The sequence below is a fragment of the Mycobacterium sp. JS623 genome, assembly GCF_000328565.1.
GTDB lineage: Bacteria > Actinomycetota > Actinomycetes > Mycobacteriales > Mycobacteriaceae > Mycobacterium.
The window spans coordinates 4,941,413-4,996,610 of record NC_019966.1 but is presented as its reverse complement, the minus strand read 5'-3'; the positions used below and the strand labels follow the sequence as shown (position 1 = coordinate 4,996,610).

General features: G+C 65.1%; 58 protein-coding genes (1 of these 58 only partly in view). 37 read left to right on the top strand and 21 right to left on the bottom strand.

What is annotated here, in order from left to right; genetic code table 11:
* From MYCSM_RS24350 to MYCSM_RS24335, 4 genes are all read right to left on the bottom strand, one after another.
* Nucleotides 1-140: the 5' end (the start) of a formylglycine-generating enzyme family protein gene (locus MYCSM_RS24350; protein WP_015308836.1), read on the bottom strand. The gene continues 739 nt to the left of window position 1, outside the view; only the first 140 of its 879 coding nucleotides appear in the window; its start codon is at nt 138-140; the stop codon falls past the left edge of the window.
* On the bottom strand, nt 133-1,029 hold the full coding sequence (locus tag MYCSM_RS24345) for an HAD family hydrolase (RefSeq protein WP_015308835.1): 897 nt from the start codon (nt 1,027-1,029) through the stop codon (nt 133-135). The genes MYCSM_RS24350 and MYCSM_RS24345 overlap by 8 nt, the downstream gene beginning before the upstream one ends.
* Nucleotides 1,030-1,031: 2 nt before the next feature.
* A complete protein-coding gene (locus tag MYCSM_RS24340; protein ID WP_015308834.1) occupies nt 1,032-2,576 on the bottom strand; it encodes an arylsulfatase in 1,545 nt (514 codons plus the stop codon).
* A gap of 76 nt (nt 2,577-2,652) precedes the next feature.
* Nucleotides 2,653-3,360, bottom strand: coding sequence for an alpha/beta fold hydrolase (locus MYCSM_RS24335; protein WP_041314846.1), 708 nt, complete (start codon nt 3,358-3,360; stop codon nt 2,653-2,655).
* 104 nt (nt 3,361-3,464) lie between these two features.
* Here MYCSM_RS24335 and MYCSM_RS24330 point away from each other — a divergent pair, with 104 nt between their 5' ends.
* Nucleotides 3,465-3,743 (top strand): dsRBD fold-containing protein, encoded by a 279-nt coding sequence (locus MYCSM_RS24330; RefSeq protein ID WP_015308832.1) that lies wholly within the window; start codon nt 3,465-3,467, stop codon nt 3,741-3,743.
* A 76-nt stretch (nt 3,744-3,819) separates the two neighbouring features.
* On the opposite strand, the gene MYCSM_RS24325 is transcribed toward MYCSM_RS24330, so the two are convergent.
* Genes MYCSM_RS24325 through MYCSM_RS24310 form a run of 4 tightly spaced genes read right to left on the bottom strand, consistent with a single transcriptional unit; the run spans nt 3,820 to nt 6,982 of the window.
* Nucleotides 3,820-4,938, bottom strand: a complete 1,119-nt coding sequence (locus MYCSM_RS24325; RefSeq protein WP_015308831.1) for a 3-beta-hydroxysteroid dehydrogenase — start codon at nt 4,936-4,938, stop codon at nt 3,820-3,822.
* Between the two features lie 51 nt (nt 4,939-4,989).
* A complete protein-coding gene (locus tag MYCSM_RS24320; protein ID WP_015308830.1) occupies nt 4,990-5,202 on the bottom strand; it encodes an exodeoxyribonuclease VII small subunit in 213 nt (70 codons plus the stop codon).
* Nucleotides 5,199-6,422 carry an exodeoxyribonuclease VII large subunit gene (gene xseA / locus MYCSM_RS24315; protein WP_015308829.1) on the bottom strand — a complete coding sequence of 408 codons (1,224 nt, stop codon included), beginning with the start codon at nt 6,420-6,422 and terminating at the stop codon, nt 5,199-5,201. The genes MYCSM_RS24320 and xseA overlap by 4 nt, the downstream gene beginning before the upstream one ends.
* Nucleotides 6,419-6,982 carry a lipid droplet-associated protein gene (locus tag MYCSM_RS24310; protein ID WP_015308828.1) on the bottom strand — a complete coding sequence of 188 codons (564 nt, stop codon included), beginning with the start codon at nt 6,980-6,982 and terminating at the stop codon, nt 6,419-6,421. The genes xseA and MYCSM_RS24310 overlap by 4 nt, the downstream gene beginning before the upstream one ends.
* A 54-nt stretch (nt 6,983-7,036) precedes the next feature.
* Here MYCSM_RS24310 and MYCSM_RS24305 point away from each other — a divergent pair, with 54 nt between their 5' ends.
* The 9 genes from MYCSM_RS24305 (at nt 7,037) to MYCSM_RS24265 (ending at nt 18,412) form a co-directional block, all read left to right on the top strand.
* Nucleotides 7,037-8,038 carry a 4-hydroxy-3-methylbut-2-enyl diphosphate reductase gene (locus tag MYCSM_RS24305; protein WP_015308827.1) on the top strand — a complete coding sequence of 334 codons (1,002 nt, stop codon included), beginning with the start codon at nt 7,037-7,039 and terminating at the stop codon, nt 8,036-8,038.
* A gap of 74 nt (nt 8,039-8,112) precedes the next feature.
* Nucleotides 8,113-9,855: a penicillin-binding transpeptidase domain-containing protein gene (locus MYCSM_RS24300; RefSeq protein WP_015308826.1), complete on the top strand. Its 1,743-nt coding sequence runs from the start codon at nt 8,113-8,115 to the stop codon at nt 9,853-9,855.
* A 371-nt stretch (nt 9,856-10,226) separates the two neighbouring features.
* Nucleotides 10,227-11,198, top strand: coding sequence for a hypothetical protein (locus MYCSM_RS24295; RefSeq protein WP_232425654.1), 972 nt, complete (start codon nt 10,227-10,229; stop codon nt 11,196-11,198).
* Nucleotides 11,195-12,157 (top strand): glutamate ABC transporter substrate-binding protein, encoded by a 963-nt coding sequence (locus MYCSM_RS24290; RefSeq protein ID WP_015308824.1) that lies wholly within the window; start codon nt 11,195-11,197, stop codon nt 12,155-12,157. Before MYCSM_RS24295 ends, MYCSM_RS24290 begins: the two co-directional genes overlap by 4 nt.
* Before the next feature lies 1 nt (nt 12,158).
* A complete protein-coding gene (locus MYCSM_RS24285; protein ID WP_015308823.1) occupies nt 12,159-13,304 on the top strand; it encodes a hypothetical protein in 1,146 nt (381 codons plus the stop codon).
* Nucleotides 13,301-15,508 (top strand): serine/threonine-protein kinase, encoded by a 2,208-nt coding sequence (locus tag MYCSM_RS24280; RefSeq protein ID WP_015308822.1) that lies wholly within the window; start codon nt 13,301-13,303, stop codon nt 15,506-15,508. Before MYCSM_RS24285 ends, MYCSM_RS24280 begins: the two co-directional genes overlap by 4 nt.
* Nucleotides 15,505-16,509 (top strand): PP2C family protein-serine/threonine phosphatase, encoded by a 1,005-nt coding sequence (locus tag MYCSM_RS24275; RefSeq protein WP_015308821.1) that lies wholly within the window; start codon nt 15,505-15,507, stop codon nt 16,507-16,509. Before MYCSM_RS24280 ends, MYCSM_RS24275 begins: the two co-directional genes overlap by 4 nt.
* Nucleotides 16,506-17,786, top strand: a complete 1,281-nt coding sequence (locus MYCSM_RS24270; RefSeq protein ID WP_015308820.1) for a vWA domain-containing protein — start codon at nt 16,506-16,508, stop codon at nt 17,784-17,786. The genes MYCSM_RS24275 and MYCSM_RS24270 overlap by 4 nt, the downstream gene beginning before the upstream one ends.
* Nucleotides 17,786-18,412: an FHA domain-containing protein gene (locus MYCSM_RS24265; RefSeq protein ID WP_015308819.1), complete on the top strand. Its 627-nt coding sequence runs from the start codon at nt 17,786-17,788 to the stop codon at nt 18,410-18,412. The genes MYCSM_RS24270 and MYCSM_RS24265 overlap by 1 nt, the downstream gene beginning before the upstream one ends.
* Here the strand turns inward: MYCSM_RS24265 and MYCSM_RS24260 are convergent.
* Nucleotides 18,409-19,500 (bottom strand): DUF6542 domain-containing protein, encoded by a 1,092-nt coding sequence (locus tag MYCSM_RS24260; protein ID WP_015308818.1) that lies wholly within the window; start codon nt 19,498-19,500, stop codon nt 18,409-18,411. The genes MYCSM_RS24265 and MYCSM_RS24260 overlap by 4 nt on opposite strands.
* 83 nt (nt 19,501-19,583) lie before the next feature.
* On the opposite strand from MYCSM_RS24260, the gene ychF reads away from it, so the two are divergent.
* Nucleotides 19,584-20,657 carry a redox-regulated ATPase YchF gene (gene ychF / locus MYCSM_RS24255; protein WP_041312618.1) on the top strand — a complete coding sequence of 358 codons (1,074 nt, stop codon included), beginning with the start codon at nt 19,584-19,586 and terminating at the stop codon, nt 20,655-20,657.
* A 213-nt stretch (nt 20,658-20,870) separates the two neighbouring features.
* The gene (locus MYCSM_RS24250; RefSeq protein WP_015308816.1) at nt 20,871-21,305 is read left to right on the top strand and encodes a nitroreductase/quinone reductase family protein; all 435 of its coding nucleotides are present in this window, start codon (nt 20,871-20,873) and stop codon (nt 21,303-21,305) included.
* 96 nt (nt 21,306-21,401) lie between these two features.
* On the opposite strand, the gene MYCSM_RS24245 is transcribed toward MYCSM_RS24250, so the two are convergent.
* Nucleotides 21,402-21,824, bottom strand: coding sequence for a VOC family protein (locus MYCSM_RS24245; RefSeq protein ID WP_015308815.1), 423 nt, complete (start codon nt 21,822-21,824; stop codon nt 21,402-21,404).
* A 676-nt stretch (nt 21,825-22,500) separates the two neighbouring features.
* Here MYCSM_RS24245 and MYCSM_RS24240 point away from each other — a divergent pair.
* Nucleotides 22,501-23,247 (top strand): class I SAM-dependent methyltransferase, encoded by a 747-nt coding sequence (locus tag MYCSM_RS24240; protein WP_015308813.1) that lies wholly within the window; start codon nt 22,501-22,503, stop codon nt 23,245-23,247.
* Nucleotides 23,248-23,380: 133 nt separating this feature from the next.
* A complete protein-coding gene (locus tag MYCSM_RS24235; protein ID WP_015308812.1) occupies nt 23,381-24,625 on the top strand; it encodes a serine hydrolase domain-containing protein in 1,245 nt (414 codons plus the stop codon).
* A gap of 62 nt (nt 24,626-24,687) precedes the next feature.
* Here the strand turns inward: MYCSM_RS24235 and MYCSM_RS24230 are convergent, their stop codons facing one another.
* On the bottom strand, nt 24,688-24,930 hold the full coding sequence (locus MYCSM_RS24230; protein WP_015308811.1) for a hypothetical protein: 243 nt from the start codon (nt 24,928-24,930) through the stop codon (nt 24,688-24,690).
* Nucleotides 24,931-24,956: 26 nt separating this feature from the next.
* Entirely contained in the window at nt 24,957-25,217 is a 261-nt protein-coding gene (locus tag MYCSM_RS24225) for a hypothetical protein (protein ID WP_015308810.1), read from the bottom strand.
* Between the two features lie 305 nt (nt 25,218-25,522).
* On the opposite strand from MYCSM_RS24225, the gene MYCSM_RS24220 reads away from it, so the two are divergent.
* Nucleotides 25,523-26,509 (top strand): LmeA family phospholipid-binding protein, encoded by a 987-nt coding sequence (locus MYCSM_RS24220; RefSeq protein WP_157681389.1) that lies wholly within the window; start codon nt 25,523-25,525, stop codon nt 26,507-26,509.
* A gap of 7 nt (nt 26,510-26,516) precedes the next feature.
* Here MYCSM_RS24220 and MYCSM_RS24215 read toward each other — a convergent pair whose 3' ends face one another.
* Complete coding sequence (locus tag MYCSM_RS24215) at nt 26,517-27,197, bottom strand: hypothetical protein (RefSeq protein WP_015308808.1); 681 nt, start codon at nt 27,195-27,197, stop codon at nt 26,517-26,519.
* 41 nt (nt 27,198-27,238) lie between these two features.
* On the opposite strand from MYCSM_RS24215, the gene MYCSM_RS36770 reads away from it, so the two are divergent.
* Nucleotides 27,239-27,403 carry a hypothetical protein gene (locus tag MYCSM_RS36770; RefSeq protein WP_015308807.1) on the top strand — a complete coding sequence of 55 codons (165 nt, stop codon included), beginning with the start codon at nt 27,239-27,241 and terminating at the stop codon, nt 27,401-27,403.
* Here MYCSM_RS36770 and MYCSM_RS24210 read toward each other — a convergent pair.
* Nucleotides 27,400-28,182 (bottom strand): adenylate/guanylate cyclase domain-containing protein, encoded by a 783-nt coding sequence (locus MYCSM_RS24210; RefSeq protein WP_015308806.1) that lies wholly within the window; start codon nt 28,180-28,182, stop codon nt 27,400-27,402. The two genes, MYCSM_RS36770 and MYCSM_RS24210, sit on opposite strands and share 4 nt — an antisense overlap.
* Before the next feature lie 28 nt (nt 28,183-28,210).
* On the opposite strand from MYCSM_RS24210, the gene MYCSM_RS24205 reads away from it, so the two are divergent.
* Nucleotides 28,211-29,161 carry a hypothetical protein gene (locus MYCSM_RS24205; protein ID WP_015308805.1) on the top strand — a complete coding sequence of 317 codons (951 nt, stop codon included), beginning with the start codon at nt 28,211-28,213 and terminating at the stop codon, nt 29,159-29,161.
* Here the strand turns inward: MYCSM_RS24205 and MYCSM_RS24200 are convergent.
* The gene (locus MYCSM_RS24200; RefSeq protein ID WP_015308804.1) at nt 29,158-29,532 is read right to left on the bottom strand and encodes a nuclear transport factor 2 family protein; all 375 of its coding nucleotides are present in this window, start codon (nt 29,530-29,532) and stop codon (nt 29,158-29,160) included. The genes MYCSM_RS24205 and MYCSM_RS24200 overlap by 4 nt on opposite strands.
* A gap of 71 nt (nt 29,533-29,603) precedes the next feature.
* On the opposite strand from MYCSM_RS24200, the gene MYCSM_RS24195 reads away from it, so the two are divergent.
* Nucleotides 29,604-30,503, top strand: coding sequence for an alpha/beta fold hydrolase (locus tag MYCSM_RS24195; RefSeq protein WP_015308803.1), 900 nt, complete (start codon nt 29,604-29,606; stop codon nt 30,501-30,503).
* 227 nt (nt 30,504-30,730) lie between these two features.
* Here MYCSM_RS24195 and MYCSM_RS37345 read toward each other — a convergent pair whose 3' ends face one another.
* The 3 genes from MYCSM_RS37345 to MYCSM_RS24185 are packed head-to-tail and all read right to left on the bottom strand — an operon-like array spanning nt 30,731 to nt 34,666.
* The gene (locus MYCSM_RS37345; RefSeq protein WP_157681388.1) at nt 30,731-30,877 is read right to left on the bottom strand and encodes a hypothetical protein; all 147 of its coding nucleotides are present in this window, start codon (nt 30,875-30,877) and stop codon (nt 30,731-30,733) included.
* A 25-nt stretch (nt 30,878-30,902) separates the two neighbouring features.
* The gene (locus MYCSM_RS24190; protein ID WP_015308802.1) at nt 30,903-33,794 is read right to left on the bottom strand and encodes an aminotransferase; all 2,892 of its coding nucleotides are present in this window, start codon (nt 33,792-33,794) and stop codon (nt 30,903-30,905) included.
* Complete coding sequence (locus MYCSM_RS24185; RefSeq protein WP_015308801.1) at nt 33,791-34,666, bottom strand: alpha/beta fold hydrolase; 876 nt, start codon at nt 34,664-34,666, stop codon at nt 33,791-33,793. The genes MYCSM_RS24190 and MYCSM_RS24185 overlap by 4 nt, the downstream gene beginning before the upstream one ends.
* Nucleotides 34,667-34,767: 101 nt before the next feature.
* Here MYCSM_RS24185 and MYCSM_RS24180 point away from each other — a divergent pair, with 101 nt between their 5' ends.
* From MYCSM_RS24180 to MYCSM_RS24120, 13 genes are all read left to right on the top strand, one after another.
* Nucleotides 34,768-35,382: a TetR/AcrR family transcriptional regulator gene (locus tag MYCSM_RS24180; RefSeq protein ID WP_015308800.1), complete on the top strand. Its 615-nt coding sequence runs from the start codon at nt 34,768-34,770 to the stop codon at nt 35,380-35,382.
* A 52-nt stretch (nt 35,383-35,434) separates the two neighbouring features.
* Entirely contained in the window at nt 35,435-35,911 is a 477-nt protein-coding gene (locus tag MYCSM_RS24175; RefSeq protein WP_015308799.1) for a VOC family protein, read from the top strand.
* Between the two features lie 300 nt (nt 35,912-36,211).
* Entirely contained in the window at nt 36,212-36,979 is a 768-nt protein-coding gene (locus MYCSM_RS24170; RefSeq protein ID WP_015308798.1) for an MlaE family ABC transporter permease, read from the top strand.
* Nucleotides 36,976-37,830, top strand: coding sequence for an ABC transporter permease (locus tag MYCSM_RS24165; protein ID WP_015308797.1), 855 nt, complete (start codon nt 36,976-36,978; stop codon nt 37,828-37,830). The genes MYCSM_RS24170 and MYCSM_RS24165 overlap by 4 nt, the downstream gene beginning before the upstream one ends.
* Nucleotides 37,831-37,833: 3 nt before the next feature.
* A complete protein-coding gene (locus tag MYCSM_RS24160) occupies nt 37,834-39,285 on the top strand; it encodes an MCE family protein (RefSeq protein ID WP_015308796.1) in 1,452 nt (483 codons plus the stop codon).
* A 36-nt stretch (nt 39,286-39,321) separates the two neighbouring features.
* Nucleotides 39,322-40,353 carry a virulence factor Mce family protein gene (locus MYCSM_RS24155; protein ID WP_015308795.1) on the top strand — a complete coding sequence of 344 codons (1,032 nt, stop codon included), beginning with the start codon at nt 39,322-39,324 and terminating at the stop codon, nt 40,351-40,353.
* Nucleotides 40,350-41,684, top strand: coding sequence for an MCE family protein (locus MYCSM_RS24150; protein ID WP_015308794.1), 1,335 nt, complete (start codon nt 40,350-40,352; stop codon nt 41,682-41,684). The genes MYCSM_RS24155 and MYCSM_RS24150 overlap by 4 nt, the downstream gene beginning before the upstream one ends.
* Nucleotides 41,681-43,000 (top strand): MCE family protein, encoded by a 1,320-nt coding sequence (locus MYCSM_RS24145; protein WP_015308793.1) that lies wholly within the window; start codon nt 41,681-41,683, stop codon nt 42,998-43,000. Before MYCSM_RS24150 ends, MYCSM_RS24145 begins: the two co-directional genes overlap by 4 nt.
* Nucleotides 42,997-44,151, top strand: coding sequence for a virulence factor Mce family protein (locus tag MYCSM_RS24140; protein ID WP_015308792.1), 1,155 nt, complete (start codon nt 42,997-42,999; stop codon nt 44,149-44,151). Before MYCSM_RS24145 ends, MYCSM_RS24140 begins: the two co-directional genes overlap by 4 nt.
* A 1-nt stretch (nt 44,152) precedes the next feature.
* Nucleotides 44,153-45,655, top strand: coding sequence for an MCE family protein (locus tag MYCSM_RS24135; RefSeq protein WP_015308791.1), 1,503 nt, complete (start codon nt 44,153-44,155; stop codon nt 45,653-45,655).
* Nucleotides 45,619-46,302 carry a hypothetical protein gene (locus MYCSM_RS24130; RefSeq protein WP_015308790.1) on the top strand — a complete coding sequence of 228 codons (684 nt, stop codon included), beginning with the start codon at nt 45,619-45,621 and terminating at the stop codon, nt 46,300-46,302. Before MYCSM_RS24135 ends, MYCSM_RS24130 begins: the two co-directional genes overlap by 37 nt.
* Nucleotides 46,299-46,940 (top strand): hypothetical protein, encoded by a 642-nt coding sequence (locus tag MYCSM_RS24125; protein WP_015308789.1) that lies wholly within the window; start codon nt 46,299-46,301, stop codon nt 46,938-46,940. The genes MYCSM_RS24130 and MYCSM_RS24125 overlap by 4 nt, the downstream gene beginning before the upstream one ends.
* Before the next feature lie 2 nt (nt 46,941-46,942).
* Complete coding sequence (locus tag MYCSM_RS24120; protein ID WP_015308788.1) at nt 46,943-47,842, top strand: alpha/beta fold hydrolase; 900 nt, start codon at nt 46,943-46,945, stop codon at nt 47,840-47,842.
* Nucleotides 47,843-47,899: 57 nt separating this feature from the next.
* Here the strand turns inward: MYCSM_RS24120 and MYCSM_RS24115 are convergent, their stop codons facing one another.
* The gene (locus tag MYCSM_RS24115; RefSeq protein WP_015308787.1) at nt 47,900-48,703 is read right to left on the bottom strand and encodes an SDR family NAD(P)-dependent oxidoreductase; all 804 of its coding nucleotides are present in this window, start codon (nt 48,701-48,703) and stop codon (nt 47,900-47,902) included.
* Nucleotides 48,704-48,725: 22 nt separating this feature from the next.
* Between MYCSM_RS24115 and MYCSM_RS24110 the strand changes: the two genes are divergently transcribed.
* On the top strand, nt 48,726-49,991 hold the full coding sequence (locus tag MYCSM_RS24110; RefSeq protein WP_041312612.1) for a WS/DGAT domain-containing protein: 1,266 nt from the start codon (nt 48,726-48,728) through the stop codon (nt 49,989-49,991).
* Here the strand turns inward: MYCSM_RS24110 and MYCSM_RS24105 are convergent.
* The gene (locus MYCSM_RS24105) at nt 49,988-50,596 is read right to left on the bottom strand and encodes an NADPH-dependent F420 reductase (RefSeq protein ID WP_015308785.1); all 609 of its coding nucleotides are present in this window, start codon (nt 50,594-50,596) and stop codon (nt 49,988-49,990) included. The genes MYCSM_RS24110 and MYCSM_RS24105 overlap by 4 nt on opposite strands.
* 75 nt (nt 50,597-50,671) lie before the next feature.
* Between MYCSM_RS24105 and MYCSM_RS24100 the strand changes: the two genes are divergently transcribed.
* On the top strand, nt 50,672-50,995 hold the full coding sequence (locus MYCSM_RS24100; protein WP_015308784.1) for a winged helix-turn-helix transcriptional regulator: 324 nt from the start codon (nt 50,672-50,674) through the stop codon (nt 50,993-50,995).
* Nucleotides 50,996-50,999: 4 nt separating this feature from the next.
* Here MYCSM_RS24100 and MYCSM_RS24095 read toward each other — a convergent pair whose 3' ends face one another.
* On the bottom strand, nt 51,000-51,602 hold the full coding sequence (locus tag MYCSM_RS24095) for a TetR/AcrR family transcriptional regulator (RefSeq protein ID WP_015308783.1): 603 nt from the start codon (nt 51,600-51,602) through the stop codon (nt 51,000-51,002).
* Between the two features lie 24 nt (nt 51,603-51,626).
* Between MYCSM_RS24095 and MYCSM_RS24090 the strand changes: the two genes are divergently transcribed.
* The 4 genes from MYCSM_RS24090 (at nt 51,627) to MYCSM_RS24075 (ending at nt 55,173) form a co-directional block, all read left to right on the top strand.
* Nucleotides 51,627-52,391 carry an SDR family NAD(P)-dependent oxidoreductase gene (locus MYCSM_RS24090; protein ID WP_015308782.1) on the top strand — a complete coding sequence of 255 codons (765 nt, stop codon included), beginning with the start codon at nt 51,627-51,629 and terminating at the stop codon, nt 52,389-52,391.
* A gap of 22 nt (nt 52,392-52,413) precedes the next feature.
* Nucleotides 52,414-52,944 (top strand): DoxX family protein, encoded by a 531-nt coding sequence (locus tag MYCSM_RS24085; RefSeq protein ID WP_015308781.1) that lies wholly within the window; start codon nt 52,414-52,416, stop codon nt 52,942-52,944.
* Between the two features lie 110 nt (nt 52,945-53,054).
* Nucleotides 53,055-54,803 (top strand): DUF3556 domain-containing protein, encoded by a 1,749-nt coding sequence (locus MYCSM_RS24080; RefSeq protein WP_015308780.1) that lies wholly within the window; start codon nt 53,055-53,057, stop codon nt 54,801-54,803.
* A complete protein-coding gene (locus tag MYCSM_RS24075; RefSeq protein WP_015308779.1) occupies nt 54,793-55,173 on the top strand; it encodes a hypothetical protein in 381 nt (126 codons plus the stop codon). Before MYCSM_RS24080 ends, MYCSM_RS24075 begins: the two co-directional genes overlap by 11 nt.
* The last annotated feature ends 25 nt before the right edge of the window (nt 55,174-55,198 follow it).

Here is a 55,198-nt window from a genome sequence, read left to right as displayed (position 1 = left end):
AACTCCGAGTTGGTCACCTGGTGGGTTTGGATCCAGAACCCGTCGATAGTGACGGGTCGCGCAGGCTCCTCTTCTGCGTAGTGCTGGTCGGATCCCAGAACCGCGGTTTGCGGTGGAATCCAGACGAGTTCGTTAGTCACCGAAGACTGTCGTCCAATCATTCTTCATGCTGACGACGGTCCAGTCGTCCTTGCCCGCCTGCTCGAGTGCCTTCTCGGCGCCTGCGGTGTAGTCGAATTCGCGATCGGCGTCGTCGTGCAGCAGGAGCAGTCGCAGGCCGTGGGTGAACTCCAGCATTTCGATGTCGCCGTTGGAATTCCCCGCGGCCAGGATCGGCCTGCGGCCGATCCGGCTCCACAGTCGCACCGGCTTCATGGGCCCGTCGTCGAGGAACTCCGGTTGCGAGGTCGTGTACAAGTGACCGTCGCGGTAGTCCAGCCCGACCGTGCTGCCGACCACGCGTTCTGGCGGAATCCCGTACAGCGCAGTGGTGATCGGGCGCATGAAGTCTCGGCCGCCGCCGGACACGATGTAACAGGTGAACGCGCTGGCCTCCAGGTAGCGCAGCAGCTCGACCATCGGGTGATATCCGCACGACGTGTAGGGCCGCCTGAGCGTCGGATGTTTGGCCTCGGCGAAGAAGGCCTCCACGCGACTGCGGTGTTCGTCTACGGTGATCGCTTCGTGCGCGGTCAGCACTGCCGACATCAGGGTCGTGATGTCCGTGTCATCGCCCTGGTAGTGCTTGGTGACGGCGTCGCTTAGCCATTTCAGGTTGCGCTCGAATGCCGCCTTGTACGGTTGCTTGTCCCGCAGCGACGGGTCGGCCTTCGCCTGCTCGGCGAATCGCCGGACAAGAAAGTCGAGCTGGATGTACATCGGTTTCTCGCACCACAGCGTGCCGTCGTTGTCGAAGACCGCGACGCGTTGGTGCGGCTCAACGTAATCCGGACCGCCATGAGTGGTGACGCCACCCACGAAGTCGACGATCGCCGACCTCGTGGGTCCGTCGTTCCAAGAAGCCAGCACGGTCACCCGCCGCGCGACGCGAGGAACTTGTTGAGCTCCTCTACCGCGTGGTTGATGGTGAACGACGAGGGCTCTTGGCGCGGCGGGAACTCCTTGAACGTCTCGAGGAACTGGGTGGCGATCGCCGATCCGAAGAGGACCAAGTAGATACGATCGATCATCCAGTCCCAGTACGTATTTGACGTGATGTCGGCGCGTTCGTACGGGTCTGTACGCAGGTTGAACAACTTCGGGGCCCGCAGTGGCGTGAACGGCTCGAACCAGATCTGCAGCGTGCCCCGGCAACGCTGCTCCATGAAAACGACCTTCCAGTTCTCCGCCCTGATCCCCAAGACGTCACAGTCGTCGGAGAAGTAAATCATGCCGCGGCGTGGGCTCTTGTCCACCTCACCGGTGAGATAGGGCAATAGGTTGTACCCGTCGATGTGAACCTGGTAGGTGATGTCACCGATGGTGTGACCGGCCTTCAGCTTGTCGATGATGCCCGGATCCCCTGCTGCGGCAAGGAAAGTCGGTAGCCAATCGTGATGCTGGATGATCTCGTTGGAGACACTGCGGGGCTTGATCTTTCCCGGCCAGCGGATCATCTCGGGAACACGGAAGGCCCCTTCCCAGTTGGTGGCCTTCTCGCTTCGGAACGGCGTCGTGGCGCCATCCGGCCAGCTGTTGGCGTGCGGGCCGTTGTCGGTGCTGTAGATGACGATGGTGTCCTCGGCAATACCCAGCTCATCCACGAGGTCGAGCAGTTGGCCGACATTGCGGTCGTGGTCGATCATGGTGTCGTGGTACGGCGACTGCCAACGGCCCGCCTGTCCCAGACTCTCCGGCTTGGTGTGGGTGCGGAAGTGCATGTGGGTCATGTTCATCCAGACGAAGAACGGTGTGCCGGCCTCATGCTGGCGCCGGATGAAATCGCTACACGCCCCGGTGGTTTCGTCGTCGATGGTTTCCATCCGCTTCTTGGTCAGCGGCCCGGTGTCCTCGATGCGCTGCTTGCCGACCGGTCCGTATCGCTCATCGACTTCGCCGGAGTCCTCGTCAGTGGCCCAGGAGTGGATGACACCACGCGGCAGCAGCGCCCGACGCAGTAGCGGCGCTTCTGCCTCGGTGGGGTAATCGGGGTTCTCGGGCTCTTCTTCGGCGTTGAGGTGATAGAGGTTGCCGAAGAACTCGTCGAACCCATGCGCGGTCGGCAGATACTTGTTCAGGTCGCCAAGGTGGTTCTTGCCGAACTGGCCGGTGGCGTAACCCAGCGGTTTGAGCAACTCGGCGATCGTCGGGTCCTCCTTCTGCAGCCCGACGTCGACCCCGGGCATGCCCACCTTGCTCATGCCGGTGCGGTAGACGCTCTGCCCGGTGATGAACGACGACCGCCCTGCGGTGCAGCTCTGCTCACCATAGGAATCGGTGAACAGCATTCCCTCATCAGCGATGCGATCGATGTTGGGGGTGAAGTAGCCCATCAAGCCGCGGCTGTAGCAACTCAGGTTGCTGATGCCGATGTCGTCGCCCCAGATGACCAGAATGTTCGGCTTACCGTTCGGCATATCGGCTCCTTCAATTGACGTGTAGGTCGAAGCGTAGGAGCGCACCGTCATTACGGCCCCGCATTTGGCCAACGATTCACCGATCTGTGAGCTCTCGGACCAACTTCGGGAATCGGCCGCGGTCTGGCCGAAAGATGTCGTGCGGTGAGTCGTGGAACTCGTGTAGTTCCGCGGAGGGAAACAGCCGGTGATAGCGCGCCCAGGCTGCATCGTCAACCAAGGGGCTGTTGGGGCTGCGCACCACCAGCAGAGGGAACTGCAGTGCCGACAACGCTTCCCAGTACGACGCGCCCTGCGCCGCACGGAACGTCTTGACGGCCGCGTCGTAGTTGAGTCGCTCGCGCACCGGCGAACCGCGCCACCGGCCGTCCAGCAGGCGCTGAACATGCTCGTCGGGCAGCACGATTTCGGCGGGCACATAATCGCCGATCGCCAGCGAGGCCACGCGGTGGGGATTCTCCACCGCCCACGCGATCGCGTACGTGGTGCCACGGGAGAACGTCATGACGTGCACCGGCCCGTGGCTGACCGCATCGACCACCGCTCCGACGTCCGCGCTGAGCGTGGCGAGGTCGTATCCGCTTTGCGGCGCGTCGCTTCGGCCGTGACCTCGAAGCTCCACCACGACCGTCCGCCGCCCGAGCAGAGGCAGGATCTCCATGTAGTCCTCCGCGACATCGGTCATGCCGGGGACGAAGACGATGGGCGCGCCCTGATCCTCGCCGCCCGAGTCGAGGTAGTGGATGCGTGTGTCGCCGTTGGTGGTAAAGCGTGAATGCGGCACCGGCACCACATTGCCCGGTCGTCCCTTGCCGATGTGCAGTTTTGGTGCAAAGCATGCCCAGCAGGCGCACCCTGGTAACTGGAAGGTGATGGCAGGGGGAAACCATGTACGACAAGGATTTGACCAACAAGTGGCGCGTCGAGATCGACTTCGACGAGGACGAGACCCACACACATGCGACGGTGCACGCCCAGTGCGGCGACGGTCAGACCGTGACCACGCTGGGGGACTCTTACCGCAACCCGAAGGACAGTTCCGCGCCGATGATCGGCGAGGAGATCGCCGCGGCGCGCGCGCTCATCGCGCTGGGCACGGAGCTGCTGCATCGCGCGTCGTCGCAGATCGAGCAGGTCACGCACCAGCCGGTCCACCTGTATCGCTGACCCGTGGCCGTGGCCGTGGCCGTCTGTCTGCGGTTCGACCGGCGGTCGGAGCGGGCGGTCGGGCGCTGTGGGGAGATCAGCCCGCTGGCGGAGCTGCCGTGACCACGACGTGCTCCGGCGTCGCACCCTTCATCTGGTGGAACAGGTCGACGTAGTACGGCAGACACTCCGACATCGCCTGCTCGGTGGTGAACAGCGGCTGATACCCAAGGTCGCGCTGCGCCTTGGCGATCGAGAAGTAGTTGTCGAGGTAAAGCCGTTCCACCGCAAGCGGTTCCAGCAGGGGCTTGGGAATGCCGAAGCGGAAGTGGAACCATTGCCACACCGACATCAGGAACTTCACCAGGCGTCCGGACACCCAGAACTTCGGCCACGGCTGCCCGCAGGCCTCGACCACCGGCCGCGAGAACTCGAACATGTTGATCGGCTCGCCGTCGTTGATGAAGTAGGCCTGCCCTGGCGCGGATCCGCCTGGCACCAGATGCTGCGCGGCCAGGATGAAGCCGTGAATCAGGTTGTGCACGTAGGAGTTATCGAGCTTGATGTTCTTGTTGCCGACCAGCACCTTGGTGTGGCCGGCGATCACGTTCTCGAACACCTTGCGGAACATCGTCTGATCGCCGCGGCCCCAAATGCCACTTGGCCGGATCGAGCACGTCAACAATCCGTCAACACCGTTCTGCGACAACACAAACCGCTCCGCAACCACTTTCGTCTCGGTGTAGAGGTCGTTGAAACGCTCGGTGTAGGGCAGCGTTTCGTCGCCGCCGGAGATGCGCTGACCGCCCATCACCACGCTGTTGGAGGCGGTGTAGACGAACCGCTTCACCCCGGCCGCCTGCGCGGCATGCACCAGGTTCTTTGTGCCCTCGACGTTGACCGCGAAGCTGCGCTTGCGGTACTCCTCGGTGACCGAGGCGCCGCCCATCAGATCGATGATCGCCGCGGTATGGATGATCGTGTCGATACCGTCGACGGCAGCGGCCACGGTCGCAGAATCGCAGATGTCGCCTTCGAGGACCTCGAGCCGCGGATGCGCGGCGAGTGGGGACGGGGCTCGGTCGAATGAGCGGACGTGGTGTCCGCGGTCCAGCAGTTCGGTCACCAAGTTGGCGCCGACGAAGCCAGAGCCGCCGGTCACGAGGACGCGGCCGAGTTCGGTGGTCAACGTTGCATCACCCATGCCGGAGAGCATAAATGAAACGTGTTACAGTTTCGAGGCCCTATGCGGAAAATCGTTCCGAACTCAAGCTTCGTCGGACTCCCTGGAGGCCAGCACGTCCTCGACCCGCTTGCGTGCTCCAGCTAAGTGCGCTTCGCAACATTTAGCCAGCTCTTCGCCGCGCTCCCACAGTTTCAGCGACGCTTCAAGGTCCAGTCCGCCCTGCTCGAGCTGCTGGACGACGTCGATCAGTTCGTCGCGGGCTTCTTCGTACCCCAACTGACTAATAGGCTTCATTCTTTGCCCTCGCTGACGGCGGTGACTGCTCCATCGGCGACCCGCACCCGTAGCCGCGTGCCCGCGGGCGCGTCGGCCGTCGTCCGCAGGACCGTGCCGGCAGCGGTCTGCACGACGGCATAGCCGCGGTCCAGCGTGGCCGCCGGCCCCAGTGTGGTGAGCCGTGCCGACAAATGGCCGATCCGGTCGGATTCGGCGGCCACCAGCCGGTTGACATCACGACGCACGCACGCCTGGGCGCGGTGGATCTCGTCGGCGCGCGCGGCGAGAGCGGCCAGCGGCTGGGCGAGCACCGGCCTGCTGCGCAGCTGGGAAACCGCACGCTCTTCGCGGTGCACCCAGTTACGCAGCGCCCGCGCGCAGCGCCGCCGCAGATCCGTAACCAAAGCCTGCTCGGCCGCGGCGTCGGGCACGATCCGCTTGGCGGCATCTGTCGGGGTGGCTGCGCGGAGATCAGCGACGAGATCGCACAGCGGGTTGTCGGGTTCGTGGCCGACGGCGCTGACGACCGGTGTGGTGCACGCCGCGATCGCGCGGCACAGCGTCTCGTCGGAAAACGGGAGCAGGTCCTCGACGCTGCCCCCGCCGCGGGCGAGCACGATCACGTCGACGTCGTCGTCGCGGTCCAGTGCTGTCAATGCCTCCACGATCTGCGGCACCGCGTTCGGGCCCTGCACGACGGTGTTGCGCACCTCGAATCGCACCGCCGGCCAGCGGCTGGTGGCGACAGTCATCACGTCACGCTCGGCGGCGGATGCACGACCGGTGATCAGCCCGACGGTCGACGGCAGGAACGGCAGTGGCCGCTTGAGCCGGGCATCGAACAGCCCCTCGGCATGTAGAAGTTGACGCAGCCGGTCGATGCGGGCAAGCAGCTCGCCAACGCCGACCGCACGAATCTGGTTGACCCGCAACGAGAATGTGCCGCGGCCGACGAAGAAGTTCGGCCGGCCCAGCATGATCACCTGCGTGCCCTCGGCGAGCTTCACCGGCGCATTGTGCACCAGCTCCCGCGGACAGGTGATCTGTAGCGACATGTCAGCGGCGGGGTCGCGCAGCGTGATATAGGCGGTGCTGGAGTTCGGGCGGACATTCATCTGCGCGATCTGACCCTCGACCCAGACAGTGCCCAACCGGTCGATCCAGCCTTTGACCATCATCGCGACGGTGCGGACCGGGTACGGATTGTCCGCGGAGTTGGGCTGCTCCTGCGCTGTCACTTGGCGGTCGCGCGGGTGATCCTGTTGGACAGCAGGGTCTGAAACGGCGCGCGCGACTTGGTGGCGTCCTCGTAGGCCAGCAGCGCCTCGAGATCGGCGACGCGCAGCGACGTCAGGCGGGCGCGCAGCTGGGCCAGCGTGAGCGACTCGTAGTCGAGCTCGGTGACGATGTCGGGCGTGTCAGCTTTCGCCGACGACGTTCCGTTGTCGGTCTTGGCCTCGGCGTTCTCCGGCTCGCCTCCGGTGAACAACGCAAAGCGGCCCTCGGTCAACCGTTCGCCGTCGACGCTTGGCGTTGCCGGCTCGCCATCTTCGAGGTCTTCGTCGAACGTGGCCCACTCCGGCTGCTCGTCCTTCGGCGGGAACAGCTGCTCAAGGGTCTCGTCGCCCTTGATGACCAGGTCGGCTACGTCCTGCTGCATCTTCATCACGAGGTGCGCAACCTGGCTTGCGACCGTCATCGGATACATCAGGATGGTCTGCGGAAGCTTGCGGGTTTCCTCGAGTGCGGTTACCGCCGCACCTACCAGCAGGCGGACCCCATACGGTGCAGTTGCCATGGCCCCCAGCGTACGGCTGGCCCCCCGCGGGCGCGGGTCAGTACCCTTGGAACCATGCCGCCGACGATAAACATGGGGATTCCGGGTGCCTCCAGCTCGGCGACAGGCGGTGTCACCGGTAAGCGGGTGCTACTGGCCGAGCCGCGCGGGTACTGCGCAGGGGTGGATCGTGCCGTGGAAACCGTGGAGCGCGCGCTGGAGAAGCACGGCGCCCCGGTCTATGTGCGGCACGAGATCGTGCACAACCGCCACGTGGTCGACACGCTGGCCAAGGCGGGCGCGGTGTTCGTCGACGAAACCGACGAGGTGCCCGAGGGTGCGATCGTGGTGTTCTCCGCCCACGGCGTGGCGCCCACCGTGCACGAGACCGCAGCCGCCCGCGAGCTGAAGGTCATCGACGCCACCTGCCCGCTGGTCACCAAGGTGCACAACGAGGCCAAGCGGTTCGCCCGCGACGACTACGACATCCTGCTCATCGGCCACGAGGGTCACGAGGAGGTCATCGGCACCGCAGGCGAAGCGCCCGACCACGTCCAACTGGTCGACGGCCCCGACGCGGTCGACGACGTGACTGTCCGTGACGAGAACAAGGTGATCTGGCTGTCGCAGACCACGCTGTCCGTCGACGAGACCATGGAGACCGTGCGTCGGCTGCGCGAGAAGTTCCCGACGCTGCAGGACCCGCCGAGCGACGACATCTGCTACGCCACGCAGAACCGTCAGGTCGCGGTCAAGGCGATGGCGCCGGAGTGCCAGCTGGTGATCGTGGTCGGCTCGCGCAACTCGTCGAACTCGGTGCGGCTGGTCGAGGTGGCGCTGGGCGCGGGTTCCGACGCCGCCCATCTGGTGGACTACGCCGACGACATCGACCCGGCCTGGCTCGAAGGCGTCACGACAGTCGGCGTCACCTCAGGTGCGTCGGTGCCCGAGGTGTTGGTGCGCGGTGTTCTCGAGCGGCTCGCCGATTACGACTACGACATCGTGCAGCCGGTCACCACCGCGAACGAGACGCTCGTATTCGCGCTGCCCCGGGAGATCCGCCCGGCGCGCGCGTGACTTTTTCTGCGCGAACAGACGCAAAATTGCCCAAAATCGCGGCAAAAAAGGCAGTTTCACGTCTGCTCGCGATAATGGCGACGTTCGCACTCCTGCTCGCCGGGTGCGGTGACGACGCCACGGACCGGTTGAACACCGCCGCGCATACGTTCGCCGACGCGCTCAACAAGGGTGACGCGCAGGCTGCCGCCTCCGTCACGTCCGATTCGGCGCAGGCATCCGACACGCTCGGCAAGCTGTTCGAGAGCCTCGGTCGCAACGCCCACTTCGACGTGTCGACCATCGACCACAAGGACGACAACGCGACGTTCACCCTCGCTGCCACTTGGAAATTCGGCAAGGACGGCCGCAACCAATGGACCTACACCACCACCGGAGCCGCGAGCCAGAACGGCGACCAGTGGAAGATCCAGTGGAATCCGGCGACGGTCGCGCCTGGTCTTGACACTGGCCCGCTGTCCTACAGCACGCTGAGCCCCGACCCCGCGGCCAGGGTGCTGGATCGCACGGGTGCGGATCTGCTCACCCAGCAGGTCGTCACGCTCGTCAATGTGTCGCCCGGCGCCGACGTGAACGCCGTTGCGGCACTGCTGAATCCGATTGACGGCGGCATCACCGCGGAATCGCTGCAGTCTCAGCTGGCCGCCGCCAACGGCCAACCCGTCACCGCGATCACCCTGCGCGCCGACGATCTGGCGCCCGTCCAGGATGCGCTGTCAGCGGTGCCGAATGTGACGCTGGCCCCGCAGGCACGACTGCTCACCACCGACAAAGCTCTGACGTCACCGACGCTGTCGGGGCTGAACGACCTGTGGCAAGCCGGCACCGACGACGCCGCGGGATGGGCGGTGAGCGCCAAGACGGCGACCGGCAGTCAGCGTGTCGGCGGGCAAGACGCCAAGCCTGTCGCCGACATCCACAGCACTCTCGACATCGGCATGTCGCGCGCCGCGGAGGAGGCCTTGGCTCCGATCCCCACGCCCGCCGCGATGGTGGTCATCCAGCCCTCGACGGGCGACGTGCTGGCCGTTGGCCAGAACCCGGCCGCCGACGCGCAGGGCCCGATCGCGCTGACCGGCCTGTATCCGCCGGGCTCGACGTTCAAGACGGTCACGGTGTCGGCCGCGCTGCAGGCCGGCCAGGTGACGCCCAGCAGCATCGTCGCCTGCCCGGGCACCGAGAACATCGAGGGCCGTCAAATCCCCAACGACGACAACTTCGACCTCGGCCAGGTTCCGCTGCATACCGCGTTCGCACGGTCGTGCAACACCACGATGGGCCGACTCGCGGTGAACCTGCCGCCCGACGGCCTCACGAAGGCCGCCGCGCAACTGGGCCTCGGCATCGACTACACCGCACCGGGCATGACGACAGTCACCGGCAGGGTGCCCGTCGCCGACACGTCGGCGCTACGCGTCGAGGAAGGCATCGGGCAGGGCCAGGTCACCGCGTCGCCGTTCGGTATGGCGTTGGTGGCCGCCGCGCTGGCGCATGGTTCCGTGCCAGCGCCGGCCATTGTCGCGGGCCAGCCCGGGAAGCCGGACCACACGCCCGATCCGCTGCCGGCAAGCGTCGTTGGTCAAGTGAAATCCATGATGCGCGAGACGATTACAAGCGGCACCGCCACGCAGCTGCAGGACATCCCCGACATGCTCGGCAAGACAGGCACGGCCGAGTACATCGACAACACGCATGCCCACGGCTGGTTCGTCGGCATCGACGGCGACCTCGCGCTGGCGGTATTCATCAGCGACGCGGGCAGTTCCGGCCCGGCCGTGGACGCGGCAGGTCGGTTCCTGCGCACGCTGCATCCGTAATTGCCATATCAATATCAATCCTCGCTATCGGCCCGGTGTTTGCAGCTACGATCGCGGTGACGGGGAGGGTAGGCCGACAATTGGGTTCTCCGGGCATAGCGGACACGCGGTTGTCCACGGCGTGGCTACGACGATTCGCCCGAACGACACCCGGTGTCATCGGCATGATCGCGCTCGCGGTCGGGGCGATCTGTGTCGTTGCCGGCGTGGTGGCCGGGGGTCAACTCGACGGTCGGATCAATCAACGCAATGCCGTTCTGACCCGCTCTGAACCGTTCGCCTACGCGGCGCAGAACCTGTATGCCGCACTGTCGGCCGCCGACGCCGCCGCAGCATCGGCATTCCTGTCGGGTGGAATCGAAACCCGCGAGATGCGCGCGCAGTACCAAGATGCGCTGGCGCGCGCCTCATCCGCGCTTGCCGACGCGACCGCCGGGACGACGGACATAAAAGCCCGCACCGATATGGCGAAGATATCGGAGCAACTGTCGGTATACACGGGACTCGTTGAGTCGGCCCGGGCGAACAACCGGCAGGGCCACGTGATTGGTTCCGCCTACTTGCGTGAAGCGTCTGCGTTGATGCAGACGTCGTTGCTTCCCGCGGCCGAAAGCGTGTACAAGGCCAATCTGATCACCGTCAAGGACGATCAGCGCGCCATCGGTTCGCTGCCGATCGTGAGCCTCGTGCTGCTTGCCTTCGCGCTCGTCGCAATTGGCGTTGGTTCGGTGAGGATGTATCGCCGGACCAACCGGCAGTTCAACATCGGGCTCGTCGTCGCGGCGATCACCGTGGTGGTGGTGATGGGATGGGTTGTCGTGGCCACGCAGCTTGCGGCGGGTGAGGTCGAACGCAGCCGAACCGAAGGCAGCGAAAAGTTTGAACAGCTTGCCCAGGCGCGCATCCTCGCCCAGCAGGCCCGCACCGATGAGACCCTGGAGCTGATTTCCCGCGGCGACATCTCGGCCGGAGAAAAGTCCTTCGACGGCCGCATCGATGAACTGAGCAAGCGGCTCGACGGCGCTCCCTCAGCCGCGAAGGACGCCGTCCGGAAGTGGATCGCCAGCCATCAAAAGCAAGTCGAGCTGTACAACAGCGGCGATTATCCGGCCGCCGTGGCACAAGCGATCGGTCCCGATCCGGCCGCGTCCGCAGCGCAGTTCGCGGCCGTCGAGTCCGGCTTGCGCGACGGGGTCGAGCGAACGCGCGAAACGCTACGCGACCGTGTGGCTGCCGCGGGAGCATGGCTGGCATGGAGTCCCACGGGAACCCTGGTCCTGATGGTAGTGGCCGCGTCCGCAGCCTTTATCGGCCTGTGGCCGCGGCTCAAGGAGTTTCTATGAGGAAGCGAATTCTGCTGGCACTGCTCGTCTTTGCGCTGCTGGTTGCCGGGTGTGGGTCGTCGGCAGCGCCGGAATCGGTGTCCGTCTCGCTGTCTGCACCGATGCCCTCCGGTGCGGCTGTCGTCACGGCGGCGCCGCCCGCGGGAGACGCGGATTGCGACCGGGAAGCCAGCCTGCGCCCCGGCCCGCTGCCGTCGCCGGGTGAGATGCCGTCGGGTTCGGCGATGGCAGCAATCGCTGAGCGGGGTCGGCTCATCGCCGGTGTCGACCAGAACACAGACTTCTTCGGCTCCCGCAACCCGGCCACCGGCCAACTGGAGGGCTTCGACATCGACATCGCGCGTGAGATCGCACGCGCCATCTTCGGTGATCCAGACCGTATTCAACTGCGTGTGGTCAATGCCAAGGAACGCGAATCGGTGTTGCAGAACGGCGAGGTGGATGTCGTCGTGCGGACCTACTCGATCACCTGCGCCCGCAAGAAGCTCGTCGACTTCTCCGCGGTGTATTACTACGCCGATCAGAAGATCCTCTCGGCGAAGGGGTCGGGAATCGATTCCGCCGCAGCGCTTGCCGGTAAACGGGTGTGTGCAGTATCGGGGACGACCTCACTGTCGAAACTGTTCCAGCTCGACTCGCGACCACAGGTGTTCAGTGCGACTGCATGGACGGACTGCCTCGTCATGCTGCAGCAGGGGCAAGTCGACGCGATCAGCACCGACGACTCTGTGTTGAAAGGGCTAGCAGCGCAGGACCCGACGCTGGACGTGAGCGGTGAAAGCATCGCCAAGGAGCCATACGGCATCGGAGTCAATGCGAACCATGAGGATCTAGTCCGATTCGTCAACGGTGTGCTCGAAAAGATTCGCCGAGACGGTACGTGGCAGCGCCTGTACGACCGCTGGCTAGGGAATCTCGGGCCGTCGCCAGGCCCTCCAGAACCACGCTATCAGGGCTGACATGCGCGTGCTGACCACCGAGGAAATCGATCGCGAACTCGAATCGCGCACAAAGGAAGTCGCGGCGATGTCGTCAACGCTGGTCGAACTGGAGAACCACCCGGGACTCGAACACGTACGGGTATATGAGCCGACTGGTCTGACGGCGCAACGGTGGACGGTCATCGAGAAGTCGCTCAGCGGGCTGTGGGAGGACCTGCGCAGGATGACGTCGATACTGGACTCGGCCCGGCAGGTGCGGGCGCGGCGGTCGAAGCCCGATGACGACGACCTCCGCGAGTTGACGAAGCTGCTGCGTGAGCCGACGCTCGAGGTATCCCGGCAGCCAATCCCATTGGCAAAGCGAAAGATCAGCGGACTCGGTGAGTCGATCGAGTATGTCGGGCTCGCCGACACGGCGGAGCGGATGCACGCGGTGTATCCGGCCATCGTCGAATTCCTCGACGCCGTCGATCGCGTCAACTCGCTTGTTGCAGAAAAGCTGGCACCGACGCGGAAACGACTCGACGAGGCGGGGGCATCCGGACCTGACGATCTCGCCGACCTGTTAGAGGTCACTGCGACTGACCCACTGTCCTTGTCCACCCGCGATATCGAGGCGCGCATCAACGCCATCGCGGACATGGTCGAACGGCGATCGGCCGAGCTCGCCGAACTGGCTGCAATACAGTCGAATTGGGCGGCCAATGTCAGCGCCACCGCGGAGAGCCTCGATGCATTGCGGGAGGCGAATGTGCGCGCGACGCAGATCCGTGAGCTCGCCGTACAGAAGGTGCTCGCGGGCACGTTCCCGGCGCGCAGCGACGCCGAACCGGCCCTGCGCGCCGAGCTAGCGGCGATCACCTCACCGGATCCGAAAGCGCTTCGATCGCTTCGGCGCCGCATCGACGCCGCACTACGCGCCGCGCACGAGGAACAGCAACTCGCGCAGGGGCTGCTCGACCGACGCACTGAGCTCAAGGGACGGCTGACGGTTTACCAAGCCAAAGCCGCCCGACTCGGGTTGGGGGAGGACCGAGACCTGTTGGCGTGCATTCGAATAGCCAAGGGTCTGCTGTCGCGGCAGCCGTGCGATCTGCGCGCCGTGACCCGCGCGATCTCGGACTACCAGCAGATGATTGCGGACAAGCAGGAGAAGACGGAATGAAATGCGCCGAAGCGGGATGCGACGGAACCGTCGTCGACGGCTACTGCAACGTCTGCGGTACCGCCCCGGAACCCGAAGCACCGCAGGCGGTTTCAGTAGCAACCGCGCCACGGCATTCAGTCCCGTCGGCGCGCACGGCATCGGTGCGGACCTCCCGCACGGGTTCGACGCGAGGCAGTTCCCGTGGCCGCCTCGGCGCCGGGATCGTGGACATGCCGCGCATACCCAAGGGCGACCCGGCCGCGGCGATTCTCGTCGATCCACAGGTACCGGAGAGCAGCCGCTACTGCGGCAACCATGACTGCAACAAGCCCGTGGGGCGCGGGCGGCACGGACAGCCCGGCCGCACCGAGGGCTTCTGCCCAGAGTGTGGCACGCGATACTCGTTTGTTCCCAAGCTTTCTCGCGGCGACGTCGTCGGCAATCAATACGAAGTGCAGGGAGCCATTGCGCACGGCGGCCTCGGCTGGATCTACCTTGCGACCGACCGCAACGTCGAGAACCGCTGGGTGGTGCTCAAGGGCCTGCTGAATTCTGGCGATGCCGAGGCAATGGCGGTGGCCAAGGCGGAGGTTCTCGCCCTTGCCGGGGTCCAGCATCCGAACATCGTCCAGATCTACAACTTCGTTCAGCATCCGGATGCTGCGGGCGTTCCGGTCGGCTACATCGTGATGGAGTTCATCGGCGGGAAATCGCTGAAACAGATGCGCAAGGAGCTCGACGGTCCGCTGCCGCCCGATCAGGCGGTCGCCTACATGGTCGAAATCCTTCCGGCGCTCAGCTATCTGCACTCACAAGGCCTGGCTTACTGCGATTTCAAGCCGGACAACGTGATGCAGACCGAAGATCAGGTCAAGCTCATCGACCTCGGCGCGGTGATCCGCATGGATGACGAGGAGAGCGCGATCTACGGCACCATGGGCTACCAGGCGCCGGAGATTGCCGAGACCGGTCCCACGGTCGCCAGTGACATCTACACGGTGGGCCGGACGCTCGCCGTGCTCGTGATGGACGTGCCGCAGGAGAAGGGCCGCTTCGTCGAACAGCTGCCCGGTCCGGACACCGTGCCGATGCTTGCGAAGCACGAATCGTTGTACCGCGCGATTCTTCGTGCCACCGAACGTGATTCGGCCTACCGGTTCGCGTCCATGGAGGAGCTGGCGGACCAACTGACCGGGGTGCTGCACGAGATTGTCGCCGTCGAGCGCGACACCCCACAGCCCCGGATGTCGAGGTACTTCAGCCCGCAACGCGGCATCTACGGCGCGGGTATCGACGTGGTGGTGGATCCGGAAGGGGTGATCGCCGCGCTGCCCGTCCCCGTGGTCGATCCCACCGACCCCGGCGCCGCGGTGCTCGCCACCACCAGCGGCACCCCTGCGGCCCAACTCGAGCATGCGCTCAACCTGGCCAGATCGGGCGCGCAGCAAGCCAACCGGTCCTCGATCGAGGTACCGCTGCGGCTGGTGCGCGCGTCGCTCGAGATCGGTGCGCCCGAGAATGCCCGCAAGCGACTCACCGAATTGGAGGCGGTGATCCCCGGAGACTGGCGGTTGAGTTGGTACGGCGGGCAATGCGCGCTGCTGGAGCACGCATTCGACAAGGCCGCAGCCGATTTCGAGGCGGTGCTGGCGGCGCTGCCCGGCGAACTCGCCCCGAAAATGGCGATCGCGGCCACCGCCGAATTACGGGGCGACCGCGGCGCGGCCGCACGCTACTACCAGACAGTGTGGCGGACTGACAGGAGCTACGTCAGCGCCGCTTTCGGGCTGGCGCGGCAGCGAGTGCATGCCGGCGACAGTGCGGGCGCGGTCGCGGCGCTTGACCAAGTGCCCAACGATTCAGCGCATTTCACGCCGGCGGGCGCGACCGCAATCGAGATCCTGCTCGAGGGTAGAACTCCCGACAAACTCGACGAGCAGATCCTGCTCGACGCGGGCAAGCGCGCCGAAGCGCTGAACATCGAGTCGGCTACCAAGCGCGCACTGATCCGGCTGCGGGTACTCGAAGCCGCGCTGAACTGGGTGGGGGCTGGGCACAAGAGCAGCACGGGGTGGCTGCTCGGTGCGGCTTTCGACGAGCCGAGGATCCGCTCCGGGATGGAACGCAGCTACCGCGAGTTGGCGCACGAGACGCCCGACATGTGGGACAGAATTGCGTTGGTGGAGAAGGCGAACAAGATCCGGCCGAGGTCACGCGTATGACCAGTTCCGAGGCGACGTGTCCACATTGCGCAACCGCCGTTGCGCCCGCTGACCGGTTCTGCGAGGACTGCGGCGGCTCGTTGTCGAAGGTCCGGACAGTGGCCATCCCGCGGCCCCCGGCTACGGACGCGCCGTGTACGGACTGCGGCAACGAGGCGCCGTTTGACGAGTACTGCACCGTCTGCGGGCATCGCCGCGCGCAGCCCGATCGAGACGAGTCGACTCTTGGCTCCGTGGTGTTGATCACCGACCGGGGCATCGAACACGCCGGCAACGAGGATGCCGCCGCCGCAGGGATGTCGGTAGGCAGCGACGAAACGCGACCCGACGCCATCGCCGTCGTGGTGTGTGACGGGGTCTCCAGTTCCGATGAGGCGCACAAGGCAGCGGTCGCCGCTTCCAAGGCGGGCGTCGACGCGATGCTCGCAGCGATTGCGGCAAGCAAGAAGGTGCGTGCGGCGATGCTGGCGGGGTTGGCCGCCGCAGCGGAGGCAGCGGTTGCGGCTGGCACAGACTCTCCCTCAGCGCCGTCGTGCACCTACACCGCGATGATCGTCATCCCGACGGCGGGTTCGGCACAGGTCACTGTCGGTAATGTCGGTGACAGCAGGGCATATTGGCTGCCCGATCCGCCCGCGTCCGCGCAACAGTTGACGGTCGACGACTCGCTCTCGCAAGAGCTGATCACCGCGGGTGCCTCGCCCGATTCGGAAGCCGTGCGTCGCGGCGCGCACACGCTGACCCGGTGGCTAGGCGCCGACAGTGATCCCGAGCCGTGGTCGGAGTCGAGTGTGCAGACGATGACCGCCGACGGCCCCGGCGCGCTGTTGCTCTGCAGCGACGGATTGTGGAACTACCTGCCCGAGGCCGCCGACATCGCCCGGTTCTGCATCGGCGTCGAGCCTAGTGCCGCGGCCCGGGCGCTGACTGAGTACGCATTGGACGCCGGTGGCCAGGACAACATCACCGTTGTCATCATCCCGATCGGAGGGACGCCATGAGTTCGGCTGAACACCAAGGCATTTCGGTAGATGTCGATCACAACCCGTACCTGGCAGAAGGCAGCGGTACGGTCGACGCCATCGTCAGCATCAGCGCCGACGTAGCAACGAGCACGTCAGCGCCCGAACGGGTCGAGGCCATCATCATCGACTGCTCGACGTCCATGCAGGCACCCATTGAGAAATTCGAGGCAGCGAAGCGGGCGACCGCCGCGGCCATCATGGAACTCGTCGATGGCACCTACTTCACGATCGTCGACGGTACCGAGAAGGCTGCCAGCGTCTACCCCGCGGAGGGACTGGCGCGGGCGAGCACGGAAACCAAGGCGGCGGCCATGCGTGCGGTCGACGGCCTTCGGCCGCACGGCGGCACCGCGATGGGCACGTGGCTGGCACACGTGCGCAGCATCGTGGGACAGCGCAAGGGCGCGATCGTCCACGCGATCCTGCTGACCGACGGCAAAGACGAACACGAGACGCCAGAGGATCTGGGCCAGGAAATCGGGCTCAGTGAAGGCGAATTCACGTGCGACTGCCGTGGCATCGGCACCGCCTGGGAGGTCGACGAGCTGCGCGCGATCTCGACCGCGTTGCTCGGCACCGTAGACATTGTCGCCGACCCCGAAGACCTGGCCGACGACTTCGCCTCGATGATGAAAGCGTCGATGGGCAAGGCGATTCCGGAACTGACATTGCGGCTGTGGACGCCGGCAGGCGCAACCATCGGATTCGTCAAACAAGTCGCGCCGACCGTCGAAGACCTGACACACCGCCGCGTCGAGGCCGGAAACCAGTGCGGCGTATATCCGTTGGGTTCGTGGGGCTCAGAGGACCGCGATTACCACATTCAGGTCGAGGTGGAGCCGGCGGCGGTCGGCCGCGAGAAGTTGGCGGCGCGTGTGAGCGTCGTTGCGGGCGACGAGGTTGTTGGCGAGGGGTTGGTCAAGGCGATGTGGACCGCCGACACCGGCTTGTCGGCGCAGATCAGTCGACGGGTGGCGCACTACACGGGCCAGGCAGAGCTGGCGGCGGCGGTTCAGGAGGGGTTGAGCGCGCGCAAGGCCGGCGACGTCAAAACGGCCACCGCGAAACTGCAGCGCGCGATGGAACTTGCCGTCGAATCGGGCAACGACGGCACCGCCAAGTTGCTCGGACGGGTAGTCGAGGTCGACGAGCGTACCGGCACGGTCCAACTGCGCCGGGAGGTCGCAGCCGCCGACGAGATGGCACTCGACGCCAGGTCCACCCGAACCGCGCGTGTGCGGAAGGAGACCTGATGCCGACCTGCGTCGAGGGGCACACGTCGAAGGCGGCCGACTATTGCGACGTATGCGGTGCGCCGATCGGAAACCTTGCGGGACAACCGGATTCGCCACCACCGGCGGAGGCCAAGGCCTGCCCGGCATGCGGAATGCCCGTGAGCGGCCGGTTCTGCGAAGCATGCGGACACGACTCTGCGCTGCCCGAACCGTCGGCGGCACCTGCTCCGCCGCCGACCGCTAAGCCGGTCGGCTGGACTGCCGTTGTGAACGCCGACCGCGAGTTCTATGAACGGGTGCTCGCCCAGGGTGGCCCCGACACGGTCGAGTTTCCGCAGTTCTTCCCGGCGCGGCGGATCGCCCTACAGGGCGACACGACGCTGATTGGGAGGGGGAACGCGAAGCAGGGGGTGGAACCCGAGATCGACCTCGGCATCCATCCTGCCGACCGCGGCGTCTCGACGCAGCACGCCGTGCTCCGAATCCGCGACTCCGGCCTTACCGTCACCGACCTGGGATCGACCAACGGGACCAGCCTCAATGGCAGCAATGACCGCCTGGCAGAAGGTGAAGAAACGCCCTTGGCAGACGGTGATCGCATCCATGTTGGCGCGTGGACGACGATCACGATCGTGCACGGTTAGATGTCGTACTCCCAGCTGTCGGCTTCCCAGTTGCTGCGCGATGCGCGCGGCCGGGACCGGTGCTCTGTCCGGTTGTCGGCGTCGTCGGCGCCCCGGTAGCGCACTCGCGAGACCGGGTGATGCGTGCCATTTCCGTTGCTGACGTGAGGCTCTCGCGGCGGGTAGTCGTCGTAGCGGCGGCGTCGTTCGGTGCGCTCGGAGCGCTCGGGCCGCTCGTAGGACGCGCGCCTTTCGGTCGGCATCGCCTTGCGGGGTTCGCGCGTCGACGACGTGCGCGACCGCCGGCGCGGTTCCGCCGGGGGCACGGGGGGCGGGTCGGTCTGCCGTGGTGTGCGCGGCCGGCGGGGCCGCTCGGCGACCGGCTCGATGAGTTCGGTCTCCGGCGGCCGGGCATGGCGAGACCGCGACGGGGTCGCGCGCTTGGTTGTTCTGGGGGTGCGGGTGGTGCCTGCGGCCGACTTGCTGGACTTGGCCGTGCGCGTCGGACGGTCGATGGTGTGCCTGCGGCGCGACGACCCTGAGGTGTCTGCGGCGTCGTCGGGCTCGGCCGTCTCACTCGTCAGCAACGAGGACACCCTCGATGTGACCGAAGACACACGGCCGCTTGCCTTCTCTTCTGTGTCCCTGGCCGTGGATCGGGTGGTAGCGCGGCGCGACGACATGCCGTAATACCAGCGACCCATGCCGATCAGCAGGACGGCGGCCGACGTGAAGAACATCAGTGGGAACCGCTCGATCAGCGGGTAGCCGCAGTTGATCGCCAGGTCTTTGATGCCGCCGAGCTGGCCGCCGTGGAACAGGAAGTAGGCGGTCGGGACGGCGCCGAACAGGATCAGCGGCGGTTGGATGACGGCGGTGAAGAGGCCGGATTGACGAACGGCGAGTACGGCGAAGAGGCAGCCCAACACGTATGTCGCGGCGAAAAACATGCTGAGGTCTTTGGCGCCGGAGCCGGCGTCGTAGGCGAACCCGACGGCGGTCAGTGTGACGGCAATCAGCACCGCACCCCACCACGGAACACCCGGAATATTGGGGTGTGCAGAGCGTTGGTCGGCCGTGACCGCCGACCGCGCGCGCTGAGCTGACACACGTAGACCGTACCGGCTCTACCTAAAAGTAGCTGTCAGCGCGCTTCTGGCGCGCCCATCACATCTCCTAGACTCTGGTGCCTGTGGGCCTGAACCTGGGAATCGTTGGACTGCCAAATGTCGGCAAGTCGACTCTGTTCAATGCGCTGACGCGCAACAACGTGCTGGCAGCCAACTACCCGTTCGCGACGATCGAACCGAATGAGGGCGTGGTGCCGCTACCGGATCCGCGGCTGTCAACGCTCGCCGAGATGTTTCATTCCGAAAAGATCGTACCGGCGCGGGTGACCTTCGTGGATATTGCCGGAATCGTCAAAGGTGCGTCGGAAGGCGCTGGTCTTGGCAATAAATTCTTGGCCAACATCCGCGAGGCCGACGCGATCTGTCAGGTGGTGCGGGTGTTCACCGATGACGACGTCGCCCACGTCGACGGCCGGATCGATCCGAAGTCCGATATCGAGGTGATCGAGACCGAACTAATCCTGGCGGACCTGCAGACGCTCGAGCGCGCAATACCGCGGCTGGAGAAGGAAGCCCGAACACATAAGGACCGTCGTGCGGCGCACGAGGCCGCGGTGGCCGCGCAGGAGATTCTCGACGGCGGCACCACGCTGTTCGCGGCGACGGTGGATACCTCACAGCTGCGGGAGCTGAACCTGCTGACGACCAAGCCGTTCCTCTATGTCTTCAACGCCGACGAGGCGGTGCTGACCGACGACGCGAAGGTGGCCGCGCTGCGGGAGATGGTGGCACCGGCGGACGCGGTGTTCCTCGACGCGAAGATCGAGGCCGAGTTGCAGGAGCTCGATGACGAATCGGCCGCCGAGCTGCTCGAGTCGATCGGTCAAACCGAGCGTGGGCTGGATGCGTTGGCGCGGGCGGGTTTTCACACGTTGAAGTTGCAGACCTACCTGACTGCGGGTCCAAAAGAGTCGCGCGCGTGGACGATTCACCAGGGCGACACCGCGCCGAAGGCCGCCGGTGTCATCCACACCGATTTCGAGAAGGGCTTCATCAAAGCCGAGATCGTGTCCTTCGATGACCTTGTTGCGGCCGGGTCGATGGCGGCAGCGAAGGCCGCGGGCAAGGTGCGGATGGAGGGCAAGGACTATGTGATGGCCGACGGCGACGTGGTCGAATTCCGGTTCAACGTCTAGCGGCAAAGCCGCTGGACACTGACTGGCTGAAGCATGGGCCTGCTAAGCAGATGTGAAATGCCGCGACGTCCTTGGAGCTGGCCCTAAAATCAGCCGGTGGAGTCGGGGGACACGATCCAAGGAATCACACGCGTCGATCTGCAGAATCGCGGGCGATGGCGACGGAGAATGTGGTGGTGGCTGGGTGCTCCCATCGTCCTCAGTAAGGCTGCTATGACTCACGTCTGGCCGAGGATCAACCGCTTCGAGGCGCCGTTGATCAAAGCCACGAGGGGGCGGTTGAAGCTGAGCGCTAATTTGCCGATGGTGGTGTTGACTTCGGTGGGTGCGCGTAGCGGCGAACATCGAGAAGTTCCACTTGCCTACTTCACGGACGGTGATGACGTAGTACTCATTGCGTCGAACTACGGAGGCTCCCGCCATCCGGCGTGGTATCACAACCTGCGCGCTCACCCCGAATGTGAGTTGCACATAGGCCCTCGGGGCGGTTCGTTCCTCGCAAGGGAAGCCGTCGGGGCCGACCGAGACCGCCTGTACGAGCTCGCCATTGACCGGCTCAGCAACGTTTTCGCTTTGCACGACAAGCGAAGTGGTGCGGCGCGGACGATCCCGGTCATCCGGTTGACGCCTCTAGACGAAGCACGCTAGTGCTCGCGGCCGGATTCGGACCTCCTGGGCCGACGCCGACGTGGTCAGGTCCGCTTCGAATCAACGTCTCGATCGACGAGCTGAGCTGCGCTTTGGTTAGGCCGGTGACATGTGCCAGCCCGCCGTCAATTCGATCTGAATGTTGTCGGGGTCGCGTAAGACGATGAGCGGGCCCCCACGTTTTCCCCCTGCGTCTTGAACACCTGAGTGCGTGATGCCGAGCGCGTCGAGGTGGGTTGCCCACGCTTCAAGGGCGGCGAGGTCGCTGACACGAAACGCCACGTGGTCGAGCCCCACCTTGCGTTCATCAAACGCCGTAGCGTCGCCTTCGGCGTGCGTCACAGCTGTGACAACCAGGCCGCTGGGGTGAGCCATGGTCCATCCCCGAAATCCCGGTCCCTCCCAGTTAGCGGCGAGAAGCTTGAAACCCAGTACCTGCTCCCACCATCGCATCGCCCGATCACCGTCGGAGACTGTGAAGTCCAGATGCCCGAGCCCGATAATTGCTGGTGCCGTCATATCCGCATTCTTTCAGCGCTGTCATGACGCATCGGTAACAAACAGTAAGGAGTCCGGATCGAAAGGCCGACCGCAACGTGGTGGAGTTCCGCCTCAATGTCTAGCACGACGTCGACGGACGGCTTTGCTCGACCGCGTCCGTCAGCAAAGATCACTCGGTAGCCTTCGGCAATGGCGCAACTCGATTTCGATGAAAGTCTCGTCGAATCGATGGAGATTCTCTATAACCGACGCGACGTGCTGCGTCGGCGGCGTCTCGTTCATGAAGCCCTGGACGCTCGAGCGGCGGGGGCCGCCGACGCTGACCAGGGTCTAGCCCCGAGCGCATCGCGTTGGCTGAAAAGGCTGACTAGACAAGCGCGTCACATGACTAGCGGACGAAGCGGATTTGTTATTCGTCAGACGAGTGTTCTGGCCCACGTTGGGTCGGAAGGACTCTTTCGTTCATCTCCCGAATCAATTGCTCCACGCTCTCCTGATGGTTTGCGTACGAGGCCAGTTCCCGCGACGGTCCCAGCGGATGTTCGATTGCGTACCAGAAATTGTTTAGACGACTATTCATTTTTCCTACTTCTGTAGGTGTTCAACGTAACACAGTTTTGGCCTTGACCTGCGATTATTCTGCCGGCAGAGCGTATTGGCTGGAGCAGCAGGCCAACCGACGTAGGATTTTCCGATGAGTTTCGTCGTGTCGCCGGACGCCTACACGCGGTATATGGGCCGGTACGCCGAGCCTCTTGCCAAGGTCTTTGTGGCATTCGCCGGGATCGGCCCGGAGGCAAAGGTACTCGACGTCGGTTGCGGGCCCGGCGCGTTGACGGCGGAGTTGCTCTCGGGTGGTGCCGAGGTCACCGCCATCGATCCTTCGCCGCCGTTCGTCGACGCGATCCGCGCGCGCTTCCCAGAGATCGAGGTGCGTCGAGGCACAGCCGAGGAATTGCCTTACGACACTGCGGCTTTCGACGCTGCGCTTGCGCAGCTGGTCGTGCACTTCATGACGGATCCGGTGCTGGCGATCGGACAGATGGCGCGCGTGACCCGGCCCGGCGGCGTGGTCGCGGCGTGCGTGTGGGACGGGCCGACCGGTGCCCTGGCGCCGTTCTGGGATGCGGTTCACGTGATCGACCCTGAGGCCGAAGATGAGGCGCTTCTTTCCGGCGCGCACAGGGGACACCTGACGGAGCTGTTCGACGCTGCGGGGCTGCGCGATGTGGAGGAAGACTCGATAGCGGTCGACGTTGTTCATCCAAGCTTTGAGGAATGGTGGGAGCCCTACACATTCGGTGTCGGCCCGGCCGGCGATTATGTCCAGCGCCTCGATGACGAGGGTCGCGTTCGTTTGGCGTCGGTGGCCCGTGAACGTCTGGGCAACGGGCCGTTCACTGTTACCGCAACCGCATGGGCTGCGCGCGGAACAGTGTGACCGTCTAGCCCGAGGATCCTCATCGGGCCGTGGCCGAACTGTAGTCGTCCGGCTCAGCCCAAACGCCGATTTGGGCTGCTCGGCCGGGCTACTGTCGCCTATGGGCAGAGTCTTGGCTGCGGCGTGCGTTGCAATGTTGGTCGCTGGCTGTTCGTCTACTACCGAGCCGACGACCGCATCGCCGACGACGACCGCGACGAGCGCCGCACCATCGTCTGCGCTGAAACCCATCGATCCGAAGGCATTTCAGGCTGTCGTCGAACATGCCGCCGAGCAACTGAAGGTACCCGGGGCGATGGTGCTGCTGCACACCCCGCGCGGCAACTTCACCGTTGCAGTCGGTACCACCGAGCTCGGCGCGCACACACCGCCTACGGCGGGCACGCATTTCAGGATCGCCTCGAACACCAAGACCATGACCGCGGCGCTGATCGTGCTACTCGCCCAGGACGGCAAGCTGAAATTCAGTGATCCGGTATCGGCCTATCTACCCGACGTCCCGAACGGCGAGAACATCACCGTCGCAGAGCTTTTGAAGATGCGCAGCGGGCTGTATGGATACACGACCGATCCCGCGCTTGCGGCCGTCATGGATGCTGACCCCGCAAAGGCGTGGATACCGCGGGAGGTGCTGGACATCGCGTTCCGGCATCCGCCGCTTTTCGCGCCCGACGCCGCCTATGACTACAGCAATACCAACTACGCGCTTCTTGGTCTCATTGCGGAGAAGATCGGCGGACGTCCGTTGGCCGAGCAATTCGCAGACCGGCTGTTCGGTCCTGTCGGCCTCACGCAGACATCGCTGCCCGCGGCCGACGACACGGCGATGCCGGCGCCCTACTCACACGGCTATATGTACGGCGGCAGCTTCTACGCTATGGCCGACGAGCCGTATCCCGCTGACATGCAAGCCGCCGCGCGGGCCGGCACCTTGCCACCGATCGACTACACGAACCAGAACCCCTCCTACGCCACGGCGGCAGGTGGAGCGATATCCACAGCCGACGACCTGGCGAAGTGGATGAAAGCCCTCGTCACGGGCACGGTCTTCAACGCCGACTACCAACACCAGTGGATGGCGAGCCTGCAGGCCGAGGATCCGAACGCCCCTGACGGTCAGAAGTACGGGTATGGGATCTCATATCAGCGGTTCGGCCCCAACGCTGCGATGTTCTACCATGGCGGCGAACTTCCCGGCTTCAACTCATTTATGGGCTACGACCCGGATAACGATGTGGCGCTGGTTATTTGGACGAACCTGACGCTTTCGCCAGAGGGCAAGACGACCGCGCAGGCTTTGTTGCCGGTCATGCTCGACGAGATCTACGCGGGCCTGTCGCTGACCTCTTCGCCGATGCCGACGACCACCACAAGGTGAAACAGCCCGCCACCCAATAGAATTCACGGGTGGCGGGCCGCTCCGGCGGTGAGGGCGCCGAGTCAGAAGGGCACGTCGACGTCGTCGTCGAGCCAGGTGTGGTAACCGAAGATGGCCGGACTCTCGGGGTCCGTGCCGTACGGCGTGGCCGGATCGGTATCGGTGACGGCGGCGGGGGCTGTGTGCGTCGTGTCGGTCGGGACCGGCGCCGCCTGGGTGGCGGCACCGGCGATGGGCGCGAGCGCCACCGCGGCTCCCATCGCGGCTGCGGCCAACCACGGTGCGCCGAACTTGGCGATCTTCATGAGGATCTCCTGTTGGTGGGGATGGATCAGAACGGGACGTCGACTTGGCCGTTGGTGGTGTTGGACTCGTCGTGATCCGAGACGTGGTAGCCGAACACGTACGGGCTGTGCGGCTCGGTGCCGAATGGCACCAGAGGATCGGTGCCAGCGGTACCAGCCGTGCTAGCGGTGCCCGTCGTGGCCGCGGGGGCCGGAGGGGTAGCAGCGCTGGCGATCGGGGCGAGGGCCACCGCTGCACCGATTGCAGCTGCTGCCAACCACGGTGCGATGTACTTGATCGTCTTCATGATGTTCTCCCGTCTGATTGACGCCCTCTTTGGCCTCAGGAGAAATCATCGCGCCCGAGCAAGCGGCTGTCGTCGTTGCTAACACCCGTTTGAGCCCTGCTGCTAGCAGGAAGCCGGTGCGCCAACCAACCGGTAAAGCGCAGGTAGGGTCCGCGCAGCGGAGATGATCGACGGTCGAGCACTTCGGCACTTTCTTCAAAGGCTGACAGGGCACGGCGAACACCGTCGCGCCAGAGCGCAGAGAAGACACTCGAGCTGGCCGAGATCACCGTGTACTGACCCCGAGATGAGGCAGAATCGCGCACGTGACTCCGCCTCAACGCCCCGGGCAACCTGACTGGCGCGGCAGGGGTACGCCACCGCCACCGCCGGGACCGCCTGGGCGCCGCCCGCAGCCTCCCCGTCGGCCCGAGCCGCCGACCGAGCAACTGCGCCAGCCGCAACGACCCGATGCCGGGCCCACTCAGCGGATCCCGCGTCCGCAATCACCCGCGGATGTGGCTCTCACGCAACAGATTTGGCGGACACCGCCACCGCCCCCTCCGTCGACGCCCGAGAAGAAGAGCCGCCCGCGTCGCCGCAGCCGCCAGACGATCATTCTCGTCGTCGTTATCGTGGTTGCGCTGCTCATCGGTGGTTTGGCAGGCGGAGAACTCTACGCTCGGTACCGTGCCGACAAGGTCTTGACCCAGGTCGCCGAGTGCGTGGTGCAGGACGGCGTGTCCATCTCCTTCGGGGTCAATCCGCCCTTCCTGTGGCAGCACATCACCGGCCACTACACCAACATCTCGGTCACCACCGCAGGTAAGCGCGTGCAGAGCGCTGACGGAATGACGGCCGACGTGACCCTCAAAGACGTGCGGCTGCAGGATTCCGCGAACTCGAAGGGCACTATCGGATCGCTGACCGCGACCCTGTCCTGGACGTCGGCCGGCATCAAGGACACGGTGGCCGCCAACCTTCCGGCGGTGGGCAATCTCGTTACCGGCGTGAGCACCGACCCTGCCGCGGGCACCGTCATCATGGAGGCCAGCGGCAGCAGCATCAGCGCCAAGCCAGTCGTCACCGACGGTGATCTGAACCTGGATGTCGTAGACGTCACCGGCCTGCTGCCGAAGGACGTGGTGCAGACGGCGCTGAACAACCTGACGAAGAAACTGAACGACAACTATCCTCTCGGCATCCACGCCGACAGCGTCAAAGTGACCGACACCGGAGTCGTAGGGACGTTCTCGAGCCAGAATGCGTCGATTCCGAAAGAGGACGCGAACCCATGCTTCGCCCGGCTCTGAGCGCCAATTAGTCGACGGTGACGGCGATTTCGTCGCTGAGTTGATATCCGGGCGCCAGTGGCAGCGCGTCGCCGCTCCAGAAGCGGCCAGGGTCAAACCAATTCGAATCCTTGTCAGTGACGAGCAAGCCCATCTCCTCGTACGTGATGGCGACGGTCTCGGCACAGTACGCAGTTTCCAACCCCATCTTGCGCTTCTCCGCCTTCCGTCGCTTCGTCGACTCCTGGACCCTCTTGTCGAGGAACGGTATTCCGCGCGTCCAGTCACCTGCCGTCGGCACCCGGCCACGAAACCATCGGCCAGTCACGCGTGCAGTGCTCGGAAACGGTGTGCCGTCCATCCGTGCGATGACCCGTAGTAGCCGGTCCTCCTGCTCGCGGGTGGCGTATGGCGTGAGCTGACGCAGCCAGCAGCGCTGTCCGTAGACGTTCCACCATTGTTCGACGGATTCACGCGCGTCGTTGAGCTGAACGCCACGATGGTGGCCGCCAGACCAAACGTCGACCAGCTTGTTGCCGAGCTCCGCGCTCCACATCAGCGGCGGCAGGTCGTCGATCGCGACCGTCATCCCCACGTGGTTCACCGGGGCGTTGCTCAGCGTCCGGATCGCTCGGTCCGGTCCGGAGCTGCCGCGAAACAGCCAGATATCGCCGGTCCGGGTCTCGTCCAGGGCGCGCTGAAGCGACACGGTGCTTTCCTTCACGCCAGCAGCTTAGGCAGACTCTTGGGATGCGTGGCATATGGAAGTGGGTTGGACTGGCCGGAGTCGCCGGCGTGGTGGCAGGCGGTGTGCTGGTCGCGCGCGACCAACGCAAGCGCAACTCCTACACACCCGAGGACATCCGGGCCCGGCTGCATCGACGGTTGGCCGAGGCCGGCGAGGCCACCAACTAGCAGGCCACAGCGTAGAGCCGGTGCGTGCCGGAGAATCCCTTCAATGCGACATCGCGACCATCGTCGAACGCGATGTCCTCATCGCTGACCGCATCGCGAACCACCTCGCTGACAAGAATCTCGCCGCCGTCCGCCTCCGCGGCCACCCGCGCCGCCATCGCGACGTTGCGGCCGAACAGATCGTCGCCGCGACGCACCGACTTGCCCATATGGATTCCCATTCGGACGCGAATGCCGTTGGGCCGCATGCGAAGTGAGCGCTGCACGTCGATGCTGCACCGCACCGCCTGTTCGGGCTGCGCGAATGCGATCATGAAGCCATCACCCTGACTCTTCACCACGTGCCCGGAGTGTTTCTTGACGTGCTTGCGGACCAGCTTGTCGTGGCTGCCGATCAGCCGGACCCACGCCCGGTCACCGATGCGCTCGTTGAGTGCCGTCGACTCCTCGATGTCGGAGAACACGATCGCGACCTTGCCGTTCAGGGCCAGCCGCGCCAGATCAGGTCGTTCGACCTCCGCCCAGTCGGCGAGATCCTCGATCGAGGACCGGACCGCCGCGCCCAGCCCGTCCTTGCGCAGGATGTTGGCGGTCTGCCAGACCTGCTTGACGGCCTCCCGGCCACCCGTGAGCAGCGTGTTTCTGGTGTCGAGTCGACGCCGCAACTCCTCGAGTTCGTCCTGCTGACGCCGGTAGAGCACCCAGCCGACGACGATCGCCACCGCCTCCAGCGCGGCGATCCCCGCAAGCACATAAGCCGCAATCTGCGCTCCGATCACCCGTCAAGTATTGGATGCTGAACCCGTGATGCCTCAGGCGCCCTACTACGAGAGCCGCTATATCCGCGCCAACCACCCCGAGCGCCCGCAAGCGCTCTGGTTGCGAGAGACGCTGCTGCTGCCCACCGCGGGCGAAGCGGTGGCCGATGTGTGGGTGATGATCTTCGACCCCGACGGGCAAGGCAATCGGGCGCTCAAGCAGCCGTACCCAATTGACGTCGCGGATTATCAGTACGACACCTGGACCGCGCGCATCGGCGCGACATCCATCGACGACCGGTCGGCAGAGGGTGTGGTGACGGGCGGAAACCGCTCGGCGCGATGGGATCTGCGGATCACCCCTGGGTCCGAGGACCCCGTCAAAATCCTCACCGAGCGCGCCTACAAGGCGCGCATCCCGACGGCGAAGACCACAGTGCGCCACCCGCTGGCGCAATTCGATGGGATCGTGGAGTTCGACGACACCAGGCTGGTGCTCGACGGCTGGACCGGCAGCGTCAACCACAACTGGGGCACTCGGCACACCCCGGCCTATGCGTTCGGTCAGGTGTGCGGCTTCGACGACGCGCCCGATTCGAGCCTGGAGATCGTGACGGCGCGGGCGGCGGTCGGACCGCTATTGACGCCAGCGGCAACGCTGTTTGTGTTCCGTCACGCGGGTCAGGAGTTCGCGGTTCGGTCGATCATGGGCAGCCTGCAGACGCACGGCACATACCGGCCGTTCGCCTGGGCGTTCGGCGGCCGCGTCGGGGATCAGATGATCGAAGGGGAGATCCTGTGTGAGCCCGCCGACGTCATCGGCCTGACTTACACCGACACCGACGGCGGCTCGAAGTACTGTTACAACTCGGCGATTGCGAACTGCCGAGTTCAGGTGGCGGGCAAGGCTTTCGAACGCAGAGAGCTGTTGGCTACGCACCGCGCGATGTTCGAGATCCTCACCGCCGAGCGGCACGCCGACGTGCCGTTGCTGGTCTAGGCGAATGCGTTGGTGACCGTCGCCATGTCGAAGTAGTCGCGCCACTTCGCGATCTTGCCGTCGACGACCTCGAAGACGCCCGTCACCGGGAGTGGTATCGCGCCGCCGCCCTTGCGACGCATCGTGTCGGTCCGCTCGTTCATCACCACGTTGCCGTCGCTGATCTGCCGATGCACCTGGAAATCGATTCCGTCGAATGCGGCGGTGAAGCCCGCGATGAACTGCTTGATCGCCTCGCGACCCTGCACCGGGTCCATCGGAATGTTGTGGTACACGGCGTCTTCGGTGAAGTACCCGGCCAGCTCATCCGGATCAGGCGAGGCCCACTTCTGGCAGAATTCGGTCACCACGTCGTCGGGGGAGAGTGTCATACCTCGATAGAACCCAGCGGCGCTGGGTAAATCAACCCCGCGTTGTCGACATGCGTGGCAGGGTCGAGCTCATGACCGGGCAGCCTGAGCTTCCGGATCTCGACGGTGTCGAGCATCGGTTCGTGGAGCTACCTGGGTTGCGCATGCATGTGGCCGAGGCCGGCAAGGGTGAGCCGCTGCTGTTGTTGCATGGGTTTCCGCAGCATTGGTGGGGGTGGTACAGGGTGCTGCCGGCGCTGGCGCAGCACTATCGGGTGATCGCTCCAGACCTGAGAGGCGCGGGATGGACCGACGCGCCTGCTTCCGGCTACTCGTCCGAGCAGTTGGTCGCCGACGTGGTCGCGCTGCTCGATGCGCTTGAACTCGACCGTGTGCGCCTGATGGCACACGACTGGGGCGCGCTGGTCGGCTTCCTGCTCTGCATGTATCACCCGGAGCGTGTGGAAAAGTATGTCTCACTGGCGATTCCGCACCCGTTCGTGAAGTTCAGCCCACGGCTGCTGGCGGCGGTGCCGCGGTTGTGGTTTCAGAACGCGATCGCGACACCGGGCCTAGGCCCCTACCTGTTGGCCAAGGGCAGTCAGCCGATGGCGCGATATCTGCTGGACCACTACACGTCCGATCGCAGCGCGTTCACGCCACGCGACCGCGAACTGTTCGTGGCGCCGTTCCGGGATCCCGCTAGGGCTCATGCGGGTTCAGCGTTGTATCGCCACTTCATCGTTCCGCTCGTTCCGCGGATCATGACCGGCCGATTTCGGGGCATGCGGTTGAGCACCCCGACGCTGATCCTGTACGGCAGTGAGGACCCGAACATGAACACCACGATCCTGGACGGCTATCAAGGGCACGCCGACGATCTGACCATCGAAGAAGTCTCTGGCGCCTCGCATTTCATCGCCGACGAGAAGCCTGTAGTCGTGATCGACAGGGCGCTGGAGTTCTTCAGTCGGGGCTCAGGAGCACTATGAGTTTTGCCCGGCTCTAAGCGACAAAGTCGGTGGCAGCGACATTGTCGCCCAGAGCCGGGCACTTCGGACACCCACCTAGGGAGCCGCGTCGCACGCCGGCTTCTTCAGCCCCAATCACCTTGGCGCTCGGCGCTCCCGAGCCCACGTCTTCAGTTGCCCGGCTCTAAGCGACAAAGTCGGTGGGAGCGACAATGTCGCTCAGAGCTGGGCGCTTCGGGTATCGCGTCTCAGACGCCCGTCGTCGACCCCGGCCGCACCATCATCGACACGGTGACCGCCACCCACAGCAGGTTGAAGATGCCCGTCGTCATGGCTAGCCGGGTGCCCGACTTACCCGCCAACACGGCGCGTTGATCCGGCAGGATGCTGACCATCGCGTAGCAGAGTGGGACCCACGCGCTAGAACCCTTCGGTCAGCACCCGATCCAGCGTGTCGACGTAGAAGTCCGCCGCCTCGACGTCAATGCACAACGGCGGCTTGGTCTTCAGGATGTTCATGTGGTCGCCGGTCGGTTGAATGATCACTCCGAGTTCGAGCATGCGGTCGCAGATCGCGGACGTCTCCTCCGCTGCGGGCTCCAAGGTCGATAAGTCGCGGACCATCTCGACGCCCAGGTACAGGCCGACCCCGTGCACGGTGCCGATGATCGGGTGCTTGTCCTGCAGGCCCTGCAATCTCGCCTTCAAATGCGCACCGACGCGTAAGGCGTTCTCCTGCAACCCTTCGTCGCGCAACACGTCGAGCACCGTCATCCCGATCGCACACGACAACGGACTGCCGCCCGTCGACGAGAAGAAGTATCCCTGCGACCGGAACCCGTCAGCGACAGCACGACTGGTGATCACCGCGCCTAGCGGATACCCGTTGCCCACCGACTTCGCAATCGACACGATGTCAGGCACCGCGTCCTGCTGCATGAAACCCCAGAACCATTCGCCCAGACGGCCATAACCGACCTGCACCTCGTCGGAGATCGCCAGCCCGCCCGCTGCCCGCACCGCCGCATACACCTGCTGCAGGTAACCGTCCGGCAACGCCATGCCACCGGCGTTCCCGTACACGCTTTCACAGATGAACCCCGCGGGTGGACGACCCTCGGCCACCAGCCGCTCGATCACCTCGACCGCATCGCCCGCATACCGGACGGCCTCGCGCCCCCGGTACTTGCCGCGGAAGCTGTTCGGCGACTCGACCGTATGCACCCAATCCGGCCGAGTGGCAAGCGCATTGGGGTTGTCCGCCATCGACGTCGACACCGCGTCCGTGCCGTACGTCCAGCCGTGATACGCCTCGCGGACCGCGACAACGTCCCGTCGCCCCGTCGCCGCCGTCGCCAGCCGGATCGCCAGATCGCTTGCCTCCGAGCCGGAGTTGACCAGGAAGACCGTGTCCAGCGGGTCAGGCAGCAGCCCCGCGAGGCGCTCGCTGAACTCGACCACGCTCGAGTAATTGAAGCGCGAGTTCGTGTTCAGTTTCCGCAACTGCCTGGCCGCTGTGTCCGCGATCCGCGGATGAGCATGGCCCAGCACCGTCACGTTGTTGACCATGTCCAGGTAGGTGCGGCCGGCCGTCGACATCAGGTAGTGCCGTCGGCCCCGCTCGATCTGCGGTGGGCGATGATAGTAAAACTCTTGCACCGGAGCAAAACTCGCGTCGCGCCGCGACAACAGATCGCCGCCTTCGGCAGCCTCTACAGCGGGTAGCCCCAGTAACGGCCGCGGGTCACGCGTCAACGCCAGCCAACCGGGTGCCACCTCGGCCCGCACGAACGGCGGCGCCGTCGGCACGCCGACCGGTCGCACCCCGACTTCCACCCATGTACCTGCGGGTGCCTCGCCAAGCTGGTCGCCCGCTCGCACGCCGCCCGACACCAACTCGACGCCGACTAGCGTCAGCTCGTATTCGGCGCCCCGCAAAACGGATCCCTCGACCGAACCGTCCCATGGCGCGACGAGCTGTGTCGCCGATGCCGCCCACAAGCTGATTCCGGTCGCGACCACGTCGGGACTCTCTTGGCTGAGCATGCGTGTCCGGCTCAGCCGCGCTTGGCCGCACTGGGTAACGACCAGCCGCGCGCCGTTTTGCACTGCTGCCGAGGCTAATTCGACTTCGACGCCGGGCTTCAGCGTGCCGTCGTCTGCGAAAGCGAAATCATACGCGTCGGACGTGGTGGACAAGTCGAGCGTCACCACCGTGGCAGGATCCACGTCGACGAGCGTGCCGGCCACAGGCGCCGATGCCACGGTGAAACCGAGGTCGGCCCTGATCGTCTCGGTCATCACGTCGAGAGGAACCGACGTCGCCTGTTCGAACATGCGCCATTCTCGGCCGGACTGATCGGTGAGATACGGGTTGTCAGGATCCAACACCGCCTGCTGTGCACCGCTGACGATGAGCACCGCGGTCCGCAACACCACTAGCGGCCACAACACCTCCACCTCGGCCGCGGTGAGTGGCCGGATGGCATGAAACGCGCGCACGGCGGGCAGGATCGAAATCGGTTCGCAACCAGGATGGCCCAGCACCGATGACGCGGTGATCGCGAGTTCGGACACGGCCCAGCTGTCGGTCAAGTCGCCGAAGTCGATGACCCCGTCGGGCCCGGCGGGCCCAGCCACCACGTTCGCGTCGGTGAGATCCAGGTGAACGGCCTGCCGCGGCAGTTCATCGGCAACCGCGCTGATCCGCGACCAGGCTTCCGTCGACGCCGCGTCCAGTCTCGCGCGGTGCAACGGGTCGGCTACGTACGAAATCAGTTCTGCTACAACGGCACTGCCGTAACGCAGATCCCACTGCAGAATCCGATCCAGGCCGGGATGGCTGAAAGTTTCGAGTGCTCGGCTCACCCGTGCGGCCACCTCGCCAAGCCCCGCGACGGCGGTCGGCGAAAGGTAACCTGACTCCAGCAATGTTCCGCCCGGCAGGAAGCGCAGCAGCCGCACATATGCGGTGCCATCCACCAATCCTTCGATGGCTGTGCACATTTGGCCCGCCTCGTTCGGCAGCGGAACCGCCATCCGCAGCGTCGGCTCGGCAGCTGCGATTCGGTCCGCCGCCAGATCCTGTGCTTCGATTTCGATGGCGTTGAAGGCCGGATTCGCGATCTTCAGGACCCCGACGATCTCGCCGTCGGACCTGCTGACAATGAAATTCTTGTCCTGGTTGCTGCCCAGCGACGTGGCGCGGGCCTGCAGGCCGTAATGCCTGGCGAGGATGTCCTCGGCCTGCTGCTCAGTTACCTGAGGCGCCGGAAGCTCTGGTGCCTCAAGGAAATTGAACCCGACGGTCACCGGCCGACAAACTGGACGACGGCTTCAGAGAACGCATCGTTGTCGTCGCCTGCTGCGGTGTGTCCGGCATCAGACAGTTCCACGAACTCGGCGCGCGGCACCTTCTCCAAAAAGTCCTTCACACCCTCGGGGCTGACCACATCCGACAGCTTGCCGCGAATGAGCAGGATCGGGATTGTCAGGTCCATCACGGCCTGCTCGAGCTTCTGCATCCGGACGAACCTGTCGTCGTCGGGTGCAGTCAGGAACGCCGGATCCCAGTGCCAATACCACCGGCCGTCACGAAGCCGCAGGTTTTTCTTCAGTCCCTCGGGACTGCGTGGCCTGGTCCGATACGGCAGGTATGACGCCACCGCGTCCGCGGCTTCTTCGAGCGTCTCGAATCCGTTCATGCCGCTCGCCATGAAATCGCGAATCCGGGCGCTGCCGTCCTTGTCGTAACGCGGCACCACGTCGACGAGCACCAGCTTCGTCACCGTGCTCGGTCCAGCCGCGTCGGCGACCAGCATGCCAGTCATTCCGCCCATGCTGGCCCCGATCAGCACCACCGGCCGCCCGATCTGCTCCAACACGGCCAGCGTGTCGGCGCACAGCGCATCGACGGTGTAGTTGGCGTCGGGGGAACGATCGCTGTCGCCGTGACCGCGGCTATCCAGCGCCACGACGTGAAAACCCTCGTCGGCCAGGATCTGGCCGGTGTTCTTCCAGGAAAACCGGTTCTGACCGCCGCCATGGAGCATCAACACGGACGGCCGCGCCGGATCCGACGTCTCCCCTGTAGCGGCGCCGGGGTTCCATTCGTCCGCGACCAGGACCAGCTCTTCGCTGCCGCGAAACTTGACGGTCTGCGGTTCGCTTCGTGTCGTGCTCATGGACGTCCTCTCGGCTGACCCCGGGCCCTGACGTTACCCAGGAGACAATTTGCATCGATCTTCGGCCCGGCCGGTCCACGGCGTCCCTAGACTTTGCGATCGTGCAGCCAGAATCCGGCAGTGACGACGACCGCGGCTGCATCATCGACGCGGCCTACCGTTGCCTGTCGGAGCCTCACTCCGGCCCGATCTCGGTCGCCGCAATCCTGCAGCGCGCCGGAGTGTCCACCCGGGCGTTCTACCGTCAGTTCCAATCGAAGGACGAGTTGTTCCTCGCGCTGCTGCGACAGGAGAGCGACGCGCTCGCCGACAAGCTCGATCGCATCGTCGACGAAGTGCCCGGCAACCCCGTCGACCAACTGAAGGCGTGGATCGGCGGAATGTTCAGCTGGATGCACGACGAAGAAATGCGAATGCACCTGACCGTGATCGACTCTGACGAGGTGCGCGCTGCCAAGGGTTATCGCGAGACCCGCGAACGCGCGCACGCCGACCGGGAACGCTCGCTGGTCGAGATCCTGCGGCGCGGCCGAGCCGACGGCTCCTTCCCGCGGGCCGATCCCGAGCATGACGCGGTCGCCATCAGCGCCGTCATCAGCCGCGAAATGGTCAACCAGTCACCGGGCGACCACGCGCGGCTGCAACGGTCGCTGGATTGGGTCCTGGAGTTCGCGCTGCGCGCGCTGGGTGCCGAGGGGACCGCCGATCGGCGATGAGTCGCGCGCACCTGGTCGGTCTACACAAAAAAGCCGACCTGAAGGAGTAGCGATGCCCTCGATCACCCCGTCCCTGTGGTTCGACAACAACCTCGAGGAAGCCGCCGCGTTCTACACGTCGATTTTCCCGAACTCGACGATCGAGCTGATCAACCGAAATACCGCCGCTGGCACACCCGGCGACGTGGTTTACGGCATCTTCGTCTTGGACGGCCAGCGGTTCCTCGCGATCAACGGCGGACCGCAGTTCCGCTTCACCGAGGCGGTTTCGTTCATGATCCATTGCAAGGACCAGGACGAGGTCGACTACTACTGGGATCGGCTGCTCGACGGCGGCGAGGAGTCGCAATGCGGCTGGCTCAAGGACCGGTTCGGGCTGAGCTGGCAGGTGGTGCCGGACCGGCTGCTCGAGCTTCAGCAGGATCCCGATCCAGCGCGCGCCGGGGCAGCGATGAAGGCCATGTTGGGGATGCGCAAGATCGTCATCGCCGAGCTGGAGGACGCCGTCGGTCCTAAGGCAGCGTCGTAAGGCGGCTCAGCCACCCGATCGGCGCATCGGTCTTCCAAAAAGACGCCGCGTACGCGGGCTGTGCAATGAAATTTCAGATAGCGGACGGCCACGGCGTGTGTTATCAGCGACGTGACCGGTAGATGGGCGGTAAAGGCGGCAGGCGTCCCCGCAAGGGGTACGTGTTGCCGGGCCAGAAATCGGTGATGTACGGTTCTGCGGCGTCGTCCCGTGCAACACTCACAACTTGCGCGCACGGGTTGTGCGACGGAGGGATCGCCAGCCGATGGCGGTGAGGAGAACGCAAGGGAGGGCCCGGTAATGGTCACCTCCAACCTCATTGCCAAGCCAGTACGCGGTTTCGGCGGCTTCTATGCAATGGCGCTCGACACGTTCGTGGCCATGTTCAGGCCGCCGTTCGCGTGGCGCGAATTCCTCTCGCAATCTTGGTTTGTCGCGCGGGTGTCGATCGTGCCGACGCTGATGCTCACGATTCCGTACACGGTGTTGCTGACGTTCACGTTCAACATCCTGCTGACCGAGTTCGGCGCCGCGGATTTCTCCGGCACCGGCGCGGCCCTCGGCACAGTTCGACAGATTGGTCCGATCGTCACGGTGTTGGTGGTGGCCGGCGCCGGGGCGACCGCAATGTGCGCCGACCTCGGCGCACGCACGATCCGAGAAGAACTCGACGCCCTTCGTGTGATGGGCGTCAATCCCATTCAGGCCCTTGTTGTTCCGCGCGTGCTTGCCGCGACTCTGGTGTCGCTGGCTCTGGCGGCGACGGTGATCCTCGTCGGTCTCGCGGGCGCCTACTTGTTCTGCGTTTACATCCAACACGTGTCGCCTGGTGCCTTCGCAGCCGGCCTGACGCTGCTCATCGGCGCCACCGACGTTACGATCGCGCTGCTGAAAGCTGCGCTGTTCGGGCTCTCCGCCGGAATGATCGCCTGCTACAAGGGCATTTCCGTCGGCGGCGGTCCCGCCGGTGTCGGAAACGCGGTCAACGAAACCGTGGTGTTCACCTTTATGGCGTTGTTCGCGATCAATGTGGTAGCGACCGCCGTCGCCGTGAAGGTGACGATGTGACGATCTCTCGGCCCCATTCGCAGTTCCCATGGCTGAAGGCCCGGTTCAACTCAATGGCCGAGCCATGGAACCGGGTCGGCAGGCAGACGAAGTTCTACGGCAACACGCTGCGCTCGATCGCCATCGCGGTCACCTCCTACCGGGTGGAATTGATCCGGCAGATCGCCGCGATGGGCCTCGGCGCCGGCGCGCTCATCATCATCGGCGGAACCGTCGCGATCGTCGGCTTCTTGACCGTGACCACCGGCGCGCTCGTGGCCGTGCAGGGCTACACCGACTTCTCCGAGATCGGTGTCGAAGCATTGACGGGATTCGCTTCGGCGTTCTTCAACGTCCGCCTGATCGCACCGGCGACCACCGCGGTCGCGCTGTCGGCGACCATCGGTGCCGGTGCCACAGCGCAACTCGGCGCCATGCGCATCAATGAGGAAATCGACGCACTCGAAGTGATGGGCATCCGCTCGGTCGCCTACCTCGCGTCCACCCGGGTGCTCGCCGGCCTTCTCGTGGTCATCCCGCTGTATTGCGTTGGCGTGATTGCGGCATTCTGGGCGGCGAAGTTCGGCACCACCGTTCTCTACGGTCAGTCGACCGGCGTCTACGATCACTACTTCCGAACGTTTTTGAACCCGACCGACCTGATGTGGTCCTTCCTCCAGTGCATCGTGCTGGCGATCGTCATCATGCTCGTGCACACGTATTACGGATACACCGCGCGCGGCGGCCCAGCTGGCGTCGGTGAGGCGGTTGGCCGTGCGGTGCGCACCTCGCTGATCGTCGCCGCTTTTGTCCTCGTGATGATGTCGCTGGCCGTCTACGGCCAGTCCGGAAACTTCAACCTGGCCGGATAGCAGATGGACAGCGACGAACACGGCCTTCACCCGGGGTGGTACACGCTCATCCTCGTGGTGGTCTTCGCCGTCTTGATCTGGCTGAGCTACGCGCTCTTCGCGGGAACGCTGCGCGGCAAGGTTCCGGTCACGCTGACGTCCGACCGGGCAGGCCTGGTGATGGAGACCAACGCCAAGGTCAAGATGCGCGGGGTTCAGGTCGGGCGGGTGGCTGCGATCCGCGGCGGTAGCGAACCTGTGGTGCTGAAGCTCGAAATCGACCCCGACCAGATCAAGTTCATCCCGGCCAACGTCGAAGCCCAGATTCGCGCGACGACCGTGTTCGGCGCGAAGTTCGTCGACCTGGTGTATCCCGACGACCCAAGCCCGCAGCGACTGGCGGAGAATCAGGTGCTGAAGTCGCGCAACGTCAGCACCGAAGTCAACACGGTGTTCCAGAACGTGGTGGCGGTGCTGAATCAGATCGACACCGCCAAGCTCAACGCCACTCTGTCCGCACTCGCAGAAGGTGTTCGCGGACAAGGGGAACGGATAGGGCAGGCCACCACAGACGCCAACCAAGTACTGCTGCAACTGAATCCGCGCAATGAGATGATCCGCGCCGACTGGCAAGCGCTCAAGGGCTTCAACGACGCATACAGCGGTGCGGCGCAAGACATTCTGACCGTGTTGAACGCGGCAAGTACCACCAGTCAGACCGTCACCAGCCACACCAAGCAGCTGGATGCGTTGCTGCTGGCCACGATTGGGCTGTCCAACAGCGGGATCAACCTGTTGGCGCCGAATCAGGCCAACCTGATCAAGGCCATCAATGTGCTCGAGCCAACGACGGACCTGTTGTACAAGTACAACCCGGAGTACACCTGCCTGTTGATGGGCGCGAAAACCATTCTGGATACCGGCGGTTATCAGTCGGCGGGCGGAAACGGTCGAACCCTCGTGCTCGATACGTCGCTGGCGCTCGGAGACGACCCGTACCACTATCCGGACAACCTGCCGGTGATTGGCGCCAGAGGCGGACCCGGCGGCAAGCCGGGGTGCGGTTCGCTGCCAGATGTCGCAAAGAACTGGCCGGTGCGCAATCTCGTCACCAACACCGGATTCGGCACCGGCATGGACTGGCGGCCGAACCCGGGCATCGGCTTCCCGGCATGGGCGAACTATCTCCCGGTCACCCGCGCGGTGCCCGAACCGCCGAGCATCCGCAATCTGTTCGGCGGACCTGCGCCTGGACCGATCCCGTATCCGGGTGCCCCGGCCTACGGTGCACCGATGTATGCGCCGGATGGCACCCCGCTGTGGCCCGGCCTTCCCCCTGCGCCGCCGCCGATGGCGCCGCGGGATCCAGGTCGCACGCCGGGTTCGGAACCGTTCGTCGTACAGGAACCCGCACAGATGCAACCGACTCCGTTGCCGCCCGTTCCGCTTCCGGAATTCGCGGCCCCGTCGCCCTAACCGTCCCGTTCCTGCGCCACGAAAGGTAAACCAGTCATGAAAGAGAACCTGCGAGCCACCGTGGTGCGCCTCGCTGTCTTTCTGACTGTGTGCGTGCTCGGCGTGTTTGGGTTGTATGCGGTTTTTGGGGAGCTGCGGTTCGGCGAGAAGACCCACACCTACCGGGCCGCCTTCACCAATGTGACCGGCCTGAAGACCAACGATTTCGTCCGCATCGCGGGCGTCGAGGTCGGTCAGGTGAAAAAGGTTGCCATTCAACCCGATACGACGGCCTTGGTCGAGTTCACCGCCGACGATTCGGTGGTGCTGACCGAGGGCAGCAGAGTCGTCATCCGATATAAGGACCTGATCGGCGGCCGCTACCTGGCACTGGAAGAGGGTGCCGGCAGCACCAAGAAGCTCAACCCCGGCGACACCATTCCGCTCGCCCGCACCTCACCGGCGTTGGACCTGGACGCGCTGATCGGTGGCTTCCGGCCGCTGTTCCGGGCGTTGGATCCCGATCAGGTGAATGCGTTGTCCGGCCAGCTGATTTCAGCACTTCAGGGTCAGGGCGGGACGATCAACTCGTTCCTGTCGCAGACCGCCGCGCTGACGAGCACACTGGCCGACCGTGATCAGCTGATCGGGCAGGTGATCGTCAACCTCAACACCGTGCTTGGCTCGCTCGGCGACCAGAGCGGCCAATTCGCCAAGGCAGTCGATGCGCTGTCTGGACTGGTGGAGGGTCTCGCGTCGCGCAAACAGGACATCAGCAACGGCCTCGCGTACTCGAATGCGGCCGCCGCAAGCATCACCGATCTGTTGTCACAGGCCCGTCCGCCGTTCGCGAAGACGATTCACGAAACCGACCGCGCCGCCGGGATCGTCGTCGCCGACCACGATTACTTCGACAACCTGCTCAACACCCTGCCGGATGCTTACCAAGCGCTTGCGCGGCAAGGCATTTACGGTGATTTCTTCAGCTTCTATCTGTGCGACATCGTGCTGAAGCTCAACGGCAAGGGAGGCCAGCCGGTCTACGTGAAGGTCGCGGGCCAGAGCACCGGGAGGTGCGCGCCGCGATGAAGCCATTCTCTGAACGCAACCAGTTCATCATCGGTGCCATCGGCATCAGTATCACCGTCGCGATCATTTTGGGTGCGATCAACTACGACAAGCTTCCGTTCCTCAGCCAGGCCAAGGAGTATTCGGCCTACTTTGCCGAGGCCGGCGGGCTGGTGGACGGTGCCGCCGTTCAGGTTTCGGGTTTCCAGGTGGGCAAGGTCGAATCCATCGAACTCGACGGGCCCAGGGTGTTGATCAAGTTCACCGTCGACAAGAACATCCGGCTCGGTGACCGCACCGAGGCGGCGATCAAGACAAAGGGTCTGCTCGGCACGAAGATCCTCGAAGTCACGTCGCGCGGTGACGGTCGACAGGGCGGCACGATCCCCCTCGACCGCACCACGTCGCCGTATCAATTGCCCGACGCGCTCGGCGAATTGGCCACCACGATCAGCGGGCTGAACACCAATCAGCTGTCGGACTCGCTGCGAGTCCTCTCGGAGACATTTGCCGACACCCCGCCGCAGTTGAAGATCGCGATCGAAGGCGTGTCACGGTTTTCGCAAACGCTCAACGAACGCGACGCGCAACTCCGTGGCCTGTTGACCAACGCCGACAAGGCCACGACAGTGCTTGCCGAGCGCAGCAACCAGGTGGTCAGCCTGATCGGTAACACCAACGCATTGCTGGCCGAGCTCCAAACGCAAAGCGCCGCAGTGGATCAGATCTCCGGGAACATCTCGGCGTTGTCTCAGCAGCTGCACGGCTTCATCGGTGAGAACAAGGCTACGATGAAGCCCGCGCTCGACAAGCTCAACGGCGTGTTGACGATGTTGGACAACCGTAAGGAACGGTTGCAGAAGTCTCTGCACCTGCTCACCGAATACTCGATGTCGCTCGGAGAATCGGTGGCGTCCGGCCCTTTCTTTAAGACCTACGTCGCCAACCTGCTGCCGGGCCAGTTCCTGCAGCCGTTCATCGATGCCGCGTTCTCCGACCTCGGTCTTGACCCCAACGTGAAGCTGCCGTCGGAACTGTCCGACCCACAGGTCGGCCAGCCGGGAACACCCGCGCTGCCCGTGCCGTTCCCGCGCACGGGCCAGGGTGGTGAGCCGCGCTTGACGATCCCCGACGCGATCACCGGCAACCCCGGCGATCAGGGCTGCGGGCCGCCCGGCATACCGCTGCCCGGCCCGACCGGCTGCTACCCGTATCGCGAGCCCATACCGCCGGGGCCGCCCGGTGGACCGCCGCCGGGACCGCCCGCGCTGCCGCCGCCGGGGCTGGACTCGACGGCCATTCCGACCCCGAGCCCCGTCATGGTGCCCGCGCCCGGGGAGGCGGGACAATGAGCCACGTTCGCAGAAGCTGGGTCGCCGTCGGCCTCGTCGTGCTGCTAGTGGCCGGCGTGGTCGTACTGTTGCGGACCAGTGACACCATCAACCGCACGAATGTCGTTGCGTACTTTGAGAACAGCAACGGCATCTACGTCGGCGACGACGTCCGTATCCTCGGGGTGAACGTTGGCAAGATCACCGAGATCCAGCCGCAACCCGAGCGGGTGAAGGTCTCGTTCTATTACGACAGCAAGTACAAGGTGCCTGCCGAAGTGAAGGCCGCGATTCTGTCGCCGACGCTGGTGACCGCGCGAGCCATTCAGCTCACCCCGGTTTATACGACCGGGCCGGTGCTCAAGGACAACGCGGTCATCCCGCGGGAGCGCACCGCGGTTCCGGTCGAATGGGATCAGGTTCGCGCGCAGTTGGAGAAACTGGCCAGCTCGCTACAGCCGACCGAGCCAGGCGGCGTCGCCCCGCTGGGATCGTTCATCAACACCACGGCCGACAACCTGCGCGGCCAGGGTGCCAACATCCGCGACACCGTCATCAAACTGTCGCAAGCGTTTTCGGCGCTCGGTGATCACAGCACCGATATCTTCTCGACTATCAAGAATCTGGCGATTCTGGTGTCGGCGCTTCAGGACAGCACCAACCTGATGCGCCAGCTCAACCAGAACCTGGCGTCGGTGACCGGCCTGCTCGCCGATGACCCGAACGAGGTCGCCAACGCGGTAAAGGATCTGAACGCCGTCGTGCCAGAGGTTCAGCAGTTCGTCGCCGACAACCGCGAAGCCCTTGGCACCACCTCGGACAAGCTGGCCGGTGTGACGCAGGCGTTGAACGACAGCCTCACCGACGTCAAGCAGTTCCTGCACGTGGCGCCCAACACGTTGCAGAACTACGTGAACATCTGGCAACCCGCGCAGGGCGCGGTGAGCAGTGTGCCGATGCTCAACAACTTCGCCAATCCGATTTCCTTCCTGTGCGGCGCTATTCAGGCGGCCTCACGCCTGGGCGCCGAGCAGTCGGCGAAGCTGTGCGTGCAGTATCTGGCGCCGATCATGAAGAACCGCCAATACAACTTCCTGCCTGTCGCGCAGAACGTCTTCGTCGGTGCCAGCACGCGGCCGAACGAGTTGACCTACAGCGAGGATTGGATGCGCCCGGATTACATTCCGCCGCAACCGCCCCCAGGTGCGGCGCCGCCGCAGGGAGATGCCGCGCCACCGCCCCCGCCCGGACCTCCGCTGCCAGCAGAGGCGGCTGTCGCCACCAACCCTGCTGACGGCCTGACTGGGATGATGGTGCCGCCGGGAGCCGGATCATGATGCGGGCCAAGTGGATACGCGTTGCCGGGGCCATGGGCGTCATCGCCGTCACATTGGCGGGCTGCAGCAACTGGCGAGGGCTGAACTCGGTTCCGCTGCCGGGCGTGGAGGGCGTGGGTCCTGGCGCGTTCACTATTCAGGCGCAAATGCCCGACGTCGACAACGTCGAGCAGAACTCACGCGTCCGCGTCGGCGACGTGAACGTCGGCACGGTCACCAAGATCGAGCGCCAAGGCTGGCACGCGCTGGTCACGATGCAGCTCAACCGCGACGTCGAGCTGCCTGCCAATGCGACGGCCACTCTCGGCCAGACCAGCCTGCTGGGCTCACTGCACATCGAGCTGGCGCCGCCGAAAGATGCGCCACCGCAAGGCAAGCTGCACGAGGGCTCACTGATCCCGCTGGCCTCGTCGGGTAAGTATCCGAGCACCGAGCAGACGTTGTCGGCGATCGCTTTGCTGCTCAACGGCGGTGGCATCGGCAACATTCAAGACATCACCGACGCATTGAGCATCGCCTTCACCGGGCGTGAGGACGATCTGCGCAGCCTGATCGAGCAGCTCGACAAGGCCATTGGTTACCTCGACGACCAAAAAGACGACATCATCGCGGCCACCGACAGCCTGAACAACCTGGTTGGTCAATTCGCGGCGCAGAAACCCGTGGTGGACAAGGCATTAAAGACCATCCCCGACGCGCTGGCGGTGCTCAAGGATCAGCGCAACAACCTCTCGGATGCACTCGCGCAACTGGGCAAGTTCAGCGCGCTGGCCGCCGACTCGGTCAACCAGACCAAGGACGCACTGGTCCAAGAGCTCAAAGACCTTGGCCCAGTGGCGCAATCACTGGCCGACGCCGGCCCGGCTCTGACCCGTGCGCTGAGCTTCCTGCCCACCTTCCCGTTCCCCAAGGAGACGCTGACCAACTGGATGCGCGGCGACTACGCCAACCTCACGTTGATCCTCGACCTCACACTGAGCCGGATCGATCAGGGAATCTTCACCGGGTCTCGGTGGGAATGCGATCTGACCTGGCTGGAGCTGCAGTGGGGTCGCACCATCGGCCAGTTCCCGAGTCCGTGCAACGCGGGCGGCCCGGGCACTGCCGGTAACCCGTTGGTCGCTCCGTACCGCCTGGATCAGGGGCCGTGACATGGTATTGACGCGTCGAATCCTCATCCAGATGGCGATTTTCATCGTCATCGCGCTCACGGCGCTTGCCGTCATGCTGTTCGGCTACATGCGGGTGCAGGACATGGCCGGCATCGGGCAGTACACCGTGAAGCTGGAGCTGCCGGAGACGGGCGGGTTGTATCCCCGAAGCAATGTCACCTACCGCGGCGCGCAGGTCGGCACTGTCGACAGTGTCAACCTGACCAATACCGGTGTGCAGGCGGTCCTTTCGCTGGATTCCAACGTCAAGATCCCCGCCGACCTCAAAGCCGAAGTGCACAGTGTGTCGTCGGTGGGCGAGCAGTATGTCCAACTGGTTCCACAAAGCGGTAGCGGTCCGTCGTTGAAGGACGGCGACGTGATCGCCGCGAACCGCACGACGGTGCCGACAGACATCAACAAGGTCTTGACGGACACCACCCGTGGCCTGCAGGCGATTCCGCAGGAAAGCCTGAAGACCGTCGTCGACGAGGCGTACGTCGCGGTTGGCGGTCTCGGCCCCGAGCTGCGCCGGCTGGTCAACGGCAGCACCACACTGGCGATCGACGCGCGCAAGAACCTCGACCCGCTGACCACGCTGATCGATCAGTCCAAGCCGGTGCTGGATTCGCAGACAGACACCGCGCCCTCGATCCAGGCCTGGGCGTCGAACCTGGCGAGCATCACGGGTCAGCTGCAAAGCCAGAACCCGGCGGTGGCCGGGATCCTGGAGAACGGTCCGGGGGCTGCCGACGAGGTCCGTGCGTTGTTCGACCGGCTGCAGCCGACGTTGCCGATCGTGTTGGCCAACCTGGTCAGCCTCGGCGACGTGGCCGTCACGTATCAGCCAAGTCTCGAGCAGCTGCTCGTGCTGCTGCCTCAGGGCACCGCGGTCACTCAGGCCGTCGGCGTGCACAAGCGCAACACCAAACAGGACTACATGGGCGACGCCCTGACCTTCAACCTCAACCTGATGATCCCTGCGCTGCCGCAGCCGATCCCGTTGCCGCCGCAGCAGTTGCCGCCGCCGTGCACCACCGGTTTCCTGCCTGCCCAGCAGCAGCGAGTGCCTACGTTCCAGGATTACCCCGACAGGCCGCCGGGCGATGTGTATTGCCGAGTCCCTCAAGACGCGCCGTTCAACGTGCGCGGTGCCAGGAACCTGCCCTGCATCACCGTGCCTGGCAAACGTGCGCCCACGTGGCAGATGTGCGAAAGCAATGAGCACTACGTGCCCCTCAACGACGGTTACAACTGGAAGGGCGACCCCAACGCAACCCTGTCCGGGCAGGCTGTTCCGCAGTTGCCACCGGGGTCGCCACCTGCACAAGCAGCTCCGCCGCCGGGTCCGGCCCCACCGCCAATAGCGGCCGCCGAGTACGACCCAGCCAACGGCACGTACGTTGGACCGGACGGGCGTGTGTACACACAGTCCAACCTGGCAAACGGTGCCAAAGAGGAGCAAACATGGCAGACGATGCTGCTGCCCCCGACGGGGAGCTGAGCGAGTCGACCGCCACCGAGGAGACATCCGGCGTCGCCGAGCCCGAGTCGGGCGGCAGCGAAGTCTCGGACGCGGTCGCGGCCGACGAAGCCACCGATGACGCGACGGAAGCGGCCGACCAACCTTCGGACGAAGAAGCCGCGCCGGCCAAGGCGCCGATGTCGCACGTGCGGCTGGCGATGATCACCGGACTGGTCCTGGTGATCGCACTCGCAGGGTTGACGGGCTGGTTGGGATTCCGCGCTTACCAGTCGCATCAGTCCGATGAACAACAGAAGCTCTTCCTGTCCGTCGGGAGGCAGGGGGCGTTGAACTTGACGTCGATCGACTGGCAGCATGCCGACGCCGACGTTCAGCGCATCCTTGACTCCGCGACGGGCACGTTCTACGACGACTTCCAGAAGCGCGCGCAGCCGTTCCTGGAAGTCGTCAAGCAGGCACAGTCCAAGTCGGTCGGCACCATCGCCGAGGCGGGCCTCGAGCCGCAATCCATCACTGCCAACGGTGCTCAGGTGCTCGTTGCGGTGACGGTCAAGACGTCCAACGCCGGTGCGCCCGAGCAGGCGCCGCGCTCGTGGCGGATGCGGATCGCGGTGCAGAAGGTCGGTGAGGACGCCAAGGTGGCCAACGTGGAGTTCGTGCCATGAGTAACCACAGCCAAGACCAGACCACAGAAGAAGAGACCACTGTGCCTTCCGACATGGAGACTGAGCAGGTCGAGGACGCCGAAAAGACTGACGAGTCAACGGAAGCCGCTGACGAGTCAACGGAAGCCGCTGAACCGGAGAAGCCCAAGCGGCGGATTCAGTGGGCACGGGTATTCGCGTTCGGTGTGCTGCCTGCGATAGCGCTGCTGCTTGCGCTGGGCGCGGGATACCTGAAGTGGATGGACAATTCGGTGCGCAACGACGAGTCCGCGCGCGATGAGTCGATCAAGGCAGCCAAGGACAGCACGGTCGCGATGCTGTCGTACAAGCCCGACACCGTCGAGCAGCAACTCAACGCAGCGCGCGATTTGTTGACCGGTTACTTCCGCGACTCGTACACCTCGCTGACGCATGACGTCGTGATCCCTGGCGCCAAGCAGAAGCAGATCTCTGCGGTGGCAACGGTTCCCGCGGCGGCATCCGTCTCCGCGAGCCCCCGCCATGCCGTGGTGCTGGTGTTCGTGAACCAGACCGTGATCGTCGGTCAGGACGCGCCGACCGACACGGCGTCGAGCGTGCGGGTGACGTTGGACAAGCTCGGTGATCGCTGGCTGATCTCCAAGTTCGACCCAGTGTAGCGGTGGCCGAACTCCAGTGGCTCGACGTCGCGGCGCCGACCGTGCATTTGCGCGCGTTGATGTGGGGCCCGGCCGATGCGCCAATAGCGTTGTGCCTGCATGGTTTTCCTGATACCGCATACGGGTGGCGCAAGGTGGCGCCCGCTCTGGTGGGCGCGGGGTGGCGGGTGGTGGCGCCGTTCATGCGCGGCTACGCGCCGTCGTCGCTGCCGTCGGATGGCAGTTATCACGTCGGCGCGTATATGGATGACGCGCTGCGGGTGCTGCAGGCCGCAGGGCCGACCGGAAACGACGTGGTGATCGGTCACGACTGGGGAGCCATCGCGGGTGCCGGGCTTGCCGCGATGCCGGACACTCCGTTCACGAAGGCTGTGATCATGTCGGTGCCGTTCAGCGCCGCGTTCCGGCCGTTCGGTCGGATTCCGCAAGCGGGCCGGCTGGCCGCGAAGCTGCCGCGCCAGTTGCTTCTCAGTTGGTACATCGCCTACTTCCAATTGCCTTGGCTGCCAGAACGTTCCGCGTCGTGGGTGATACCACGGCTGTGGCGGAAGTGGTCACCGAGCTACCGCGCCGACCAGGATCTGCGCTACGTCGACGATTCGATCGGTTCGCCTGAGCGGTGGCGTGCCGCGCTCGGGTTCTACCGCGCCACCGTCCGTGGCACCCGGGCGCCAGCGCAGTACGCAGAGCTGAACAAGCATTGGCTGGATGCGCCGCGCCTGCCGACGCTGTATCTGCACGGCACCGATGACGGCTGCAGCGAGGACTACACGCCGTGGATCGAGCGGGTGCTTCCTGGGGCGAGTGATATCGCGCTCATCACCGATGGCGGGCACTTCCTGCAGCTCGATCAGCCCGAGGTCGTCGCACGACGCATCGTTGATTTCATCGCACGGGCATAGCCGGCAGCTGCGACCCCCGCGCAGCTTGCAATGGCACTTCCACTTTTGCCACCGGTCTTACGACTTCTTCAGCCCGGGGTGGTTGCGCGCGACAAGCCGCGTGAGCATTCCCCGCGGCGAATGGTGATTGACCACCGCCGCGATCCGGTTGGCCGCGCCGGGAATGATCACGCCCTTGCCGGAGGCGAGCCCCTTGACCGCGGCCTTGGCCACCGCGTCCGGCGTCTGCCACAGGAACTTCGGCAGCGTCTTTTCTGTTTCCTCGTCGGCGATGCCGTACGACTCGAGGAACCCGGTGTACACCGGCCCCGGGCACAATGCACTGGCGGTAACGCCCGTGCCGCGCAATTCTTCTCGCAGCGCCTGGGTGTAGGACAGCACGAACGCTTTGGCCGCGCCGTACGAGGCCTGACCCGGCACCGGACCGAACGCGCCGACCGATGCGACATTGAGCACCGCACCGCGGCCGCGCTTGACCATCGCGGGGACAAACCGGCAGCACAGGTCGACCACCGCGGCGACGTCGACCTCGACCAGATTGAGTTCGGCTGCCGGATCGGACTCGGCGATCGGGCCCAGCGTGGCGAGGCCCGCGTTGTTGATCACGACTTCCGTCACCAACCCAAGCGCGGCCACCTGATCGGGCAGGGTCGCACGCTCGTCGCGGTTCGAGAGATCGACCGGCAACACGTGGACCAGCCCACCCAACTCTTCTGCGATGTCGCGCAGGCGCTCGGCGCGGCGCGCCACGAGGACCAATCGGTATCCGCGACGGCCGAATTCGCGGGCGATCTCTTCGCCGATACCCGACGACGCGCCGGTAACTACGACGGCGCCGTCGTCGCGTGTAGGCGGAAGCATGGCCAGACAATAGCCTGGAAGCATGATGGTCCGTCGGCTCTCGGCGGTCGATGCGCAAACGTATTGGATATCGGCCAAGATCCCGAACGATGCGTTCCTGCTCTACGCCTTCGCGGGTGAGGTCTCCGACCTCGAGCGTGCGCTGGACGTGATCCGCCGGCGGGCGTGGGCATGCCCCGAGTTGAGGCTGCGCATCGAGGACGGCAATCCGCTGCGCTATCCCGCGTGGGTGACGAGCCAGGTGGGGCCCGACCAGTTCGTCGTGCACGATCTCGCCGACAACAGCTGGGCCGGCTGCCTGGCCGCCGTCGCGGCGTTGGCCGAACACCAACTCGAACCTCGTCGCATGGCGTGGCGGCTCCATGTGTTCACGCCCGTCGATGGGGTGCCCGGCGGGGGCGTCGGGGCCGTGGCGGTGCTGCAGGCCGCTCATGCGCTCGGCGACGGTATCCGCTCGTCCGCCTTGGCGGCCTGGTTGTTCGGCCGCGGGGAACAGGTGCTGCCCGTGCCGGCGCCGCCGCCCTTTCGTGGCGCAGCCCTGCCGTGGCGCAGCTACCGCGCCGCCCGCTCACATCGACAGTTGGTCCGCGACACCGACGCGGGACTGGTTCCGCCGCAGGCAGATTCGCGACCGCTGTTACGCAGCAACACGCGGCCCGACGGTGTACGCAGTATCCGCACGCTGGTCCGGATCCGCGCGCAGCTGGCCGGCCCGACCGTGACGGTCGGCGTGCTGGTGGCGGTGTCCACCGCGCTAGCGGAGCACCTACGTGACCTTGGTGACGACCCGTCGACGCTGGGCGCCGAGGTGCCGATGGCGAATGCTGGTGCCCGCAAGGCGAACAACCACTTCGGCAACGTCGGCATCGGGCTGTATCCCGAACTCGACATCGACGCGCGTACCGCCCGGATCGTCGACGATATGGCCGACCGCCGACGCAGGGCCGCACATCCGGCGATGCTGGCTGCCAGCCGGGCCTCCGCAGCGGTACCCGCACCGCTATTACGATGGGGCGTCAAGCAATTCGACCCGACGCTGCGATCACCGAACGTCACCGGAAACACCGTCGTCTCCAGCGTCAACCGTGGACCGGCCGACCTGCATTTCGGTGGCTTGCCGGTGGTGTTGACCGCGGGGTATCCGGGGCTGTCGCCGATGATGGGCCTGACGCATGGCGTGCACGGCATCGGCGACACCATCGCGGTCAGTGTGCACGCCGCGGCGTCAGCCATCGGTGACGTCGACGCCTATGTGGCGCGGCTCGAAAACGCGTTGCGCAGGGGCTAGCCGCGCAGCAAGCCGAAGGCCCAATTGGTGCCGAAGCCGCGGCGCAGCGCCAGGTGGACCCACACCAACGCATACGGCTCGAGCAGCCGGGCCAGTGTGAGGTCGCCTGCGTCGACCGCCTCAAAGCCCAGCTGTGTCACCAGGTCGGTGGTGACTTGCTTGGCAGCGTCATCGTCGCCGCAGACGAACATGACTGGTGCGCTTGGTAATTGGGGATGATCCATCATCGGCGCCCCGATTTGATTCATCGCCTTGCACACCCGCGCGCCCGGCGCCCAGGCCGCGACCTGCTCGGCGCCCGACGTGGTGTGCCCGACCTCCAGTGCAGTGAAATCCGGGCTGAGCGGGTTGGTGCAGTCGATGAGCAGCTTGCCGGTGAGGTCGCCGCACGCCTTGACCGCTGCCTCGGTGCCCTGCCACGGCGTGCACAGCACGACGACATCGCTGGCCACCGCGGCCCCATCGTTGGTCGAGGCCGGCGCATCGAGGTCGGCGTGCTTGGCGTCGTCGGGGGAGCGGACGCCGTAGGTGATGTCGTGGTCGGCGCTCCATGCTCCGCCGAGTGCGCGTCCGACGTTGCCTGCTCCGATGATCGCGATCTTCATTGGCGCTACGCTACGGCCGAGGACAGACACCTAGAAGTACGCACTTTGAGGTGAGCTACTGACCGGGAGGTGGGTATGGACGATCGGTTCGGCTGTCCGGTGGAGGCCACCCTCGCGGTCATCGGCGGCAAGTGGAAGGCCGTGCTGATCTTCCACATGATGCATACGGGGCCGCACCGCTTCGCCGAACTCAAGCGCAAGACGACGGGAATCAGCGACCGCGTGCTGACCCGTCAACTGCGCGAGCTGGAGACCGACGGCATTGTCCGCCGCGAGGTGTTCGCCGAAGTGCCTCCGCGCGTCGAGTACTCGCTGACCGAATACGGTCAGTCACTGAAACCGGTGACCCAGGCGATGTGCACGTGGGGCAAGCGCCATATGGCAGCTGGCGTGGCCTAGCCCGTTAGGCGCTGCGCAGCGACTCGATTCCGACATCCAGCGCCGACTCGAGATAACTGAGGTCGCCGGTGGCCAGCAGCACGGCCACCCCGCCCTGGATCCCGGAGAGCAGTGCGGCGGCCACCCGGTCGGCGTCGAGCCGGGCATTGACCTTGTCCTGCAACTGCATGTGCCGTACGCCCGCCGCAATCTCGTCGTGCCACCGCCGCATCAGCGCCGCCGTTACCGCCTGAGCACCAGGTGTGCTGCGACCGATCTCTGTCATCAGCACGCCAAGCGGGCAATGCTGGCCCTGTCGCTGGTAGCGGTCCACGACGGCATCACGCCAGCGCTGCCAGGCCGCCCACGACGTCAGCTCGCCCAGATGCGGCTGCTGTTCGTCGAGCACCATTTGCGCCTCGTGCTCGGCGACCGCGAGCAGCAACTGTTCCTTGCCTTCGGGGAAGTAGTGGAACAGTTGACTTTTGGAGGTCTGCGTGCGCGCCCGAATATCGTCGAGCGTGGCAAGGGCGAGGCCGTTCTCGCGAATCTCCGCCGCCGCGCCCTCGATGATGCGCTGTCGTGTCGCTCGGCCCTTGGGCGTCAGTTTCTGGACTTGCAGGTCCATTTTTGCGAGCGTACCAGTGGAGCCATGAGTCCACAGATTGAGCGGCTGGCAGGCCGCACGGCACTGGTTACTGGTTCCACGGGCGGCCTCGGGGTTGCGATTGCCACGGCATTGGCGGCGGAGGGCGCGTTCGTCATCGTCAGCGGCCGCGACAAGGCCCGCGGCGACGCGGTCGTCGCCGACATCCGATCCGCAGGCGGCGCCGCGGAATTCGTCGCCGCCGACATGGGCGCGGGGAAGGACGAGGTGCGCCGGCTGGCTGAACAGGCCACCGTTACGGCGGGTGGACGGATCGACATCCTGATCAACAATGCCGCGATGTTGCTGATGCCGGCGCCGACCGCCGAAGTCTCTGAAGACCTCCTGCGAGATGCCTTCGCGGTCAACGTGTTTGCGCCCTTTCTACTGACGGGAGTGCTGGCGGCCGCGATGGTGCAGCGGGGTGAGGGCGCGATCGTCAACATCGGGTCGATAGCCGGCCTGCGCGGCATGGCGGGCTCTGCGGTCTACAACGCCAACAAGGCGGTGATGCACTCGTTCACCCAGGCGTGGGCCGACGAGTATGGCCCGTCGGGCGTCCGGGTCAACGCCGTCGCGCCTGGGCCGATTGCGACTGAACGCCAGGGGGAGTTCGCCGATCACACCGCGCCGCTGCTGGCCCGCCTGCCATCGAGGCGGATGAGCACCCCCGCCGAGGTTGCGGCCGCGGTGCTATTTCTGGCCAGCGACGACGCCGCGAACATCCACGGAACCGTGCTCAGTGTGGACGGGGGCTGGTCGGCCGTTTAACACATGGCTTAGATTTTGTTGCATGACTGACCACACGGCCATCGACACCGGACTGCTGATTCTTCGGGTGGTGCTGGGTCTGACCATGGCCGCACACGGCTACAACAAATTTTTCGGTAAGGGCGGGCTGAAGGGCACCGCGGGCTGGTTCGACAGCATGGGGATGAAGCCGGGCATCTTCCACGCCCGGATCGCGGCGACCACGGAGATGTCGGCGGGGCTCGGTCTGGCGGCCGGCTTGTTGACGCCGATCCCCGCGGCGGGCTTCGTCGCGCTGATGTTGGTCGCGGCGTGGACCGTGCACCGACCCAACGGCTTCTTCATCGTCAAGGAGGGCTGGGAGTACAACCTGATCCTCGCGGTGTCGGCGGTCGCGGTCGCGACGATCGGGGCCGGCAAGTTCAGTCTTGACTACGCGTTGTTCCGAACGACGGGGCTCTATGACTTCCTGCACGGCTGGTGGGGTCTGCTGATCTCGGCTGGCCTGGGGCTCGCCGGTGGCATCGGGCAGTTGGCGATCTTCTACCGGCCGCCGGCGAAATCCGAAGCCTAAGCCAGGGCGAGCAGCACATCGGCCAGAACAGCTGGCCGAGAGTAGAACGGCGAGTGGTCGCCGGCTAAAGGCATTCCGCTCAGTTAGAACACGTTCTAGTCTGATGCGTCATGGGGTTTCTCAAGCAGGACGCACCCGTCGTCGATTACGAACAGTGGAGTAAGGGCACTCGCGCCGAGAAGATCGTGCCGATGGCGCGGCACTGGGCCGAGGTGGGCTTTGGTACGCCGGTCGTGCTGCACCTGTTCTACGTCGTCAAGATCCTGCTCTACATCCTCGGCGGCTGGTTGTTTGCACTCGCGACCAAGGGCATCGATGGCTTCACGAACGTCACGTCGTGGTATGCCGAGCCGATCGTGTTCGAGAAGGTCGTCCTGTACACGATGCTGTTCGAGGTGATCGGGCTCGGCTGTGGGTTCGGCCCACTGAACAACCGGTTCTTCCCGCCGATGGGTTCGATCCTGTACTGGTTGCGGCCCAACACCATTCGGCTGCCTCCGTGGCCGACTCGAGTGCCGCTGACCAAGGGCACCACCCGCACGCCCTTCGACGCCGTGCTGTACGGCGCGTTGGTCGTGATGCTCGTGGTCGCGCTGTTCTCCGACGGTACTGGGCCGGTCCCGGCGTTGGGTACGACGGTGGGCGTGCTGCCGATGTGGCAGATCTGGACAATCCTCGGTCTGCTGGCAGTGCTCGGCCTGCGCGACAAGGTGATCTTCCTGGCCGCGCGCGGCGAGGTATACGCGTCGTTCACGGTCGCGTTTCTGTTCGCGGGCTACGGAGTCGACATGATCATCGCGGCCAAGCTGGTGTGTCTGGTGATCTGGCTGGGCGCGGCGACGTCCAAGCTGAACAAGCACTTCCCGTTCGTCATCTCGACGATGATGAGCAACAACCCGGTGTTTCGCCCGCGGATCATCAAGCGAATGTTCTTCGAGCACTTCCCAGATGACCTGCGGCCCGGCCGGCTGTCGCGGTGGCTCGCACACTTCAGCACCGCGATCGAGGGGCTGGTGCCGCTGGTGTTGTTCTTCTCCCACGGCGGCTGGCCGACGGCGATCGCCGCGTTCATCATGCTGTGCTTCCACTTCGGCATCCTGTCGTCGATACCGATGGGCGTGCCGCTCGAGTGGAACGTTTTCATGATGTTTTCCGTGCTGGCACTGTTCGTCGGCCACGCTGGGGTGGGCTTGGGTGACATGACGACGCCGCTGCCGGTGCTGTTGTTCATCGTCGTCGCCGGCACCGTCGTCATCGGAAACCTGTTCCCGCGCAAGGTGTCCTTCCTGCCGGGCATGCGGTATTACGCGGGCAACTGGGACACCGGATTGTGGTGCGTCAAGCCGTCGGCGGCGGAGAAGATCGAGAAAAACATCGTGTCGATCGCGAGCATGCCGCAGGCCCAGATGGAACGGTATTACGGCAGCCCGGAGACCGCGCAGATGTACCTCTATATGGGATATGCGTTCCGCGCCTTCAACACTCACGGTCGTGCGATGTTCACGCTCGCGCATCGGGCGATGGCGGGTCAGAACGAGGACGACTACGTGCTGACCGACGGCGAGCGGATCTGTTCGACAGCCATCGGGTGGAACTTTGGCGACGGCCACATGCACAACGAACAACTGATCGAGGCCCTGCAGGAGCGCTGCCATTTTGAGCCGGGGGAGATTCGCATCCTGCTACTGGACGCCCAGCCGATCCACAAGCAGCGACAGGAGTACCGGCTCGTCGATGCGGCCACCGGCGAATTCGAAAGGGGCTACGTGAAAGTCGCCGACATGGTGACACGGCAGCCGTGGGACGACACGGTCCCCGTGCACGTGACATGGGAGAAGAACCGCGCCGATGCAACCTGACCCAGTCGTTGTCTGGGTCGACGAGACCGGTCAGGTGGACAGCGACCTTGGGCCGGTCGACCGGAACTGCGTTGTGCGAGTGATCAGCGGGCACTGTCCGGATCGGCAGCAGTGCGTCCTGCTGTATCGGGCACCGGGCCCGCGGCTCCTCTATGGCAGCGAGCTGATGTCGGAGCTTGACGACGAAAGAGGGATCTATCTCGAGACGCACGCCAAGCACCTCGAGGACGAACTGATCTCGATCTCGGTCGACCATGTCGGACCCTGCGGCCATCCCGGCTGTTGGCGGTATCGGCTGTTGCCGATGCGGTGGAAGACGGCGGACGGACTCGCGGAAACCGCTACGCAGCTTGCGGTCTGGCCGGACTAGGGGGCACATGCCAAAGTGCCCAGCT

Bases quoted from the DNA above. Each gene is read 5' to 3' on its own strand.
- MYCSM_RS24320 (WP_015308830.1), bottom strand. From the start codon at position 5,202: ATGAAGCCTATTAGTCAGTTGGGGTACGAAGAAGCCCGCGACGAACTG.
- MYCSM_RS37345 (WP_157681388.1), bottom strand. From the start codon at position 30,877: ATGGTCAGCATCCTGCCGGATCAACGCGCCGTGTTGGCGGGTAAGTCG.
- MYCSM_RS24100 (WP_015308784.1), top strand. From the start codon at position 50,672: ATGGACGATCGGTTCGGCTGTCCGGTGGAGGCCACCCTCGCGGTCATC.
- MYCSM_RS24265 (WP_015308819.1), top strand. From the start codon at position 17,786: ATGCCGACCTGCGTCGAGGGGCACACGTCGAAGGCGGCCGACTATTGC.
- MYCSM_RS24275 (WP_015308821.1), top strand. From the start codon at position 15,505: ATGACCAGTTCCGAGGCGACGTGTCCACATTGCGCAACCGCCGTTGCG.
- MYCSM_RS24200 (WP_015308804.1), bottom strand. From the start codon at position 29,532: ATGACACTCTCCCCCGACGACGTGGTGACCGAATTCTGCCAGAAGTGG.
- MYCSM_RS24115 (WP_015308787.1), bottom strand. From the start codon at position 48,703: ATGCTTCCGCCTACACGCGACGACGGCGCCGTCGTAGTTACCGGCGCG.
- MYCSM_RS24160 (WP_015308796.1), top strand. From the start codon at position 37,834: ATGGACAGCGACGAACACGGCCTTCACCCGGGGTGGTACACGCTCATC.
- MYCSM_RS24130 (WP_015308790.1), top strand. From the start codon at position 45,619: ATGGCAGACGATGCTGCTGCCCCCGACGGGGAGCTGAGCGAGTCGACC.
- MYCSM_RS24185 (WP_015308801.1), bottom strand. From the start codon at position 34,666: ATGAGCACGACACGAAGCGAACCGCAGACCGTCAAGTTTCGCGGCAGC.
- MYCSM_RS24340 (WP_015308834.1), bottom strand. From the start codon at position 2,576: ATGCCGAACGGTAAGCCGAACATTCTGGTCATCTGGGGCGACGACATC.
- MYCSM_RS24110 (WP_041312612.1), top strand. From the start codon at position 48,726: ATGATGGTCCGTCGGCTCTCGGCGGTCGATGCGCAAACGTATTGGATA.
- MYCSM_RS24310 (WP_015308828.1), bottom strand. From the start codon at position 6,982: ATGGCAACTGCACCGTATGGGGTCCGCCTGCTGGTAGGTGCGGCGGTA.
- MYCSM_RS24125 (WP_015308789.1), top strand. From the start codon at position 46,299: ATGAGTAACCACAGCCAAGACCAGACCACAGAAGAAGAGACCACTGTG.
- MYCSM_RS24195 (WP_015308803.1), top strand. From the start codon at position 29,604: ATGACCGGGCAGCCTGAGCTTCCGGATCTCGACGGTGTCGAGCATCGG.
- MYCSM_RS24205 (WP_015308805.1), top strand. From the start codon at position 28,211: ATGCCTCAGGCGCCCTACTACGAGAGCCGCTATATCCGCGCCAACCAC.
- MYCSM_RS24325 (WP_015308831.1), bottom strand. From the start codon at position 4,938: ATGCTCTCCGGCATGGGTGATGCAACGTTGACCACCGAACTCGGCCGC.
- MYCSM_RS24330 (WP_015308832.1), top strand. From the start codon at position 3,465: ATGTACGACAAGGATTTGACCAACAAGTGGCGCGTCGAGATCGACTTC.
- MYCSM_RS24235 (WP_015308812.1), top strand. From the start codon at position 23,381: ATGTTGGTCGCTGGCTGTTCGTCTACTACCGAGCCGACGACCGCATCG.
- MYCSM_RS24090 (WP_015308782.1), top strand. From the start codon at position 51,627: ATGAGTCCACAGATTGAGCGGCTGGCAGGCCGCACGGCACTGGTTACT.
- MYCSM_RS24105 (WP_015308785.1), bottom strand. From the start codon at position 50,596: ATGAAGATCGCGATCATCGGAGCAGGCAACGTCGGACGCGCACTCGGC.
- MYCSM_RS24230 (WP_015308811.1), bottom strand. From the start codon at position 24,930: ATGAAGATCGCCAAGTTCGGCGCACCGTGGTTGGCCGCAGCCGCGATG.
- MYCSM_RS24135 (WP_015308791.1), top strand. From the start codon at position 44,153: ATGGTATTGACGCGTCGAATCCTCATCCAGATGGCGATTTTCATCGTC.
- MYCSM_RS24245 (WP_015308815.1), bottom strand. From the start codon at position 21,824: ATGACGGCACCAGCAATTATCGGGCTCGGGCATCTGGACTTCACAGTC.
- MYCSM_RS24250 (WP_015308816.1), top strand. From the start codon at position 20,871: ATGACTCACGTCTGGCCGAGGATCAACCGCTTCGAGGCGCCGTTGATC.
- MYCSM_RS24140 (WP_015308792.1), top strand. From the start codon at position 42,997: ATGATGCGGGCCAAGTGGATACGCGTTGCCGGGGCCATGGGCGTCATC.
- MYCSM_RS24150 (WP_015308794.1), top strand. From the start codon at position 40,350: ATGAAGCCATTCTCTGAACGCAACCAGTTCATCATCGGTGCCATCGGC.
- MYCSM_RS24240 (WP_015308813.1), top strand. From the start codon at position 22,501: ATGAGTTTCGTCGTGTCGCCGGACGCCTACACGCGGTATATGGGCCGG.
- MYCSM_RS24270 (WP_015308820.1), top strand. From the start codon at position 16,506: ATGAGTTCGGCTGAACACCAAGGCATTTCGGTAGATGTCGATCACAAC.
- MYCSM_RS24285 (WP_015308823.1), top strand. From the start codon at position 12,159: ATGCGCGTGCTGACCACCGAGGAAATCGATCGCGAACTCGAATCGCGC.
- MYCSM_RS24085 (WP_015308781.1), top strand. From the start codon at position 52,414: ATGACTGACCACACGGCCATCGACACCGGACTGCTGATTCTTCGGGTG.
- MYCSM_RS24170 (WP_015308798.1), top strand. From the start codon at position 36,212: ATGGTCACCTCCAACCTCATTGCCAAGCCAGTACGCGGTTTCGGCGGC.
- MYCSM_RS24295 (WP_232425654.1), top strand. From the start codon at position 10,227: ATGCGCGCGCAGTACCAAGATGCGCTGGCGCGCGCCTCATCCGCGCTT.
- MYCSM_RS24075 (WP_015308779.1), top strand. From the start codon at position 54,793: ATGCAACCTGACCCAGTCGTTGTCTGGGTCGACGAGACCGGTCAGGTG.
- MYCSM_RS24080 (WP_015308780.1), top strand. From the start codon at position 53,055: ATGGGGTTTCTCAAGCAGGACGCACCCGTCGTCGATTACGAACAGTGG.
- MYCSM_RS24175 (WP_015308799.1), top strand. From the start codon at position 35,435: ATGCCCTCGATCACCCCGTCCCTGTGGTTCGACAACAACCTCGAGGAA.
- MYCSM_RS24300 (WP_015308826.1), top strand. From the start codon at position 8,113: ATGGCGACGTTCGCACTCCTGCTCGCCGGGTGCGGTGACGACGCCACG.
- MYCSM_RS24280 (WP_015308822.1), top strand. From the start codon at position 13,301: ATGAAATGCGCCGAAGCGGGATGCGACGGAACCGTCGTCGACGGCTAC.
- MYCSM_RS24305 (WP_015308827.1), top strand. From the start codon at position 7,037: ATGCCGCCGACGATAAACATGGGGATTCCGGGTGCCTCCAGCTCGGCG.
- MYCSM_RS24155 (WP_015308795.1), top strand. From the start codon at position 39,322: ATGAAAGAGAACCTGCGAGCCACCGTGGTGCGCCTCGCTGTCTTTCTG.
- MYCSM_RS24145 (WP_015308793.1), top strand. From the start codon at position 41,681: ATGAGCCACGTTCGCAGAAGCTGGGTCGCCGTCGGCCTCGTCGTGCTG.
- MYCSM_RS24095 (WP_015308783.1), bottom strand. From the start codon at position 51,602: ATGGACCTGCAAGTCCAGAAACTGACGCCCAAGGGCCGAGCGACACGA.
- MYCSM_RS36770 (WP_015308807.1), top strand. From the start codon at position 27,239: ATGCGTGGCATATGGAAGTGGGTTGGACTGGCCGGAGTCGCCGGCGTG.
- MYCSM_RS24225 (WP_015308810.1), bottom strand. From the start codon at position 25,217: ATGAAGACGATCAAGTACATCGCACCGTGGTTGGCAGCAGCTGCAATC.
- MYCSM_RS24290 (WP_015308824.1), top strand. From the start codon at position 11,195: ATGAGGAAGCGAATTCTGCTGGCACTGCTCGTCTTTGCGCTGCTGGTT.